Source organism: Sphingobium sp. 22B (assembly GCF_001580035.1).
In the GTDB taxonomy this organism is placed as follows: Bacteria; Pseudomonadota; Alphaproteobacteria; order Sphingomonadales; family Sphingomonadaceae; genus Sphingobium; species Sphingobium fuliginis.
This window is the reverse complement of record NZ_LTAB01000029.1, coordinates 1-54,094: the sequence shown is the minus strand read 5'-3', so window position 1 is coordinate 54,094 and position 54,094 is coordinate 1. Positions and strand designations below refer to the sequence as shown.

Genomic DNA, 54,094 nt, shown 5'->3' with positions numbered 1-54,094 from the left:
CCTGCGGGAGGGGGAATGTCCGCAATCCACCCGAACATCTCGCCCAAACGCATTTGCACCATCGTAAAGTTACTGGCGTAAAGCTACTGGCCTCGCCGCTGCGGCGTCTCTATGGTCGCGCCGTTCGTTCTTCCCGCGAAAGCTTTTCATGCATCTTCTCATTGGCCTAGCCGGTATCGCGCTGATCCTTGCCATTGCCTTCGCCCTTTCCTCCGACCGCCGCGCCATCCGGCTTCGCGTCGTGGGCGCGGCTTTCCTGCTGCAGGCGGGCATTGCGCTGCTGGTGCTCTATGTCCCCGCCGGGCGCGCCGTGATCGCCGGCATGTCGCACGGCGTCGCCAATTTGCTCGGCTATGCGCAGGCGGGAACGGACTTCATCTTCGGCCCGCTCGCGAAACCGGAGATCGGCGGCGCGAGCTTCGCCATCGCCGCGCTGCCGGTCATCATCTTCTTCGCCAGCCTGGTGTCGATCCTCTATCATCTGGGCATCATGCAGCAGATCGTGCGCTGGGTCGGCGGCGCGATCGAGAAGGTGACGGGCGTGTCCAAGGTCGAAAGCCTCTGCGCCGCCGCCAACATCTTCGTGGGGCAGAGCGAGAGCCCGCTCGTCATCCGCCCCTATCTGGCGGGCCTGACCCCGCCGCAGCTTTTCGCCGTCATGACCAGCGGCATGGCGGGCGTCGCGGGCACGATCCTGGCCGCCTATGCCTCGATGGGGATCAAGATCGACTATCTGCTGGCGGCCAGCTTCATGTCCGCGCCCGGCGGCCTGCTGATGGCGAAGATCATGATGCCCGACGAGCCGGAGCGCGAGCCCGAACTCCCCCTGGGCGATCATCCCGAAGTCGTCCTGCCCGAAAGCCGGATCGGCGACACCGGCCCCGCCGCGCTGCTGCCGGGGGGAACGCCGGGCGAACCGATGCCGCCCGCCACCCATGACGAGGAAAAGCCCGCCAACCTCATCATGGCCGCAGCCCAGGGCGCGCAGACCGGCGTGAAGCTGGCCGTCGCTGTCGGCGCCATGGTGCTGGCCTTCGTGGCGCTGGTGGCGCTGGCGAACGGCATCCTCGGCGGCGTCGGCGGCTGGTTCGGCTATCCCGACCTCAGCTTCCAGCAACTGCTCGGCTATCTCTTCTCTCCGGTCATGTATCTGCTCAACATTCCCTGGAATGAGGCGCAGATCGCCGGCGGGCTGTTCGGCACCAAGGTCGTGCTCAACGAGTTCGTCGCCTATATCAATCTCGGCCAGGCGCAGGGCGCGCTGTCGCCGGCGACCGTCGCCATCGTCACCTTCGCGCTCTGCGGCTTCGCCAATTTCAGTTCGATCGCGATCCAGATGGCCGTCACCGGCAATCTCGCGCCCAACCAGCGGCCGGTGATCGCCCGGCTGGGGCTGAAGGCGCTGGTGGCGGGCAGCCTCGCCAATCTGATGAGCGCGGCGCTGGCGGGCCTGATGCTCAGCCTGCGATGATCGTTCCGATTCTATAACGAAAGTTCTACCCGTCGCTGGCAGGATCAGCTATGGTTAACGCATGGGGGCGAAACGCATATTCGAACTGACGGCCATGCTGTCGGTGGTGATGGCAGCGGCGCCGGCTGGGGCGCAAGCGCCGAAGCCGGGCAGGCTGGAAAGCTACAAGGACTGGACCATCGGTTGCGACAACGGCAACCGGTGCGAGGCCGTCTCCCTGCTGCCAGAAGGCGGCGACTGGCCCGATGCGCCGGTCATGCTGGGGATCGCGCGAGGGGCGGGGGCCGACGCCGATCCCGAAATCCGGGTCAGCCGGGACGCAAAGGGCCGGGAGGCGCTGGACTTCCTGATCGACGGGCGAAAGCTTGCCCGCGTGGCGAGCGTGGACGGCGAAGCCAGCCTGGAAGGGCCGCAGGCGTCCGCACTGGCCATTGCCATGGCGAAGGGCGGACGCATGGAGATCCGCGCCGGCGCGAGGGCGATCGACCGTCCGTCGCTCGCCGGCTTGACCGCTGCGCTCCGCTATATGGATGCGAAGCAGGGAAGGGCGGGCACCATGGCGGCCCTCGTCGCGACGGGACCGCTCGCACGCAGCGCCGTGCGTCCCGCGCCTGCCATCCCCACGATCCGGCGCGTTGCCGTACCCGGCGGCGCGCAGCCGCCCGCGCTCTGGCGGGAGGAACTGACGGCACTCGGCATCTTCACGGGTTGCGCCGACGAGATGAGGGGCGCATCCTCTCCTCCCGAATTGCACCGGCTGTCGAAGACCGAGACGCTGGTTCTGGTGCCCTGCGGCGCCGGGGCCTATAATTTCACATTCGTCCCCGCGATCGCCACCGGCATTCCCGGCCGCCGAACCTTCCGCTTTGCCGGCTTCGACTATCAGCCGGGCTGGAGCGAGGAGGCCGGCCATCCCATGCTGGTCAATGCAGGCTGGGCGCCGGAGACCTCCACCTTGCAAAGCTATGCCAAGGGCCGGGGCCTGGGCGATTGCGGGGGTAGTGAAACCTATGTCTGGGACGGTTCGCGCTTCCGCCTGGTAGAGGCGAGTGCGATGGGGGAATGCCGCGGCGCCTGGCACTGGATCACCACATGGTCGGCCAAAGTGACGGACTGAAGGCCGGAATTTCCTGTCGATTCGCCGTGCCGCCGCCCTGGCTCTTTTTTTCGCGCCTGGAAATCGCCCCTAGGCTTCTGCCAATATCAGCGAGAACAGTTCGTCCGCATCGCTCCATTCGCGCACCGGCTCCCATCCCCCGGCGCGCAGCAGCAGCCTTTCGTCGCGCGCGCCATATTTGTGGCTGCTTTCGGTATGGATCGTCTCGCCCGCGGCCATGCGGAAGCATTGGCCCGCGACGTGGAAGTGAAGCGGCCGCACCGCCTCCAGATGCATTTCGATCCGCGCCTTGTCGTCGTTCCAGATGGCGCGATGGAGGAAGCCGTCCAGCGGCAGGTCGCCCTCCAGCTCCCGATTGATGCGCGCGATCAGATTGAGGTTGAACGCAGCCGTCACCCCCGCGGCATCGTCATAGGCGGCGACCAGCCGGTCACGGTCCTTGATCCGGTCCATGCCGATCAGCAGCATCGCGTCCTTGCCCAGCAGGCGCCGCATTGCCCGCAACAGGTCCACCGCCGAATCGGGTTCCATATTGCCGATGGTCGACCCGGGGAAGAAGCCGAGGCGCGGCAGCCCCTCTATCGCCGCCGGCAAGGCCAGTTCGCCGTTGAAGTCGCCCACCACCGGCAAGACCGGCAGCCCCGGAAAGGCCGACGCCAATTCGGCGCTCGAAGCGCGAAGAAAGTCGCCGCTGATGTCGATCGGCACATAGGCGGCTGGATCGATGGCGCGCAGCAGATGCGGGGTCTTGCGCGAACTGCCTGCACCGAACTCCACCACCGCCCGCCCCGCGCCGATGGCGGCGGCGAAATCCGCGCCATGCCGTTCCAGCAGGGCGGTTTCCGTGCGCGTCGGATAATATTCCGGCAGGTCCGTGATCGCTTCGAACAGTTCCGACCCGCGCCGGTCGTAGAACCAGATGGGCGGGGTCGCCTTGGGCTCGCGGGACAGGCCCTCAATAATGTCCCGCCGGAAGGCCGGGTCAGGCGCGCGCAGGGACGGCGGGGCATCTTCGGTCAGCAGCATCGCGTCAAAGATCCTTTGCCAGCCGCAGTCCGGTGAACTGCCAGCGTTGATGGGGGTAGAAGAAATTGCGGTAGCTTGCCCGCATATGGCCGCGCGGCGTGGCGCAACTGCCGCCCTTCAGCACGAACTGCCCCGACATGAACTTGCCATTATATTCGCCCACCGCGCCGTCCGCCGCGCGGAAGCCGGGATGCGGGCGATAGGCGCTGCCCGTCCACTCCCACACATCCCCGAACATCTGCGTCAGCGTGGAGCCGCTATCCGCCGCGCGGGGGCGGGGGCAGGCCGGACCGTCCAACTGGTTTCCGCTGGTCGGCGCGACATTGAGGGCGGCGCTTTCCCATTCCGCCTCGGTGGGAAGGCGCGCCCCCGCCCATCGGGCATAGGCATCCGCTTCATAAAGACTGATATGGCTGACGGGCGCGGCGGTATTGACCGGCTTGCGCCCATCCAGACCGAAGCGCGTCCAGCCTTGCTCGCCCCGCCGCCAGTATAGCGGCGCCTCGACCCGCTCGGCCTGCACCCATGCCCAGCCGTCGGACAGCCAGTGGGCGGCGTCGGCATAGCCCCCATCCTCGATGAAGGCGATCCATTCGCCATTGGTTATCGGCCTGTGCGCCAGGGCATGCGGGTGGAGCACCGTCTTGTGGCGGGGGGTCTCGCAATCGAAGGCAAAATCGCTTTTGCCGTCATCGCCGATCTCCACCAGCCCCTGCCGGCCCTCGATCCAGTGGAGAGGGCCGGGGACGGGCGCAGGCAGCGCATTGGGCGCGTCGTACAGCGCCGGTTCCAGCGGATTGAGCGACAGAAGATGCTGCACGTCGGTCAGCAGCAGTTCCTGATGCTGCTGCTCATGGTGGAGGCCCAGCAGCACCAGCGCCTGCACATCGGGCATCAGCATCGGCAGGGCGGTGGTCAACGCCTCGTCGACTTGGGCGCGATAGGCTCGGATTTCCTCCAGCGTCGGCCGTGTCAGCATGCCCCGCATCGGCCGCGCATGCCGTGGACCTTCGGCCTCATAATAGCTGTTGAAAAGATAGGCGTAATGCGGATCGAAGGGTGCATAGCCCGCCACATGGTCGCGCAGGACGAAAGTTTCGAAGAACCAGCTTACATGCGCCAGATGCCATTTGGCGGGGGATGCGTCGGGCATGGACTGGACCGTCGCGTCCGCATCGGACAGCGGCGCGGCAAGCGCTTCGCTCAGCGCCCTGACCTCGCGATAGCGGGTGATGAGGTCGATCTGGCTCGGTACGGTCCGGCTTCTTGCCATGCATGCCCCTTCGATACGGTTGCGCCGCTCTCCTGGAATAATCGCATGAAGGGGCGGATCGGTTCCGGCCGGGCCGTTTCGCCGCCCTTCGATGATTGCGCATGGGGACGATGGGAATGGCTGGACAAGGGCCCGCCGCTTGCCCAAATGATGGGCCTGTCATGACCAAGCGCATCCTTCTCATCGTTTCGGGCGGCATCGCCGCCTATAAGTCGCTGGAACTGGTGCGGCTGCTGCGCAGGCGCGGCATCGCGGTGCGGGCGGTGCTGACGGAAAGCGCGGAGAAATTCGTGACGCCGCTGTCGCTGGGCGTGCTGACCGAGGATCATGTCTATGGCGACATGTTCGACCTCAAGGAAGAGCGCGAGATCGGCCATATCCAGCTTTCGCGGCAGGCCGATCTGGTCGTGGTCGCGCCGGCGACGGCGAACATCCTGGCCAAGATGGCGGGCGGCATTGCCGACGATCTGGCGACGACGCTGCTGTTGGCGACCGACAAGCCGGTGCTCGCCGTTCCCGCCATGAACGTTCGGATGTGGCACCATGCCGCGACCCGGCGGAATGTCGCACAGCTCAAGGCCGATGGCGTGCATGTGATGGAGCCGGACAGTGGCGAAATGGCCTGCGGGGAATTCGGCAAGGGCCGTCTGCCCGATCCGGAAGCGATCGCGGCGGAGGTGGCGCGGCTGCTCGCCCGGCCGCTCGCCGCCGATCCGCTGGCCGGGCAGCCGGACTTCGAAACGGCCGACGCGCCGCTCGCCGGACGGCATGTGCTGGTGACGGCCGGCCCGACGCATGAGCCGATCGACCCGGTCCGTTACATCGCCAACCGGTCCTCCGGCAAGCAGGGCTTCGCCATAGCGGCGGCGGCGGCGCGGGCCGGCGCGCGGGTGACATTGGTGGCGGGGCCGGTATACCTGCCGACGCCGGCCGGCGTGACCCGCGTCGATGTGGAAACCGCGCGGGAGATGCTGGCCGCGGTGGAGGCGGCCCTCCCCGCCGACGCGGCGATCATGGTGGCGGCGGTGGCCGACTGGCGCACGGTGGACGCTGCGGACCAGAAGCTCAAGAAGGATGGATCGGGCAAGCCGGCGCCCTTGGCCCTGGTCGAGAATCCGGACATTCTCGCCACGCTGGGCAAACATGCGCAGCGTCCCGCCCTGCTGGTCGGCTTTGCCGCCGAGACGCAGAAGATCGCTGAACATGCGCAGGCGAAGCTGGCGCGCAAGGGCGCCGACTGGATCGTCGCGAATGACGTGTCGGGGCCGCCCGGCTCAAGCGTGATGGGCGGCGATTCCAACAGCGTGCACATCGTTTCGAAGGATGGCGTCGAGAGCTGGGACCATCTGCCCAAGGACGCCGTCGCCACCCGCCTGATAGAAAAGGTCGCCCATGTCCTCTCCTCTTACGCCCATTGAAATTCGCCTGAAGCGCCTGCCCCATGGCGCCGGCCTGCCGGCGCCGGCCTATGCCACGGCGCATGCGGCGGGGATGGACGTCGTGTCGGCGGAGGACATCATCCTTGTGCCCGGCGGCCGGCATGCGGTGGCGACCGGCTTTGCCATGGCGATTCCCGAAGGCTATGAAGTGCAGGTGCGGCCGCGTTCCGGCCTGGCGCTGAAACATGGGATCAGCCTGCCCAATACGCCGGGGACGATTGATGCCGATTATCGCGGCGAGCTGAAGGTCATATTGATCAATCTGGGCGAAGAACCCTTTGTGATCGCGCGGGGCGACCGGATCGCGCAACTGGTCGCCGCGCCGGTGCAGATGGCGCGCTTTGCCGAAGTCGAGGAACTGGACGAGACGATCAGGGGCGCAGGGGGATTCGGATCGACGGGGGTTCGATCCCAATGACGCCCTTGGCCCTCACGGACGATCAGCTTGAGCGCTATGCCCGCCATATCGTGCTGAAGGAGATCGGCGGCGCGGGGCAGGCGCGGCTGCTGTCGGCGGATGTGGCCGTCGTGGGGGCGGGCGGGATCGGCAGCCCGGCCATCCTCTATCTCGCCGCGGCGGGCGTGGGTACGATCCGGGTGATCGATGACGATGCGGTCGCCCTCTCCAATCTGCAGCGGCAGGTGCTGTTCGGCACTGACGAGATCGGAGCGCCCAAGGCCGAAAGCGCGATGGCGGCGGTCGCGCGGCTCAATCCGGACGTGAAGCTGATCCCCATCAACGCCCGCATCGACGCGGGCAATGCCGCGCTGATGCTGCGGGATGCCGATGTGGTGCTGGATGGCTGCGACAGTTTCGCGACGCGGCTGGCGGTGGCGGACCGCACGCAGAAGCTGCGGATTCCGCTGGTGTCGGCGGCGGTCGGGCCGTTCGAGGGGCAATTGGCCACCTATCGCGGTTGGGAGGCGGGCAAGCCCTGCTATCGCTGCCTGGTCGGGTCGCCGCAGGATGCGCCGGAGCGGAACTGTTCCGAAACCGGCGTGATCGGGGCGCTGACAGGGGTGATCGGCAGTCTGGCGGCGCTGGAGGTGATCCGCGCGCTTGTGCCCTTCGGCGATGACATGGCGGGGCGCTTGCTGCTGGCCGATCTGTTGTCGATGCGGTTTCGGACCGTGGCGGTGCCGAAGGATCCCGCCTGCCAGGGTTGCGCCGTGGAACTATGCGCGAGCTGAGGATCATCGTCGCGACGGCGGATGCGGAACGGCTGCGCGGAGCGTTGGTGATCGCGGCGGCTCAGGCGGCGCTGGGCGGCGGCGCGGCGCTGTTCCTGCAACTGGACGCGGTGAGCTTGCTGCGAGCGCCTCCGGAAGCGCCCCGCGACGAAGCGCATCGGGCATCGGGGCTGCCTTCGCTGGCGATGGTGATCGAAGAGGCATTGGGCTTGGGCGTGATCCTGCTTGCCTGTCAGAGCGGACTTGCGCTGTGCGGAATGACCGCCGATGATTTGCCGCAGGGCGTTGAGGTCGGCGGCCCGATGGGGTTCTTGCAGCAGACCGGCGAAGAGGCCCGGCTGATCTTTGCCTGAGCCGGTCGGCTGGCTCGGCTGGTCGGAAGCGGACGATTGCGACGCTTTCCTGAAGGCACAGCATGCTCATGCGAAAGCAGGCGCCCGGATCGGGCGGCGATGATGCACGGAAGGGAGGGCCGGGCCTGCCTGCGCAGGAGCAGGCTTCCTTCAGGGAAAGCAGAAGCTCCGCTCCCTGACCGCATTCAGTCAGCCCCCTACCAGGCCAGCCGGTACTTCACGCCCATGGCCTGGGCCAGTTGCCGCTGCCGCCGCTCGACCGCTTCTCCGAACAGATCGGCGTCCACGCTGCGCAGCCGCAGTTCGAGCACATTGCCCTCCATCTCCAGGCGGGAGGCGAGCAAAGGCCCCTCCACGCCGCCGGACAACCGCTGCCCCAATCTGATCGCCAGACCCCATAAGGTCGCTCGCTGAAGCGCTTCGGGCGGGGCCAGCCGCTCGATGCCGGGCGGCGTCGACAGGCCGCCGCCAAAATTGCTGTGCAGCGCCTGGGCCAGCATGGCTCGCTCGGCCGCGTTGATGCCGACCCAATTGCTGTGCAGCGCGATCTCGACGCCCCGGTCCGACCGGAAATCGGGATTGGCGCGCCACCCGACATCGGCCAACAGGCAGGCCGCCCGGCGAATCCGCCGCCATGCGCTGCCGTCCTCCAGGAACAGCGGCGCGATCCAGCGCTCGATCATGTCGCCATGGCCGGTAAAGCGCGCCTGCGCTTCGCCTTCGGCCTCCGCCGCGATCAGCAGCGGATCATGTGCCTGAATATCCGGGGGCAGATCGCTGAACAGCAGCCCCTCGCGCAGGCCATAGGCCGACACGACCAGCCTGCTCGACCTCAACTGGCGCACGATCACCGACAGCAGCGCCGCCGCATCCGGCAGGGTCGGCACGCGCGATCCGGTGATCTGTGGAATATCCTTGAACCGCGCCTTGCCGACATGGGACACGATGCGCGTCAATTGTTCGGCCCGCGCGGCAGGCATTTCATATTGGTGCACGACGGGAAGCGGGAATTGGGTCAATTCCATGTCGAACCGGGCCAGCGCGCGCCACGACCCGCCGACCAGATAGAAGGGCAGGCCGGCAGGCGCGTCCCAGCCCGCCTTGGCCAGCATCTTCCTGACCATCCGTTCCAGCACGGCCGGCCCCTTGGCGCGGATTTGCGGCAGGCGCAGCACGCCCAGCGGCAAGGACACCGTTTCATGCACGGCGCCGTCGCGGATTCGGGCCAGCTCAAGGCTGCCGCCGCCCAGATCTCCGACGATGCCGTCCGCGCCCGGAATGCCCGACAACACGCCATAGGCCGCGGCGACCGCCTCCTGCCCGCCGGACAGCAGCTCGACCTCCAGCCCCATGTCGCGGGCGCGCCGGATGAACTCGTCGCCATTTTCCGCGTCCCGCACCGCGGCGGTGGCGACGCAGCGCACCTCCTGCACCTCCATCTCGCGGCAGAGATGGGCGAAGCGGCCGATCGCGCGCAGCCCCCTGTCCATGGCTTCCGCCTCGATCCGGCCCGTCTTCCCCAGGGACGCGCCCAATCCCGCCATCACCTTTTCGTTGAAGAGGATGAAGGGGATGCGGCGCGGCCCGTCATAGACGACCAGCCGCACGCTGTTGGAACCGATGTCGATGATCGCCGTGCGCGCCTTCGCCTGATGCGGGGACGTCGCCATGCCGGGGGCGAGCGCCCGGACCTGGCTCAACATGGAATTCATGCCGTTCAGGCCCGCCCGCGCAGGCGCAGCGTCGGCACCGCTTCGCTGTCCAGCGCGGCGCCACGGCCCGAAAGGGACGGGTTGGTCATGAAATAGCGGTGCAGGTTGAACGGCCGGTCGCCCGCCTCGACGCGGCTGTAATGGCCGTCGCTGTCCAGCACCCAGCTCTGTTCGGTGTCGATCAGGTTGGCGACCATCACCTGGTCCAGAATCTGGTCGTGCACGGTCGGATTTTCGACCGGCGCCAGGAACTCCACGCGCCGGTCGAAATTGCGCGGCATCCAGTCGGCCGAACTGATGAACACCTTCGCGCCATTATTGGGCAGCGCCTTGCCATTGCCGAAGACGGTGATCCGGCTATGTTCAAGAAAGCGGCCGACCACCGACTTCACCCGGATATTTTCCGACATGCCCGGCACGCCCGGCCGCAGGCAGCAGATGCCCCGCACGATGAGTTCGATCTGCACGCCTGCATTGCTCGCCGCATAGAGCTTTTCCATGATCGCCGGGTCCACCAGCGAATTCATCTTCGCCCAGATGGTTCCCGGCCGCCCGGCGCGGACATGCTCTATCTCCGCATCGATCAGGTCGCACAGGCGGTTGCGCAGGTCGCGGGGCGACATCACCAGCTTTTCCAGCCGCTGCGGCTCGACATAGCCGGTGATGTAATTGAACAGCGCCGCCGCATCGCGCCCATAGGCCGGATCGGCGGTGAAGAAGCTGAGGTCGGTGTAGATGCGCGCCGTCACCGGATGATAGTTGCCGGTGCCGAAATGGCAGTAGGTGCGGAACGCCTCCCCCTCCCGCCGGACGACCATCGACACCTTCGCATGGGTCTTCCAGTCGATGAAGCCATAGACCACCTGCACGCCCGCGCGCTCCAGCGCGTCGGCCCACATCAGGTTCTGCTCCTCGTCGAAGCGGGCTTTCAGCTCCACCACCGCCGTCACGGACTTGCCCGCCTCGGCCGCGTCGATCAGCGCGCGGATGATCGCGGACTGCTTGCCCGCGCGGTACAGCGTCTGCTTGATCGCCACGACATCGGGGTCGGACGCTGCCTGCTTCAGGAAGGACACCACCACGTCGAAGGCTTCATAGGGATGGTGGACCACGATGTCCTTCGCCCGGATCGCGGCAAAACAATCCCCGCCATATTCGCGGATGCGTTCCGGGAAGCGGGGGGCGTAGGGCTCGAACTTCAGGTCCGGCCGATCCTCCTCGACGACGCCGGACAGGTCGCCGATGCCGACGAACCCTTCCACCTCCGCGATGATCGCCTCATGGCCCTGGAGCATGTCCTGCAACATCTCCTCGACCGGCTCGGGAATGCGTTCCTCTATCTCCATGCGGATCACGCGGCCCCGGCGGCGGCGCTTGATGGCGCTGCGGAAATAGCGGACCAGATCCTCCGCCTCTTCCTCTATCTCTATGTCGCTGTCGCGGATGATGCGGAAAACGCCGCTGTTGCGGACGCGATAGCCGGGAAAGAGATCGGCCGAGAAGCGCCGGATCACCGCCTCCAGCGCCATATAGCGGGCCGTTTCGCCCGGCATCCGCACGAAGCGGGCGAGTGAGGACGGTATCATCACCAGCTCGCGAATCGGTTCCTTGTCCGACAGCCGCTCCAGGTCGAAGACGATCGACAGCCCCTGATTGGGGATGAAGGGGAAGGGGTGCGCCGGGTCCAGCGCCTGCGGCGTCAGGATCGGGAAGACCTGCGTCAGGAAATGATCGCGCAGCCAGTTCTCGCAGGAGGGGTCGAGCGCGGTGGACGGGCCGATCACCTCTATCCCCACCTGCGCCAGTTCGCCGTGCAGCGCCCCCCACACCTTCTGCTGCGCGCCCATCAGCCGGGCGGTTTCCTCGCTGATGGCGGCCAGTTGCTGCGCCGGGGTCAGCCCGTCGGCGGAGCGCATGTCGACATCCTGCAATTGCTGCCCCTTCAGGCCCGCCACGCGCACGGAGAAGAACTCGTCCAGATTGGCGCCGGAAATCGACAGGAAACGCAGCCGCTCCAGCAGGGGATGCGCCCGGTTCATCGCCTCCTCCAGCACGCGCTGGTTGAAGGCCAGCCAGGACAGTTCCCGGTTGAAATAGCGGTCGCTGGGCAGGGTCAGGCTGGCGGAGGGGTCGGCTTCGGCCACATCTCTCTCATCGTTCGGAACCGGAGGATCAGTCCGGGACTATAGGCAAAAATCCCGCGTCTTGCAGGACATCTTTCGCCATAGCGGTAGAAATCTTACGTCCCGATGACAAAGCCGCCTCGTCCAGCAGGCGCGTCACGGCGGCGATGGCGGCATAGCTGCGCTCGATCCGCCGCAGCAGCCATTCGGGCAGGTCGGCGGCATAGCTTGCCCCGGCCGACGCCAGGGACCGCTCGATCAGGGCGCGGGCCAGCGCCTCGTCCGGCTGCTCCAGCGCGACATGCGGCGCCGCTGCCAGCCGGGACCGCAGGTCGGGAAGGGCCACCTGCCATAGCGCGGGCGGCGCGTCCGCGATCAGCAGCAGCGGGCGCTGCGCCGTCTGCGCATCGTTCCAGGCGTTGAACAGCGCCTGCTCATCCTGCCGCTGCGCATCGTCGATCATGGTCCCGCCGCTCTGCGCGACGAAATGGCGGCCCAGAGTCGAACGGCCCGACAGGGGCGGCCCGCTCAGCACGCTGATCGCCAGCGGCCATCCCCGCCAGTTCTCCAGATGGCGGACGGCGATGCGGTTGGCGTCGCTGACCAGGAAATCCTCGCCGCTTGCCCGATCAGGCCGGTCGAACGGCAGGCTGATCTGTCTCATGGCGCCTTTCATTGCGCAGAGCCGGCTCCCGGTGTCCCACCCCTGCGGATGCGCAGCGTATTGCCGGACACGGCGACGTTATAGCCCTTCGCCCCCAGCGCTGCACGCAACATGTCGACCGTGCCGTCGAAGCTCACCTGCATGACCGACGTGCCGCCCAGCGCCAGGCTGCTGGTCGCCGCCGAACGCACGCCCGCGATGGAACGCACGGCGGCTTCGCCCTGCGCCACCGATCCGACGTCCGGGGTGTCGAACTGGATCGCGTAGCTGCCCGTCGTGGCGGCGGGCGTCGGCATGTCGAGCGTTTCCACCGGCAGATCGGCGGCATTTTCGATCTCCAGCGCATTGGGATCGACCGGCTCCTCGATGATCAGCGACGGGTCGGGACGCAGGCGGCCGTCGTTCAGCGCCTGGGTATAAAGCTGGTCGATCCGCTGCGTCGCCTGGTCCAGCATCTGCGGGATCGCGCTGTCGTTGGAGGCGCGCAGGGAAAAGCTGCCGATCAGGAAATTGTCGGGGCCGTAGCGCGCCGTGAAGGTGCCGGTCACCGGACCGCCCGGATATTGACGGTCGAGCCGTGCGATCGGGATCACCACGTCCGCCGCGCCATATTGGTCGAGCAGCACGCGCCACCACAGCCGCCCGCGCCGCCCGGTCTGCCCCGCGTTCAGCAGGATCGGATCAGCGATCGACCCGGCCACGCGGACATAGTCGATCGCGCTGTCGCCGGTGCGGAAACGCGCCCAGGCCCGCTGCCATTCGTTGATCCGCTCATAGGACACGGCCGACCCGCCGTCCCACAGCACCGGGATCACCAGCAGGGGCGGGGACCGCATGACATTGCCGGTCACGCCCAGCAACTGGCCCGTCCGCGCCCGGTCGAACATGACGCCCAGCGTGGCGACATAGCGGGTGGGGCCCGCCTGCTCATATTCGATCTCGATGCCCGAAATCATGCCTTCAAGCTGCGAATCGGACAGGGCCGGCGCGCCGCTGCCGCCATGGGTCCGGGTCCACAGCATCTGCCATGCCCGCCGCTGCGCCAGCCGCCAGCCGGCCTTGCGCGCGCTGTCGGCATCCTTGGCGAAGACGTCGACCTTCACATGGCTCACCTGGAAATCGCCGCCGCTGGCGATGGGGGGCACGCCGCGCTCCCCCTCCATCTGCGCGACCAGCGCCGCAGCGGCGAGGCCAAGCATGATCGCGCCCAGTATCTGGATCGGGCGCGACGCTGCGCGGAACAGGTTCAAAGGCCGGAGGGACAGGCCACGAAGGACAGAAGGCACGTTCACGCGCGTCCTTTTGGCGAGATTTGCCTGCGCTGCCAAGCGGCAACCCATTTCCCGTTCCGTTTTCGCGCACAATGTGCGTTATTTGGCTTGCCGCATTTTCTTAAGCCGTCAGATGTTTCCATCTGACTTGAAAATGCTTAGGGGCCACAGCCATGAGCGACACCGAATCCTACAGCTACGCCAAGGCTGGCGTCGACATCGCCGCGGGCAATGCGCTGGTTCGCGCCATCGCCCCGCTTGCCAAGGCCACCCGTCGCCCCGGCGCCGACGCGGAACTGGGCGGCTTCGGCGGTTTCTTCGACCTGAAGGCGGCCGGTTACGACGATCCGCTGCTGGTCGCGGCCAATGACGGCGTGGGCACCAAGCTGAAGCTCGCCATCGATCACAACGCCCATGACGGCGTGGGCATCGACCTGGTCGCCATGTGCGCCAACGACCTGATCGTGCAGGGCGCCGAACCGCTCTTCTTCCTGGACTATTATGCCACCGGCAAGCTGGAGAGCGGCGTTGCCGAACGCGTGATCGCGGGCATTGCGGAGGGCTGCAAGCAGGCCGGCTGCGCCCTTATCGGCGGAGAGACGGCGGAAATGCCCGGCATGTACGGGCCGGGCGACTATGACCTTGCCGGTTTCTGCGTCGGCGCGGTGGAGCGGTCCAGGGCGCTGACCGGCAACCGGGTCAAGGCGGGCGACGTGCTGCTGGGTCTCACTTCCTCGGGCGTGCACAGCAACGGCTTCTCGCTGGTGCGCCGCCTTGCCGCCGACAAGGGCTGGAAGCTCGACCGTCCGGCGATCTTCGATAATGAGGTGCTGTTGATCGACGCGCTGATGGCGCCGACGCGCATCTATGTGAAGTCGCTGCTGCCGCTGGTCCGGGCAGGCCGGATCAATGCGCTGGCCCACATCACCGGCGGCGGCCTGCTGGAGAATATCCCGCGCGTGCTGCCCGAAGGCTGCCATGCGGTCGTCGACGCCGATGGATGGGAACAGCCGCGACTGATGGCTTTCCTCCAGGCGCAGGGCAATATCGAGCCGGAGGAAATGGCCCGCACCTTCAATTGCGGCGTCGGCATGGTGCTGGCGGTGGATGCGGATGCGGTGGACGCCGTGACGGCGGATCTGGAAGCAGCGGGCGAAACCGTGGTCCGCGTCGGCCTCGTGGAGGCGGGCGAAAAGGGCTGCACGGTCAAGGGCTCACAGGAAACATGGAGCGCCAGGGCCGACTGGACCGCCACGCATCTGGGGTAAGTCACTGAAACCCGTTCGTTTCGAGCGAAGTCGAGAAACGAAGTCACAAGGGTTCTCGACTTCGCGCGAACCGGACGGGGACTGCAAGTGAAGGCAAAGGTCGGCGTTCTGATTTCCGGACGTGGCTCGAACATGGCGGCGTTGCTCTATGCCGCCAGGCATCCGTCCTGCCCCTATGAGCTGGTGCTGGTCGCCGCCAACGATCCCGAAGCCCCCGGCCTGACCCTCGCCGCCGCCGAGGGCATCGCCACCTTCGCGCAGAGCCACAAGGGCCTGAAGCGCGCCGAATTCGACGCCATTATCGACAAGGCGTTGCGCGGGGCGGGCGCGGAATATGTCGCGCTGGCCGGCTATATGCGCCTCCTCTCGCCCGAATTCGTCGCCGGCTGGGAAGGCCGGATGCTGAACATCCACCCCAGCCTGCTGCCCAAATATAAGGGTCTCGACACCCATCGGAAGGCTTTGGACGCAGGCGATACCCATGCCGGCTGCTCGGTCCACATCGTCACGGCGGAACTGGACGATGGGCCGGTCCTTGGCCAGATCGAAGTCGCGATCCTGCCCGGCGACACCGCCGACAGCCTTGCCGCGCGCATATTGATGGCGGAACATCAGCTCTACCCGCGCACGCTGGCGGATTTCGTCACCCGCGAGCGCCAGCCCGAATGGCTGCTGAACAAAGTCCGTGAGCGCGCCCTGGCCCTGCCGCAGGCGGATGAGGTCACGTCCCACGGCATGCCCTGCTTCGGCATCGAAAAGGGCAAGAAATTCGCCTATTTCACGCAGGATCGTCATGGCGACGGCGTTATCGCCATCCTCGTCAAGACGACCGCGCCGGAAGAACAGGCGATGCTGATCGAAAGCGACCCCGCCCGCTATTACCGCCCCGCCTATTTCGGAGATGGCTGGGTCGGCATCCGCCTCGATCTGGGGGACACGGACTGGGACCAGATCAACGAACGGCTGGAGCGCAGCTGGCGGGAGGTCGCGCCCCGCAAACTCACCGCCCTGATGGACGCCGCCGACGAATTTTAACCCCGCTCTTTCCTTTCCAATGGCCCAACCCCACTATAGGCAGCCATGACCGACACCTCCCCCACTCCCGCCATAGAGATCGCCAACCTCACCAAGGTTTACAAGGGCGGCAAGCAGGCGCTCGACAATATCAACCTCTCCATCCCGCGCGGGCAGATTTACGGCCTGCTGGGACCGAATGGCGCGGGCAAGTCGACCACCATCAACATCCTCGCCGGGCTGGTGAACAAGACCAGCGGCACGGCGAAAATCTGGGGCTTCGACATCGACCAGAACCCCCGCAACGCCAAGAACAGCATCGGTATCGTCCCGCAGGAGATCGTCTTCGACCCCTTCTTCACCCCGTTCGAGACGCTGGAGAACCAGGCGGGCTATTATGGCGTGCCCCGGGACCGCCGCCGCTCGATGGAATTGCTGCGCGCCGTGCATCTGGAGGACAAGGCCGACGCCTATGCCCGGACCCTGTCGGGCGGCATGAAACGCCGCCTGCTGGTGGCCAAGGCAATGGTGCACAGCCCGCCGATCCTGGTGCTGGACGAACCGACCGCCGGCGTCGACGTGCAGCTTCGCCAGCAACTCTGGGCCTATGTGCGGGAGTTGAACCGCCAGGGCGTGACCATCGTACTCACCACGCACTATCTGGAAGAGGCCGAGGAATTGTGCGACCGGATCGGCATCATCAACCATGGCAAGGTCATCACCGACAAGCCGACCCGCGAACTGATCGCCATGGCGCAGGAGAAGGTGGTGCAGGTGACGGTCGACCGCGATGTGGTGACGCCCCCCGCCGACCCCAGCTTCGAGAAGATCGAACTGTCGGACGAACGCACGCTGACGATCACCTATATGAAGAACCGCGCCAATGCGGGCCAGGTGCTGAGCGCCGTGCAGGCCAGCGGGCTTTCGATCGTCGACGTGGTGACGCGCGACCCTGATCTGGAGGATGTGTTCCTGAACCTGACCGCGGCGGCGTGAGGGAGAGGGATGCCTCTCCCCCTCCCGCAGGCGGGAGGGGGCCGGGGGGTGGGCTGGCGCGACCTTTCAAAAGCAGGAATACGTCCCGCGCAAAGTCGCTAAGAAACGAGGCATCTCCGCCTGAGCGGTTCCTTTGGCATCGCCTGCGCAACCGCCAACTCGACGGCCGCAAGTTCAGCCGCCAAATCCCTATCGGCCCTTATTTCGCGGATTTCCTCTGCCGCGAGGCGAAGCTCATCATCGAACTGGATGGCTCCACCCACGACGACAGTGCGGAATATGACGCCCGCCGCGACGCCTACTGTCGCGAACTAGGCTTTACCGTCTTGCGCTTTCAGAATGCGGAAGTGATAGGGAATATCGAAGGCGTGCTGTCGCATATCATGGCAGCCCTCGCGCAAGCCCACCCCCAACCCCTCCCGCCTGCGGGAGGGGAGTAAGAAGACTATATGCCCACCACCACCTATGACGTCGTCATCATCGGCTCCGGCGCGGCGGGGCTGACGGCCGCCATCAACCTGGCGCAGGACCGCAAGGTCGTGGTGCTGGCCAAGGGAGCGCTGGACGGCGGGTCCACCAACTGGGCGCAGGGCGGCATCGCCGCCGTGCTCGACGCCGGGGACAGTTTCGAGGCGCATATCGAGGATACGATGGTCGCAGGCGCGGGCCTGAACGACCGCAGCACGGTCGAATTCGTCGTCTCCGAAGCCCCCGCCGCCATCGAGCGGCTGGCGGAACTGGGCGTGCCCTTTAACGGGGGCGAGGAATTCGGCGAACGCTGGCACCTGACCCGCGAAGGCGGTCACAGCCACCGCCGCATCGTCCATGTCGACGACGCCACCGGCCATGCCGTGCAGGTCGCGCTGCTGAAGGCCGCCCGCGCCAATCCCAACATCACGCTGCTGGAGGACAGGGTCGCCATCGACCTCATCACCAGCCGCCATGGCGAGCGCTATTCGGGCGACGGGCATGTATGGGGCGTCTATGCCTTCAACAGGCTGACGGACCATGTCGACGCGATCCTGGGCAAGGCGACGATCCTCTGCACCGGCGGCGCGGGCCGCACCTATCTCTTCTCCACGGCTCCCCGGGGCGCGACCGGGGACGGCATCGCCATGGCCTGGCGCGCGGGCTGCCGCGTCTCCAACATGGAGATGAACCAGTTCCACCCTACCTGCCTCTACAATCTGGAGGTCAAGAATTTCCTCATCACGGAGGCGGTTCGCGGCGAAGGCGGGCATTTGAAGCTCCCCCCCGGCGTGCCCGGCGGCGGCGAGCGCTTCATGCCCCGCTTCGACGAACGCGCCGAACTCGCGCCCCGCGACGTGGTGGCCCGCGCCATCGACCATGAGATCAAGCGGCTCGGCCTCGACTATGTCCATCTCGACATCAGCCACAAGCCGCCGGAATTCGTGCGCACCCATTTCCCGACCATCTATGCGCGCCTGCTGGACCTCGACATCGACATCACGAAGGAACCGATCCCGGTCGTCCCGGCGCAGCATTATACCTGCGGCGGCGTGGTCATCGACCTGGATGGCCGCACCGACCTGCCGGGGCTCTATGCGGCGGGCGAAGTCACCGAAAGCGGGCTGCACGGCGCCAACCGCCTCGCTTCCAATTCGCTGCTGGAATGCTTCGTCTTCGGGGAAGCCGCCGCCCGGCACATCCGCGCCCATTGGGACGAACTGCCCGCGCCGCCGCCGATCCGCCCCTGGGACGAAAGCCGCGTCACCAATTCGGACGAAGAGGTCATCGTCCAGCATAATTGGAAGGAAATCCGCCGCTTCATGTGGGACTATGTCGGCATCGTCCGCACCACCAAGCGGCTGGAGCGCGCCAAGCACCGCATCGACCTGCTGGCGAAAGAAGTCGACGAATATTACGGCCATTTCCGCGTGACGCCGGACCTCATCGAACTGCGCAACCTGCTGGAGGTCGCGCGTCTGGTCGTCCGCTCCGCCCTGCATCGCAAGGAGAGCAGGGGGCTGCACTATACGCTCGATTATCCGGCGATGCTGCCGCAGGCGGTCGATACGGTGCTGGCGCCCTGAAAGAAGCTGAAAAAAGGTGGCGCAGCGTCCATCGCGCTGCGCCATGAGTCGAGGAGTGACGCGGAGGAAGGCGTCGGATTGCTTTTACCCCTGCTGTCCCGCCGCGCCTTTGATCGGCGTCAAACCGTCTTCAGAAAATTGCCGAGGACCGCGTTGAAGCGGGCCGGCTGATCCGCCATGACGACATGGCCGCTGGGGCCGATGGGCACCAGCCGCACGCCGCGCTTGGCGGCATAGGCGGCGCGGAAGGTTCGGCCGATCTCGCCCGCCTGCGCCGCATCGCTGCCGACGGCATAGACCACCTCCATCGGCGCGGTCAGCCGCGCCAGTTGCGGCCCCAGGTCGACATTGGCGAGATCGCGCAGCGCATTGGCGACGACATCCGGATCGCTGCCCCGGGCGCCCGGCATTTCCGCCAGCATCCGCGCCAGATAGGCGCGGCCCGCCCTGGTTCCGGTGAAATATTGCCCCAGTTGATCGGCCAGGAAGCCCATGCCCTGCGCCGTGCCGCCGACCATCGCCGCCCCTTCGGGCAGCATGTCGACCACCATCAGCCGCCCCGCCAGCCCCTTCAAACCCAGCATCATCGCCAGCGTGCCGCCCATGCTGTGGCCGACGATGGCGGGCCGCTCCAGCCCCGCCGCCGCGATATAGCGGGCGATCTCGTCCGCCAAAGGCTGGACCAGCGGCCCGCTGGCATTGGCGTCCGCCGCCAGGCCGGCAAAACCCCGCACGTGGACCAGATGCCAGCGATAACCGGAAAGCGCGCCGACCACCCCGTTCCACAGCCCCGGCCCGCTCGCCAGCCCCGCGATCAGCACGACATCGCGACCGGCGCCGCGAGTCGTCACGGCAATGCGGCGCGAAGCGAAGGGCGCCGCCCACGCCCGTGCCGGCAACATGCCGCCCGCCAGCAGCGCAGTCGCCCCCCGCATCATCGCCCGTCTGTTCATCATGTGGTTCATCGGCATGTGGTTCATCGGCGCTTCCTTGCAGTCCTTCGCCTGAACCTCAACTGAGTTAAGGCGCGCCTCGTTCAGCCTCCTTACATCGCATTTGTGGAATCGTTCATCGCATGATTCTTGTCACCCGGCGCGGGTCTGAACCCTAATGCGAAAGGAGAGTGCGGGGATTTCGATGACCAATTTCAAGGGAGGGCGCGACAAGCGCCCAAATGGCGGCGGCAATAGCGGCTCGGCCCGGCTCGTCCTGTTGATGGCGGCGCTTTCGGCATGCGTCAGCGCGCCGCAGCAGCCCTATGCGGCGGTCCAGCAGCGGCCGCAGCCTTCCACCGCGACCTTCCCGATCAAGCCGGTCGCCAATCCGCCCAAGCCCTTCGAAGCGCTGAAGGTCGACCAAAGGGAAACGCCGCCGCCCGCTTTGGTCAGCGTGATCCGCAACCTGGGCCAGAGCTTCAACGGCAAGGTCGGCATCGCCGTGCGCCGCATCGGCAGCGACTGGACCGTTGCATGGAACGGCAATCTGCTCTTCCCGCAGCAGAGCGTTTCGAAGCTCTGGGTGTCCATGACCTTCCTCGACGCGGTCGACCGGGGCAAGATCCGCCTCAGCGACAGCACCACCATCACGAAGAAGGACCTGACCCTCTTCCACCAGCCGACCGCCGCCCTGGTCGGCAATGCCGGCTGGACCACCACCTATTCCGACCTGATGCGCCGCGCCATGACGCAGAGCGACAATACCGCCAACGACACGCTGCTGCGCGCCGTCGGCGGGCCGGAAGCGGTGCGCGGCTATCTCGCCCGGCGCTATATCAAGGATATCCGCTTCGGGCCCGGCGAGCGGCTGCTGCAATCCACCACGGCGGGCCTGGAATGGCGGCAGGATTATTCGATCGGCCGCAACTTCTATGCCGCCCGCGCCAAGCTGCCCCTATCGGTGCGGCAGAAGGCGCTGGACAATTATCTGGCCAGCCCGCCGGACGGCGCCGCGCCATCCTCCATCGTGCAGGCGCTGGCGAAGCTCAAGCAGAACGACATGCTTTCCCCGGCATCGTCGCAACTGCTGCTTTCGATCATGGGCGAGGCGAAGACGGGGCCGCAGCGGATCAAGGGCGGCGTGCCGGCGGGATGGCATTATCTGCACAAGACCGGCACGGGTCAGGAACTGGGCGCGCGTTCGACCGGGTTCAACGACATCGGCATCATGACCGCGCCCGACGGCACCAGCTATGCGGTCGCGGTGATGATCGGCAGCACGACGGAACCGATCCCGACGCGCTGGCAGTTGATGCAGGCGGTGGCGAAGGCGGTGGCGGCCAACCACGAGGCGCGGTAAGTTTTTCGCTTCCCGTCATTCCCGCGAAGGCGGCAATCCATCTCCTGACCGTGCATCAAGCACCTTCTTATGGGAGATGAGTGCCCACCTGCGCGGGAACTATGGAATAAGCCCTAATCCAGATTGGGCCGCAGCCAGCGCTCGGCCGTCTCCAGATCCACCCCGCGCCGCCCGGCATAATCCTCCAGCTGGTCGCGCCCCACCCGCGCCACGCCGAAATATTCCGCCTGCGGATGCCCGAAGTAAAAGCCGCTGACCGCCGCCGTCGGCAGCATCGCGAAGCTTTCCGTCAGCGAAATGCCCGTCGCGTGATGCGCGTCCAGCATGTCGAACAGCAGCGGCTTCAGACTATGCTCCGGACAGGCGGGATAGCCGGGCGCGGGCCGGATGCCGCGATATTGCTCCTTGATCAGCGCCTCGTTGGTAAGCTGCTCGCCCTCGGCATAGCCCCATAGCGCGGTGCGCACATAATGGTGCAGCCGCTCGGCAAAGGCCTCCGCCAGACGATCCGCCAGCGCCTTGAGCAATATGTCCGAATAATCGTCGATAGCGTTCTTGAACCGCGCCAGATGCGGCTCGATCCCGTGGATCGACACGGCGAAACCGCCCATCCAGTCGCCATCATGGCTGATGAAGTCGGCAAGGCACATATTGGCCCGGCCCTCCCGCTTGGCGATCTGCTGGCGCAGCATCGGCAGGCGGACATGCTTTTCATCCTCGACATGGACGATGATGTCGTCGCCTTCGCGGCGGCAGGGCCACAGGCCGGCCACGCCGCGCGCCGTCAGCCATTTCTCGTCCACGATGCGGTCGAGCATCTTCTGCGCATCGGTGAACAGGCTGGTCGCGCTTTCGCCCACCACCCTGTCCTCCAGGATCGCCGGATAATTGCCCGCCAGTTCCCATGCGCGGAAGAAGGGCGTCCAGTCGATATAGTTGCGCAGGTCCTTCAGATCCCAGTCCGGGAAGCGGTGGACGCCGGGCAGGCGCGGCTTGCCGGGCTTCAGGCTCTCGTCGATCTCGAAGGCATTGGCCCGCGCTTCCTCGATGCTGAGCAGCTTGCTCTGCCCCTTGCCCTCTCGGGCGGCGCGGACATGGGCATAATCATCCTTGGTCTTCTGGACGAAATCGGTCTTCTGGGTTTCGGAGACGAGCGCCGTCGCGACGCCGACCGCCCGGCTGGCGTCCAGCACATGCACCACCGGCCCGGTGAAGGCCGGATCGATGCGCAGCGCGGTATGCACTTTGGAGGTGGTCGCGCCGCCGATCAGCAGCGGCATGGTCATATCCGCGCGCTGCATTTCCGCCGCGACCGTCACCATCTCGTCCAGCGAGGGGGTGATGAGGCCGCTGAGACCGATCATGTCGGCGTCATTTTCGTTCGCCGCCTTGATGATGTCCTGCCACGGCACCATGACGCCCAGATCGATCACCTCGAAGCCGTTGCACTGAAGCACGACGCCGACGATGTTCTTGCCGATGTCGTGGACGTCGCCCTTGACCGTCGCCATCACGACCTTGCCCTTGCCCTTGGCGCCGGGCTCCTTCGCCGCCTCGATGAAGGGGAGGAGGTGGGCGACCGCCTTCTTCATGACGCGGGCGGATTTCACCACCTGCGGCAGGAACATCTTGCCCGCGCCGAACAGGTCGCCGACGACGTTCATGCCGTCCATCAGCGGGCCTTCGATCACCTCGATGGGCTTTGCGGCAGCGAGGCGGGCTTCCTCCGTATCCTCGACCACATACATGTCGATGCCCTTGACCAGCGCATGTTCCAGCCGCTTGGCGACCGGCCAGCCGCGCCATTCCTGCGCCGCCTTTTCCGATGCGGCATCCTTGCCCTTGAAACTCTCCGCCAGCGCGACCAGGCGTTCGCCCGCCTCCGGATCGCTGTTCAGCAGCACATCCTCGCACGCCTTGCGCAGCGCCGGGTCGATGGCGTCGTAAACGTCGAGCTGGCCCGCATTGACGATCGCCATGTCCAGCCCCGCCGGAATGGCGTGGTAGAGGAAGACCGAATGCATCGCCCGCCGCACCGGCTCATTGCCGCGGAAGGAGAAGGAGAAGTTCGACAGGCCGCCCGAAATATGGACATGGGGGCAGCGCTTCTTGATCTCCCGGCAGGCCTCGATGAAGTCGACGCCGTAATTGTTATGCTCCTCGATCCCGGTCGCCACGGCGAAGATGTTGGGGTCGAAGATGATGTCCTCCGGCGGGAAGCCGATGGACATCAGCAGCTTGTAGGCGCGCTCGCAGATCTCGACCTTGCGGTCCTTCGTGTCGGCCTGGCCGGTCTCGTCAAAGGCCATGACGACCACCGCCGCGCCATAGGCCATGCAGAGGCGGGCGTGATGGAGGAAGGCTGCCTCACCCTCCTTCATGCTGATCGAATTGACGATGGGCTTGCCCGACACGCATTTCAGTCCGGCTTCGATCACTTCCCATTTGGAACTGTCGATCATGACCGGAACGCGGGCAATGTCCGGTTCGGACGTCATCAGCTTCAGGAAGGTCGTCATCGCCTCCACGGCGTCGAGCAGGCCTTCGTCCATGTTGACGTCGACGATCTGCGCGCCGTTCTCCACCTGATCGCGGGCGATGTCGATGGCCGCGGCATAGTCGCCCGCCATGATCAGCTTCTTGAACTTGGCCGATCCGGTGACGTTGGTGCGCTCACCGATATTGACGAAAGTGGCGGTCGATTGGGTCATTCCCTGCTTCTCTTCTCTTCGTCATCCCCGCGAAGGCGGGGATCCATCTCCCAACATAGCACCAGGGGAGAAAGCAGGAGATGGATTCCCGCCTTCGCGGGAATGACGGATTTATATCTTACGCGGCAATATGCATCGGTTCGAGGCCCGCGAGCCGCGTCACCACCGGCAGTTCGGGCACAATGCGAGGCTTGTGCCCCGCCAGCGCCTTCGCCACGGCGCCGATATGCGCCGGCGTCGTGCCGCAGCAACCGCCGACCATATTCACCAGCCCCTCATCCACCCACTGGCGGATCAGGTTCGCCGTAGTCTCCGGCAGCTCATCATATTGCCCCAGTTCATTGGGCAGCCCGGCATTGGGATAAGCCAGGATCAACGTATCCGCATTCTTGGCCAGCTCACTCAGATAAGGCCGCAGCAGATCCGCCCCGAAGGCGCAGTTCACCCCGATGGTCAGCGGCTTCAAATGCCGCAGCGAATACCAGAAGGCGTTGATCGTATGCCCGGACAGGTTGCGCCCCGACATGTCCGTGATGGTGAAGCTCAGCATCAGCGGCACCGGCCGCCCCGCCGCCGCCTCGGCCTCCCGCGCCGCCATGCCCGCCGCCTTGGCGTTCAGCGTGTCGAAGCAGGTCTCGACCAGCAGGAAGTCCACGCCGCCCTCGATCAGCGCCTCGCACTGCTCGCGATAATCGGCCTTCAGCGTATCGTAATCGACCTCGCGATAGGCCGGATCGTTGACGTCCGGAGAGATCGACAGCGTCTTGTTGGTCGGCCCGATCGACCCCGCTACAAAGCGTGGCCGCCCATCCTTCGCGCTCGCCGCCTCGCAGGCCTTGCGGGCGATCCGCGCGGCGGCGATGTTGATCTCCCGCACCAGATGTTCGCAGCCATAATCGGCCATGGCGATCTTGGTGGAGGAGAAGGTGTTGGTTTCGATCATGTCCGCACCGGCGTCGAGATAGGCGGTGTGGATGCCCTCCACGATGTCCGGCCGGGTCAGGCAGAGCAGGTCGTTATTGCCCTTCTGGTCCTTCGCCAGATCGAGCGACCCGCGATAATCCGCCTCCGTCAGCCCATGTTTCTGGATCGACGTGCCGTAGCCGCCGTCGAATATCATGATCTTCTCCGCGGCCACGGCGCGGAAGCGTTCCTCGGCGGTCATGCCGTCTTCTCCAATGTCGCCGGCCGCAGCCCGAGCAGATGACAGATCGCATAGCTCAGTTCCGCCCGGTTGAGCGTATAGAAATGAAAGTCGCGCACCCCGCCCGCATAAAGCTTGCGGCACAGTTCCGCCGCCAGCGTCGCGGACACGAGCTGCCGTGCGGCGGGCAGGTCGTCCAGCCCCTCGAACAGCTTGCCCATCCAGCCCGGCACATCGGTGTTGCACATGGCCGACATGCGCTGGACCGCCGCGAAATTGCTGACCGGCATGATGCCCGGAATGATGTCCGCGTCGATCCCTGCCGCCGCCACCGTATCGCGGAAACGGAAGAAGGTATCCGGCTCGAAGAAGAATTGCGTGATCGCCCGCGTCGCGCCCGCATCCAGCTTGCGCTTCAGATTGTCGATGTCGCCCCGCGCGCTCAAGGCGTCGGGATGCGTCTCCGGATAGGCGGCCACCGAAATCTCGAAGGGATGGCGCTTCACCAGCCCTTCGACCAGTTCCGCCGCGCCCTTGTACCCGTCCGGATGCGCCTCGAACTTCGCGCCCGCTTCCGGCGGATCGCCGCGCAGCGCCACGATATGCCGCACGCCCGCTTCCCAATAGGCGTCGGCCACTCCGTCGATCTCCGCCTTGCTCGCCGCCACGCAGGTGAGGTGCGCCGCCGCGGACAAGGGCGTTTCCTTCGCGATCCGCGCGACGGTGTTATGCGTCCGCTCCCGCGTCGACCCGCCCGCGCCGTAAGTCACCGACACGAATTTCGGCGCCAGCGGCGTCAGGGTCTGGATCGCGGACCAGAGCTGCTCCTCCATCTTCTCCGTCTTGGGCGGGAAGAATTCGAAGCTCACATTCAGGTCGCCCGCCAGATCGGCGTAAAGCGGCGCATCCAGCGCCCGCCGGGCCTCTTCGACGGAGGGAAAGCTCAAGGTCATGCGGAAAGTCGTCCTTCGATAGGCAGGACGCGCGCGCCACGGCGGCGGCCCAGCCATAATTGCACCGTCAGTTCCTGGCCGGGCAGCACCTCCACCCGCTCCAGTTCCAGGCCCGCATCCGCGAACCAGCTTTCGATCTGCCCGTCGGAAAAGCCCAGCCGCGCATGCTGGTCGCGCAGCCTGAGTTCTTCCCGTTCATGCGCCGCGAAATCGGCGATCAGGACGCGGCCGCCCGCCGCCGTCACCCGGGCCGCTTCCTCGATCACCGCCTCGGGCGCCTGGGCATAGTGCAGCACCTGATGCAGCACCACCGTATCGGCGCTGCCCGGCTCCAGCGGCAGGGCGCTGAAATCGCCCAGCACCAGCGCATATTTGTCGCCCGCATCCTCGGGCAGCTTGGCGCGGGCCAGCCGCAGCATGTCCGGGCTGCGGTCCAGCGCCGTCACCTGCTCCGCCGACGGACCGAACAATTCGATCATTCGCCCGGTCCCGGTGCCGATGTCGAGCAGATGGCCGATCGGTTCCGCCCCCAGCAGGGCGGTCATCGCCGCCTCCACATCGCCCTCCGGCACATGCAGGGACCGGATCGCGTCCCATTCCTCGGCATGTTCGGCAAAATAGCTTTCCGCCGCCTGGGCGCGATCCGCCCGTACCGCCGCCAGCCGGGCGAGGTCGGCCTTCTGCCACAACAGCTCGCCCTCCGACGGCACGAGTTGGTCGAAAAGCGTCAGAAAGGGTCCGATTTCCGCCTCTTTGCCCAGCCGCAGGAAAACCCAATTGCCTTCCTTGCGCCGCTCCACCAGACCGGCTTCGGCCAGGATGCGGACATGGCGGGACACACGCGGCTGGCTTTGCCCCACGACCTGCGCGATTTCGCCCACGGCCAGTTCCATGGCGCGCAGAAGATAGATGATGCGCAGCCGCGTCGGGTCGCCCAATGCCCGGAAAATGTCGATTGCTGCGCTCATGCATGGATCATATAAAGAAATCTTTATATGCGTCAATGGTCGTTCGGAACCGCGCCGTTCAACCCCTGACAGCCCCGAATCACGGGCTTGACGCATGATTGGGATTGCCATGAGTCGCCGGATTCATTACGAATCGCGGCGCAGACGCAATGGGGGGTGAACTTTTCTCCGAGAGTGGTCTGCACCGTTATTATTCTCAGAGAGGGGTTAACCCATGACCAAGTCGATTGCTCTTTCGCTCGTTCTCGCCGCGTCGCTCGGCCTGGCCGCCTGCTCGGGCGGTGCGGAAAATGCCGCCAACGCTTCGGCCAATGCCGCGGAGAACGCTTCGAACGCTGCCGACAACGCCATGAACGCCGCGCTGAACGCTGCCGACAATGCTTCGAACGCCGCTTCGAACGCTGCGAACACGGCCGGCAACGCTGCCGCGAACGCGATGTAATTCCCAGAAGGGAATTGTCTGGAATGGGCCGCGCCGGAAACGGGGCGGCCTTTTTCTTTGACTCGCGCCGGTCGGTCGGTTCCATCAGGCTGAGCTTGCCCTGGCGTCGCAGCGACAGGATGCGTCAGAAGGCAAAAAAAGGGCCGCCCCGATGGAGCGGCCCTCTTTTCGTTCATCCTTCAGCGGTGGATCAGCAATCCCGGTCGATCGCCCGCCCGGCCAGCGCACCCACGCCCGCGCCGATGATGGCGCCCGTGGTGCCGTCGCCGCGGCGACCGTAGCGGCCGCTGCCCTTGCCGACTTCATTGCCGAGCAGGCCACCGGCTATCGCGCCGATGATGGTGCCGCCCGTGCCATTGTCCCGGCAGCGATAGCCACCGCGATAGCCGCGATAGCCCCTGTAATAACTGTCGCCGCGATAATAGCCGCCGCCCCGGTAATAACCATCGCCGCGATAGCCGCGATACCCGCGGTCGCCGCGATAATAATCGCCACGGTCATAATGGCGGCCCCAGCCGTCGCGGGCCATGGCCGGCGTTGCGGTGACGGCCAGAGAGGCAGCGCCCATTGCCAGCGCCGCCCCCAGATTGATCAGAAACTTCGTCTTCATGGCGTTGCTCCTCATTTGCCATCGATCACGGCAGGTCTTCCACGGAGGACTCACCATCGATTGAGACCCTTTTGCCCGATTCGCATTGAGCCAAGCCTGAATGGCGATGTCAGCCGCCGTTCAGCATTGGAGCAACCGGCGGGAACGCTTATCGCGCTTTTCGGCGGTCGATGCCAGCGCCGCGAAAAACCCTGCACGGGGGCCGATTATCCCCTATGGCAAGGGCGATGCGCCGAATCCTGATCGTCCTGCTGCTCGCGATCCTGCTGCTTCCCGCGCCGCACAAGAACAAGCCCGAACCCTTCGGCCCCGGCCCATTGCTGGTGCGGGCGCGCGCCTTGTCCCTGAACGCGGCCGATCCCGCCCAGCGCGACCTTGGAATGCTGCACTATCTGGGCGGATGGCAACTCAGCAGCACCCATCATGGCTTTGGCGGCATATCCTCGCTGCTGGCGGAACCCGACGGCCAGATTCTGGCGCTCAGCGATTCCGGCACGCTGATGGGTTTCCACATCGGCCCGGGCAGGGCGGAACGGCGTCCCTTCATCGCCCCGCTTCCCATCCGCCCGCAGGATCGGGAGCGCCCCTGGTGGGCCTGGGATTCGGAGGCGATGGCTCATGATCCGGCGACAGGGCGCTATTGGGTGGGCTTCGAACTGCAACAGATGATCTGCCGTTATTCCCCCGGCTTCGCCCGCGTCGAAGCCTGCCGCACCTGGCCGGAGATCGAGGCCTGGCCGGAGACGGGATCGGTCGAATCCCTGGCGCGGCTGCCCGGCGGCCGCTTCCTCGTCCTGGCGGAAATGGGGATGACCGCCGACGGCAGCCACGACACGCTGCTGTTCGCGGGCGACCCGACCGAAGCCGCCACGGCGGCGCCCATGCACCTGCGCTATGTGCCGCCGCGCGGTTATCGCCCGACCGACGCGGTCGCGCTGGACGACAGGCATGTGCTGGTCCTCAACCGGCGGCTGACCTTGCAGGAACTGTTCACGGCGACCCTGGCGATCATCGAACTACCGGAAGAGCCGCGCCCCGGCGACCGGCTGAAGGCGCGCGTCCTCGCCCGGCTGGCGCCGCCCCTGTTGGCCGACAATTTCGAAGGATTGGCCCTGAGCCGGGAAGGCGGCCGCCGGATCGTCTGGATCGCGTCGGACGACAATCACGAATTTTTCCAACGCACCCTGCTGCTGAAATTCGCCCTGGATTGGCAGGGATAGGGCGGCATGAAGGAACAGCGGGCGGGGACCGGCCTCCCGGCCCCCCAGCCCGTCTCAGCTACGCACATCCTGCTCCGTCACCGGAGCGATCTTGATTTCGACGCGGCGGTTGGACGCCTTACCCTCCGCCGTGGCGTTGGATGCGATCGGCTGGGTTTCCCCGAAACCGCGCGTGGCGATGCGGGCCGACTGCACGCCATGGCTCGTCAGATAATCGCCCACTGCCTGGGCGCGCCGTTCCGACAGGGCCTGGTTATAGGCATCGGTGCCGTCGCTGTCGGTGTGGCCGTACACGTCGATATAGGTCTTGGGATATTGCGCCAGTACGGATGCGACGTCGTTCAGCGTCGGCTGGAACTGGGGCTGCACGGCGGAACTGTCGGTGGCGAAGGTGATGCCCGATGGCATGCGCAGCACCAGATTGTCGCCATCGCGGATCACGTCCACGCCGCTGCCGGCGGTTTCTTCGCGCAATTTCTTTTCCTGCGCGTCCATATAGGCGCCGATGCCCGCGCCCGCGACCGCGCCGATGCCCGCGCCCAGGATCTTTTCGGTGCGGTCATGCCGCCCGCCGACCAGATCACCGAGCAGATAACCGCCCAGCGCGCCGCCGATGCCGCCGATCGCGGCCTTGGAAATGGTGCGGTTGCCGGTGTTGGGATCGGTGGTGCAGGCCGTGGTCGCCAGCATGGCGGCCAGGCCGGCCGCGCCGATGATGCGATGAAAATTCCGCATGGATATATTTCCCTTTCTCGTGCGCCCGAACGGAGCGGATGCACCCCCAATGGATGAGAGGAGGCCTTTGTTCCACAAGCGAACTGAACTGCAGATGATGCGGCGGTTGTGAAATTGTAAGAATCAGGGTTATAGGTGGCCGCCGACCGCCATGGCCAATATCCCCCCGCACGCTCCAACGCCCTTTCCCTGGGTCGACCTCGTCATCATCCTGGCGCTCGTCGCGCTGAACGGCCTGTTCGCCATGTCGGAACTGGCGATCGTATCCGCCCGCAAGCCGCGCCTTCAGGCGATGGAAAAGGCCGGGCGGCGCGGCGCGCGCTCCGCCCTCGCGGCGGCGAGCGATCCCGGCAAGTTCCTTTCCACCGTGCAGATCGGCATCACCCTGATCGGCATCGTCGCGGGCGCCTATTCCGGCGCCAGCCTTGGCGGGCCGACGGGGGAACGGCTGGCGATGCTGGGCCTGTCGCCCCATGCCGCGCAGAATGCCGGTTTCGCCCTGGTGATCGGCCTTACCACCTATGCCTCGCTGATCGTCGGGGAACTGGTGCCCAAGCAGTTCGCCCTGCGCGCGCCGGAGCCCATCGCCGTGCTGGTCGCCGGGCCGATGCTGTGGCTGGCGAAGGTCACCGCCCCCATCGTCTGGGTGCTGGACGGATCGAGCGCCCTCATCTTCCGCCTGCTGGGGCTGACCCGCGAATCGGAAAATCAGGTGACGGCCGAGGAACTGCACCTGATCGTGGCCGAGGCGAGCAGGTCCGGCGTGATCGAGGAGAGCGAGCGGGCCATCATTTCCGGCGTGGTGCGGCTGGCCGACCGCCCGGTGCGCGAGGTGATGACCCAGCGCATGGATGTCGACTGGATCGACATCCATGCCGATGAGGAGGCTATTCGCGCCAAGCTGCTCGATACGCCGCACACCCGCCTGCCGGTGGGCCGGGGGACGGTGGAGGACATCATCGGCGTGGTGCAGGCGCGCGACATCATGACCGCGCTGTTCCGGGGCGAGGGGCTGAGCCTGGAAAGGCTGATGCGCAAGGTGGAGGTCGTGCCGGATCAGGTCGACGCCATGGACGCGCTGGAGGTGCTGCGGCGGGCCGAGGTGCCGATGGTCATGGTGCATGACGAATATGGGCATTTCGAGGGGATTGCGACGCCTGCCGACCTGCTCTCCGCCATTGCAGGCCATTTCGTGTCCGACCTGGACAGCGAGGATGAGCCGGACCTGGTCGAGCGGGAGGACGGCAGCCTGCTGGTGTCGGGCCAGATGCCGGTGGACCTGCTCGCGGACCGGATCGGCATCGACCTGCCGGAGGATCGCGACTATGCGACGGTCGCCGGCCATGCGCTGTGGCTGCTCAAGCGCTTGCCGGAAGTGGGCGATTTCATCGACGATCAGGGCTGGCGGTTCGAGATCGTGGATATGGATGGGCGCAAGATCGACAAGCTGCTGATCGCGGAGCAATAGCATGCGGAACGATGCGCTGGACGCGGTCGAGGGATTGACGCGGCGGGCGCTGAAGGAGGCTGGCGGTCGCCTGCTGGTGATCGGCCTGTGCGGGGCGCAGGGCAGCGGCAAGTCGACGCTGGCGGCGGGCTTGCGGCAGAGGTTGCAGAGCGACGGGATTCCGGCCGCGATCCTTTCCATCGACGATCTGTATCGCACGCGGGCGGAGCGGGAGGCCATGGCCCGTTCGATCCATCCGCTGCTGCGCACGCGCGGGGTGCCGGGGACGCATGATGTGGCGCTGGGGCTGCGGGTGATCGACGCGTTGGAGCGGGGAGAGGCGACCTTGCTGCCGCGTTTCGACAAGGCGTCGGACGATCCTTTGCCGGAAGGGCGATGGGAAAAGGCGGCGACTGGCACGCGGTTGCTGCTGCTGGAGGGCTGGTGCGTCGGTGCGCTGCCGCAGGGCGCGGCGGCGCTGGTGGAGCCGGTCAATGCCCTGGAGCGGGAGGAGGATGCGGACGGCGTCTGGCGCGCCTTTGTAAACCGGGCGCTGGCGGAGGACTATCAGGCGCTGTTCGCGCGGCTCGACCGGCTGGTGCTGCTGGCCGCGCCGGACTTCGGGATCGTCCGGCGCTGGCGGACGCAGCAGGAGCATGACCTGCGCAAGGAGGCTGGCGGCGGCATGCCGGATGCCCGGATTGCGCGCTTCGTCCAGCATTATGAGCGGCTGACCCGGCATATTCTGGAGGAGATGCCGGGCCGGGCGGACCTGACGATCAGGCTGGACGAGATGCGGCGGGTGATCGGGATTTGCAACGGCTGACGCCCGGCATTGCTGCGGTCGCCGCCTCGGACTTGATCCGGCCCCCTTGCTTCTCAGTCACCGGATCGCGTCCGGGGTGACCAAAAGGGCATCTCAAACGGAGGAGCGGCAGACGAGCGCGCCCGTCAGGCCATGAGACGCTTCACCCAGAATTGCATGGGATGGCGGCTTTCCGCGTCGTCGCCCAGATCCTTCCAGTCGAAATGGCCGATCAGCCCCTCGACCGGGGCATAGCCGCGCGCGCGCCAGAAGGGATCGAGCGGGGCATAGCCGGCGGGGCGGGCAGGGTGATCCGGCGGGCGAATCACCGCGCAGAAGCTGGTCATGGCGAATCCCAGTTCCCGCGCTTTGGCTTCCCGCCGGTCGAAAAAGGCGTGGCCGATCCCGCGCCCGCGCCATTCCGGCAGCAGCACCGATTCGCCAAAATAATAGATTTGGCCGATGTCCATGCCGCATGCCCGGAAAGGAGCGGCGAATTCCGCGGCATGGTCGGCCATGGGAGCGGCGGTGGCGGCGCCGACCAGCCGGTCGCCCGCGAAAGCCCCGGCGATCAGCGCGCCGGGGCTGTTCGCATAGGCGGTGAGATAATCGCGCTCATAGGCGCGGCCCGCTTCACCCGACCCATCATAGAGGTAGGGAAAGGCGCGGAAGACCGTGATGCGCAGGTCCGCCAAGGCGTCGAGCGCGGCCAGCAAGGCCGCGCCCGTCAGATCATCGACCCGAATGGGTTCGCTGTCCAGTTCTTACTCGCTGGCGGCGGCGTTGGCGGCGGGCGCCTCTGCCGCGTTGGCGGCGGCATTGCCACCCTCGGCCGCGGCATTGTCGCCGCCGGCTGCCGGAGCCGCATCGGCGGCGGGCAGCGGCAGGTTCGAACCCTGGGTGTTCAGCCATGCGATCAGGTTCGCGCGGTCGGCCGGGTTGCCGAGACCGGCGAAGGTCATCTTGGTGCCCGGCGCAAATTCACGCGGGGAGGTCAGCCAGTGATCGAGATTCTCGAAGGTCCAGTTGCCGCCCTTGCTCTTGAGCGCGTCGGAGAAGGCGAAGCCGCCCTTGCCCTGGCCGATCGGTTCGCCGACCGTGGCGTAGAGATTCGGGCCGATGCCGTTGGCGCCGCCCTGGTTGACGGTGTGGCAGGCCGCGCACTTGGCGAACACCTTCTCGCCCGCCGCGACGTCCGCGCTGGCGAGCAGGGTGTTGAGGCCGGGGCCGCTGGCCGCGCCGCCTTCGCCTTCCGCTTCGACGCCCTCGATGGCGTAGCCCATTTTCTCGGGCCGTTCCTCATGGAAGAATTTGGAACTGACGATGGCACCGCCCAGTGCGATGATACCCGCGAACAAAGCCCAACCGGCAGCGGTGTTGAAACGATCGCCCATTCGCTCGGATTCCCCTGGATTTCTGTTCTGGCCGCTTGGTTCGCGTCCCCTCTAGCGCGCTGCCATAATGGCGCAAGCGCGAACGTGCAAGCGGCCTTGAACGGGATCGCGCACGCTTTTCATGGCTTTGCGGCCGGAGAGGATGCTTGCGCGGGCGCGATGAAGTGAATAAGCGCGCAGGCGCCCATGGAAAACTATCCCGCCCCCGCCCGCGATCTGGTCGCGGACCTCGCCGCGAAGGCCGCCGTCGATCCCGTTCGCGCCGTCGCCTTCCAGGGCGCGCCGGGCGCCAATTCGCATCTGGCGGCGCTGGATTATGCGCCCGATTGCGTTCCCTTGCCCTGTTTCGCGTTCGAGGATGCGATCGATGCGGTCCGGGAAGGGCGCGCCGCGCGGGCGATCATTCCGATCGAGAACAGCCTGCATGGCCGCGTGGCCGACATGCATTTCCTGCTGCCCGAATCCGGGCTGCATATCGTCGACGAATATTTCCTGCGCATCCGGCACTGCCTGATGGCGGTCGACAGCACCCCCGTCAAAAGCGCGGTCAGCCACCCGCAGGCGCTGGGCCAGTGCCGCCATTATCTGCGGGAACGCGGCATCCAGCCGGTCAGCTATGCCGACACGGCGGGCGCGGCCGCGCTGGTCGCTGAAACCCGGGTGGCCGGGGAAGGGGCCATCGCCCCCTATCTGGCGGCGGAACTCTACGGCCTGCGGCTGGTGGCGGAGAATATCGAGGACAGCGCCGACAATATGACGCGCTTCCTGGTGCTCTCGCGTGAGCCGAAGATGCCGGCGGCGGGGGTGGGCCCGGTGATGACCACCTTCCTGTTCGAGGTGAAGAATATTCCGGCCGCGCTCTACAAGGCGATGGGCGGCTTCGCCACCAATGGCGTCAACATGACGAAGCTGGAAAGCTATCAGCGCGGCGCCAGCTTCGCCGCGACGGAATTCTATTGCGACATAGAGGGGATGCCGGGCGATCCGGCCATCGACCGGGCATTGGCGGAGCTGGAATTCCACACCAAATGGGTGCGGATACTCGGCAGCTACCGGCAGGCGCGGCCGCGCACCTGAGCGCCCGGGCGTGACGGCGGGCTCCAGACCGCTTATGGTCGTGCCGATGTTCACCGCGATCCTTCTGTCGGCCCTTGCCATGAGCGTGATCGTGGGCGTGCGCTATCTGCTGGCGAGCGGCGCCTTCGCGCTGGCGACCCGTTATCGCAGGCCGGGCCTCTATGCCGGGCTGGACCGGCAGGTCAGGCGGGAAATCGCCTGGTCGCTGGCCTCCGCACTGATCTACGGCGTGCCGGCGGGCATCGTCGCCTGGGGCTGGCAGGCGCATGGCTGGACGCGGGTCTATGCCGACGTCCATGCCTTTCCCCTCTGGTATCTGCCGCTGTCCGTGCTGCTTTACCTTGCGGCCCATGACGCCTGGTTCTACTGGACCCACCGCTGGATGCACCGTCCCCGGCCGTTCCGGATCGCCCACGCCGTGCATCATGCCAGCCGCCCGCCGACGGCCTGGGCCGCGATGAGCTTCCATCCATGGGAGGCGGCGACCGGCGCGGTGGTGATCCCGGCGCTGGTCTTCCTGATTCCGATCCATGTCGGCGCGCTGGGCGTGGTGCTGACGATCATGACGGTGATGGGCGTCAGCAACCATATGGGATGGGAGATGTTTCCGCGCTGGATGGTGCAGGGCCGGGCCGGCCGCTGGCTGATCACCGCCAGCCATCACCAGCGGCATCATGAACAATATGCGTGCAATTACGGCCTGTATTTCCGCGTCTGGGACCGGCTGTGCGGGACCGACAGGGGATTGGGCCATTTTTAGGGAAGGACGGGCGTGAAGGGCAGGGCAGCGATGATGGCGGCGGTCCCGCTGGTCATGGGCGCGGCGGTGGCCGAGCAGGCGCAGCCGCTCAGCATGGACGTGCAGGGTCTGCGGTCCTCCAGGGGCAATTTCCTGATCTGCGTGACGCGGCAGGCGGACCATTTCCCCGATTGCCGGGGCGATCCGGACGGGCGGCATTTCACCGTCCCCGCGACCGCCGGCATCGTGCCCCTCGGCCGGATGGAGCCGGGAACCTATGCGATCGCCATCATTCATGACGAGAATGGCAATGGCAAGCTGGACACGCTGGCCGGCATTCCGCGCGAGGGGGTGGGCTTTTCGCGCAATCCGGCGATCCGCTTCGGCGCGCCCAGCTTCCGCTCGGCGCAGTTCGCCATGGCGGGGGCGGCGGTGCGGCAGGACATCAGGGTCAAATATTTCCTCTGAATGTCGCGCTGCGGAACGGTAATGCCGTAAAAACATTATCTTGCCCGACAATCTCTTTGAACAGGCTCATCATGCATCATCGCTGTCGCCTTTCCGCGGCGTTCGCCGTCGCGGCCCTTTGCCTTGCGCCATCGGCCTTCGCCCAGCAGGATGATCGCAGCAGCCTGACCATCGGCGTGGGCGTGGCCGCCGTGCCGAGCTATGAAGGGTCCGACGACTATCGCGTCCTGCCCATCCCGCAGCTTCGCGGCAAGGTGAAGGACTTCGCCTTCTGGACGCGCGGTCCGGGCCTTTATGTCGACGCGATCCCCAACAGCGATCCCGACGGCGTCGACTTCGAACTGGGCCCGGTGGTCAACGTCCGCTTCGACCGGTCGAGCCGCAGGAACATCAAGGACGATGCCGTGCGCCTGCTGGGCAAGCGCGACATCGCGGTGGAGGTCGGCGGCTTCGTCGGCATCGGCAAGACCGGGGTGATCACCAGCGCCTATGACAATCTGTCGGCGCGCGTCGCCGTGACCAGGGATGTGGCGGGCGCGCATGGCAGCTATGTCATCACGCCCGCGGTGGAATATATGACGCCGCTGTCGCAGACGGCCTTCGTCGGGCTGGGCGTGTCGGCGGACTATGTCGGCAAGAAATATGGCCGCTATTATTATGACGTCGATCCGGCGGGCGCCGCCGCATCGGGGCTGCCGGCCTATGGCGGGGCAGGCGATGGTTCGGGGTTCAAGAAGGTGAATTTCAGCCTGGCGGGCGGCAAGTCGCTGTCGGGCGACCTGCGCCATGGCTGGGCGATCTTCGCCGCGGCCAGCTATTCGCGGATCCTGGGCGACTATGCCGCCTCGCCCATCGTGTCCGTCGCGGGCTCCCGGAATCAGTGGATCGGCGCGATCGGCGTCGGCTACACCTTTTGATCTCTGGCTGATCCCCGGCCGATCTCCCTTGTTCCTATGGGGTGACGCCCCACATAAGGCGCTGTATGAGGGCGGCTTGGCAACCGCGTTTGCAGCAGGAGATAAGAGAAGTGGCGACCCTTGGACTGAGCGAGGCCGACAAGGCATCGGTGGAGGCTTTCCGCCGCGATGTGGTGGATCCTTCGCGCACCCAGTTGGTGATCGTCGATTTCTGGGCCGAATGGTGCGGCCCCTGCAAGCAGCTCGCGCCCGTGATCGAGAAGGTCTGCGCCGACTATGCGGCCAAGGGCGTCAAGCTGGTCAAGATCAACGTCGATGAGGACAAGTTCATCGCCGCCCAGTTCCGCGTCCAGTCGATCCCCACCGTCTATGCCGTGTTCCAGGGCCAGCCGGTGGCCGACCTCAGCCAGGCGCGGACCGAGGGGCAGTTCAAGCAATATCTCGACCAGTTGCTGGGCCAGTTGCCGATCGAATCGGAGGAGAAGGCGCAGCTGGAGGAGATTGCGCCCCTGATCGCTATGGGCGAGGAATTGCTGGCCGGGGGCGAGGCGGAGCGGGCGCTGTCCGTGTTCCGGCAGATCGATCAGATGCTGCCCGACAATGCCGATGTGGCTTCGGGCGCGGCGCGGGCGCTGGTGGCGCTGGGACAGTTCGACGAAGCCGAAGCGGCGTTGGCCGCTCTGCCCGCCGATGTGGCCAAGGGCCAGGCGGTGGAGCGCGCACGCGCCGCCATTGCGCTGGCGCGCGATGCCCGGCCGGTGGCTGACCTGTCGGGTGTGGAGGCGAAGGTCGCCGCCTATCCGGACGATCATGAGGCGCGCTTCGAACTGGCGAACGGCCTGATGGCCAATGGCGACCGCGATGGAGCGGCGGAGCAGTTGCTGGAACTGGTTCGGCGCGACCGGGCGTGGAATGACGGCGCGGCGCGGGCGCAGCTCCTCAAGCTTTTCGAGGCGACGGGGCTGGAAGATCCCTGGGTCGCGGGGCAGCGGCGCAAGCTTTCCCAGATCCTGTTTTCCTGACCGGCGCAGGCGTCATGTCGCGCGTCTCGATCTTTCCCCTGCCGGGCGCGCTGCTGCTGCCGGGCATGGAACTGCCGCTCCATATCTTCGAGCCGCGCTATCAGGCGATGATCCATGACGCCATGGCGCGGGACCGGCGCATCGGCATGATCCAGCCGCGGGAGGAAGGAACCAAGCCCGCGCTGTTCGATGTGGGCTGCCTGGGCCACATCACCCATATCGAGGCGTTGGAGGGCGGCCGGTACAACATCCTGCTGAAGGGGCTTGCGCGCTTTCGTGTGGTGCGGGAACTGGACGTCCCCACCGCCTTTCGCCAGATCGAGGCGGATGTGGAGCCCATTGCGCAAGAGGATGAAATCCTCTCCGCCGTGGAGCGGGCGGCGCTGGAGCAGGAATCGCGGCGCTTTGCCGATGCGCTGGGCTATGTGGTCGACTGGACGGCGGTGTCGCGGCTCGACGACATGGCGCTGGTGAACGGGATCGCGCAGATCGTGCCGTTCGATCCGGCGGCCAAGCAGACCCTGCTGGAGGCGGATACGCTGGGCGAACGGGCCGGCCGGATCATCCAGCTGATGCAGATCGTCGGGCGGATCGAACGCGACGGCGGGGCGACGATGCAATGAGCGGCAGGATCGATCCGGCGCTGCTCGCGAAGCTGGTCTGCCCGGTGACGCGCACGCCCCTGCGCTGGGATGCGGAACAGGGCGAATTGCTGTCCGAGGCGGCGGGGCTCGCCTTTCCGGTGCGCGACGGCGTCCCGGTGCTGGTGGTGCGGGAGGCGCGGTCCATAGCGGGGTGACGAACCGCTACCGGACCCTGTCTGTCCGCGACGGCCTTTTACGCGACCCCGTCCGTATCCAGCGCATAGCCCGCTGAACGCACCGTGCGGATGATGTCGTGATAGCGGCCGTCCGCGTTGATCGCCTTGCGCAATCGCCGGATGTGCACGTCCACCGTGCGCAGTTCGATGTCGCTGTCCTGGCCCCAGACGCTGTCCAGCAGCCGCTCGCGGGAGAAGACCCAGCCGGGATGCTCCAGGAAATGCTTGAGCAGCCGGAATTCCGTGGGGCCGAGCGGGATCACCTGCCCGCCGCGTCGGACCTTGTGGCCCACCGTGTCCATCTCGACATCCGCGAAGATCAGCGTCTCGCCGGCCAGCGCGGGGCGCACCCGCCGTAGCACCGCCCCGACCCGCGCCACCAGTTCGCGGGGAGAGAAAGGCTTGGTCACATAATCGTCGGCGCCCGTTTCCAGCCCGCGCACGCGATCCTCCTCCTCGCCGCGCGCGGTCAGCATGATGATCGGGACGTTGGCCGTGCCGTTCATGCGGCGCAGGCGGCGGCAGACCTCTATGCCCGACAGGCTTTCCACCATCCAGTCGAGCAGCACGATGTCGGGCACATTCTCCTGCGCCAGAAGCAGCGCTTCCTCCCCGTCGACCGTGTGCGCGACCTCGAAATCCTCGCGCTTGAAATGCCAGATGAGCAGTTCGGCCAGCGCCGCGTCATCCTCCACCAACAGCATCTTGGCCCGCGCCATGCTCAGCCCTCCGCCGCCGCGCCGCCGCGTTCGCGGTCGGGCAGGGTCTGGCCGGTGGCGGCATAATAGACCATCTCCGCCACATTGGTGGCATGGTCGCCGATCCGTTCGATATTCTTGGCGATGAACAGCAGATGCGCGCATTCGCTGATCGTCTTGGGATTTTCGACCATGAAGGTGACGAGCGTGCGGAAGACGCTGTTGTAGAAATCGTCGACCACCGTATCGCGCTCCACCACCGCGACGGCCAGGTCGGCATCCCGCGCGGCAAAGGCGTTCAGCGCATCCTGCACCATCTCGCCCGCGACCTGGCCCATGGAGGGAAGAAGCGCGATGGGCTCCTGCGTCCGCTGGTTGGCGGCGATCAGCGGCACGCGCTTGGCGATGTTCTTGGCATAATCGCCGATCCGCTCGACCACGCCGACGATCTTCAGTGCGGCGATCACGTCGCGCAGGTCGTTGGCCATCGGCGCGCGCAGGGCGATGATCTCGATGGCGAGCTTCTCGACCTCCGCCTCGATCGCGTCGATGCGCTTGTCCTCCGCCACGACCTCCGCCGCCAGCACCTTGTCATGGCGTTGCAGCGCGAGCATCGCCTTCTCAATGGCGGATTCAGCGCGACCGCCCATTTCCGCGATCAGACCGCGGAGCTTGTCCATTTCCTGGTCGAACGCCTTGATCGTATGTTCTGCCATGTCTTTCCTCCCCCGGATCAGCCGTAGCGTCCGGTGATGTAATCCTTTGTCCGTTCCTGCCGGGGATTGGTGAATATGTCCGACGTCACGCCATATTCGACCAGCTCGCCCAGATGGAAAAAGGCGGTCCGCTGTGACACGCGGGCGGCCTGCTGCATATTGTGGGTCACGATCACGATGGCGTAGCGGCCGCGCAGTTCGTGGATCAGCTCCTCGATCTTCGCCGTCGCGATGGGGTCCAGCGCCGAGCAGGGCTCGTCCATCAGGATCACTTCCGGTTCGACGGCTATGGCGCGGCCGATGCACAGGCGCTGCTGCTGCCCGCCCGAAAGCGCGGTGCCGCTGTCATGCAGCCGGTCCTTCACCTCGTCCCACAGGCCGGCGCGGCGCAGCGATTTCTCGACGATCACGTCCAGGTCCGCCTTCGCATGGGCCAGGCCATGGATGCGCGGGCCATAGGCGATATTTTCATAGATCGACTTGGGGAAGGGATTGGGCTTCTGGAACACCATGCCGACGCGGGCGCGCAGTTGCACCACGTCCATGCTGGGGGCGTAGATGTCCTCGCCGTCCAGCGTGATCGTGCCTTCCACCCGCGCAGAGGCGACCGTATCGTTCATGCGATTGAGCGTCCGCAGGAAGGTCGACTTGCCGCAGCCCGACGGGCCGATGAAGGCCGTCACATTGTCCATGTCGACATCGATCGACACGCCCTTGATCGCCTGCTTATCGCCATAGAAGACCTTGACGTCGCGGGCCGTCATCTTGGTTTCGACCGCAGGGGTCAGCGTCTGTTGTTCATGCATCATGGCTGTCATCGCGGTCACCACCGCCTTTCGAACTTGTTGCGCAGGTAGATGGCGATGCCGTTCATCGCGAGCAGGAAGACCAGCAGGACGATGATGGCGGCGGAGGTCTTTTCGACGAACCCCTTGGACACTTCGTCGGACCAGAGGAATATCTGCACCGGCAGCACGGTCGCCGGATCGGTGATCCCGCCCGGCGGCGTGGCGATGAAGGCGCGCATGCCGATCATCAGCAGCGGGGCGGTCTCGCCCAGCGCGCGGGCCATGCCGATGATGGTGCCGGTCAGGATGCCGGGCAGGGCCAGCGGCAGGACATGGTGGAACACCACCTGCACCGGGCTGGCGCCGATGCCCAGCGCCGCGTCGCGGATGCTGGGCGGCACCGACTTGATGGCGTTGCGGCCCGCGATGACGATGACCGGCATGGTCATCAGCGCCAGCGTCATGCCGCCGACCAGCGCCGCCGACCGCGGCAGCGCCAGGAAGTTCAGAAAGATCGACAGGCCCAGCAGGCCGAAGATGATGGAGGGGACGGCGGCCAGATTGTTGATCGACACTTCGATGATGTCGGTCAGCCAGTTCTTGCGCGCATATTCCTCCAGATAGACGGCCGTCGCGACCCCCACCGGGAAGCTCAGCGCCAGCGTCACCAGCATGGTCAGCAGCGATCCCTTGAACGCGCCCCATATGCCGACCTGCGTCGGATCGGTGCCGTCGCTCGCGGTCAGGAATCCCCAGTTGATGCCGGTCGTCAGCAGGCCCGCCTTGTCGAGCCGTGCCACCGCCGCTTCCGCCTCGGGCGAACCGTTGCTCTTGGCGGCAAGGTCGATGGCGGTGGCGGCGGGCAGCTTGACCGTCACGGTCTGGGCGAGGATCTTCGGATCGGCCTTGATCGCGTCGCGCAGCACGGTCCAGGCGGTGGGCGACACCCATTCCTCGGCATCCGCGCCCAGCGCCTTCTTCACGACCGCCCCCGTCACCATCGGCAGATTCGCATTGGCGAGCGCCTGATCCGTAATGGCATTGGGGTCCAGCAGCAGCGGGGAGGCGGGGAAGTCGACCTTCACCGCGATTTCCGTCCGGGTGAAGCCGCGCAGGCCGTTGCCCAGCATGCTGAACAACAGGAAGGCGAGGAACGCGGCGGAGAGCGCGACGGCGAGCAGACCCGCCGCCTTGAAGCGGCGTTCCGATGCATAGCGACGGGCGATCCGCCTGCGCATCGCGTCCGACTTCCAGTCGGTGGGAAGGCGTTCGGCACTCATTATTCGTAAGCCTCGCGATATTTCTTCACGACCCGCAGGGCCACGATGTTGAGCAGCAGCGTCACGATGAACAGCACCAGCCCCAAAGCGAAGGCCGCCAGCGTCTTGGCGCTGTCGAATTCCTGGTCGCCGGTCAGAAGCTGGACGATCTGCGTCGTCACCGTCGTCACGCTGGCAAAGGGGTTCAAGGTGAGGTTGGCCGCCAGACCCGCCGCCATCACCACGATCATCGTCTCGCCGATGGCGCGGCTGACGGCCAGCAGCACGCCGCCGACCACGCCGGGCAGCGCCGCGGGGATCAGCACGCGGCGGATCGTCTCGCTGGTGGTGGCGCCCATGGCCAGGCTGCCGTCGCGCATCGACTGCGGCACGGCGGCGATGCTGTCGTCCGCCATGGAGGAGACGAAGGGAATGATCATCACGCCCATCACAAGTCCCGCCGCCAGCGCGCTTTCCGAAGAGGCGCCGTGGATGCCGATCATGACCGCGAAATCCCGCAGGGCCGGGGCGATGGTGAGCGCCGCGAAATAGCCGTAGACGACCGTCGGCACGCCCGCCAGCACCTCCAATATCGGCTTCATCCACTTGCGGAAGGTGGGGCTCGCATATTGGGTCAGGTAGATGGCGCTCATCAGGCCCAGCGGGATGGCGACGGCCATGGCGATGATCGCGCCGATGAAGATCGTCCCCCAGAAGAGCGGCACCGCGCCGAAGGCATCGTCATTGCCATAGCCGAGCGCGGCCGATTGCGGGCTCCATTTCGCGCCGAACAGGAAATCGACGGGGCTGACCATGGAAAAGAAGCGGAAGCTTTCCCACAGCAGGGACGCGACGATCCCCAGCGTCGTGATGATCGCCAGCAGCGATGCGATCAGCAATGTCGCCATCACCAACCGCTCGACCCGCGTGCGCGCCCGGAAATCCGGGCGCACGCGGGTGAAGGCATAGGCCCCCCCGGCAAAGGCCAGCACCAGCGCCAGCGCGGCGCCGGCAAAGCCATATTGGCCGATGGCGTCCCTATAGGGTTCGACCAGTCCCTGCGAGAGCGGATTGAACGCCCCCGCCTGCATCCCCGTGGCGATCGCCCGCGCCTCGCCCAATATGGCGGAGCGCGAGAAATCGTCGGCGGGCAGGCTCTGCGCCGCCGGACTGCCCAGCACGTCCTGCGTGACGAGGCCGGGCGCGACATTGGCCCAGACCGCCAGGAAGAGGCCGGCGGGCACCAGCGTCCAGAGCGCGACATACCAGCCGTGATAGCCCGGCAGGCTGTGCACGGCGTCGCGGCGGCCCGAAGCCCGCGCGGCGCTTTGCAGCCGCATCGCGCGGGCGCGGGCGCTGACCCAGGCGATCGCGCCCAGACCGGCGAGCAGCAGAAGGATTGCGGGACCTGTCATATCACCTGTCTTATTTGAGCTGCGAACCGTCGAGCACGGCCAGCGACTTGACGGTCTCGGCGCTCGCCTTGCGCACGCCTTCCGGCGCCGCGACCATGCCGCGCTTGGTCAGCGCGCCGTTCGGGTCCCAGTTCGCGGCGAAGGTGTTGAGATAGGCCTGAAGACCGGGGATCGCGGTCATGTGCGCCTTCTTCACATAGATGTAGAGCGGGCGCGCGCCGGGATAGGTGCCGGTCGACACGGTTTCATAGGTCGCCTCGACGCCGTTGATGGAAACGTCCTTCAGCGTGTCCTTGTTTTCCTCCAGGAAGCTGTAGCCGAACACGCCGAGCGCATTGGGATTGGCGCCCAGCTTCTGGACGATCAGATTATCGTTCTCGCCCGAGTCCACATATTTGCCGTCCTCGCGGATGCGGGTGCAGGTGGCCTTGAACTCGTCCTCATTCTTCTTCTTGAGCGCTTCCATCGCCGGGTCGGTCTCGCAACCCTTGGTCAGGATCAGTTCGGCCAGCGAATCGCGGGTGCCGCTGGTGGACGGGGGGCCGAAGACGCTGATCGGCGTGGCGGGCAGGCTGGGGTCGACATCCTTCCAGCTCTGGGCCTTGTTCGGACCCTTGCCATAGGGATTGGCGGCCAGCGCCTCATAGACGATCTTCGGGGTCAGCTTCAGGCCCGGACCGTTCTTCGATTCCGCGAAGGCCAGACCGTCGACGCCGATCTGGATTTCGATGATGTCCTTGACGCCATTCTTCCGGCAGTCCTCATATTCCGACTTCTTCATGCGGCGGGAGGCGTCGGCGATGTCGGGATGCTGGGCGCCGACGCCCGCGCAGAACAGCTTCATGCCCCCGCCGGTGCCGGTCGATTCGACGATGGGCGACTTCATGCCGGGATTGCCCTGAACGAACATCTCGGCAATCGCGGTGGCGAACGGATAGACGGTGGAGGAGCCGACCGCGCGGATCTGGTCGCGGGTGCCGCCGGCCCCGCCGCCGGACTGCTGGCCGCAGCCTGAAAGAGTGAGTGCCGCCGCAGCGGTCGCGGCCATCAGAGCGAAATGCTTCACCGGGTAATCTCCTTCGTCAAAGGCCGCGATTCGCTTCTCGCCGCCCCCCTCTGGGCACGCGCCGTAGCCGCGGTACGTCGCGCCTTTGTGACAATGGGATTGCACTTTTATGACATTGACGGCGGAAGCCCGGCCTGTCGCTGTCTTTTTTTGATCAAGCCTTTGCCGCGACGGCCTTTTCCTCGACGGCAAAGCGGGGCAGCAGGATGGAGATGGTGGTGCCCTTGCCCAGCACGCTGGCGATGTCCAGCCGGCCGCGATGCCGCTCCACGATATGCTTGACGATGGCCAGCCCCAGTCCCGTGCCGCCCACCGCCCGGCTGCGCCCCGAATCGACGCGGTAAAAGCGTTCGGTGAGGCGCGGCAGGTGATCGGGGCCGATGCCTTCGCCCTCATCCGCGACGGTCAGCCGCAACAGGCCGCTCGGCCCGTCGGAAAGGGACACGTGGATCGGCGTGCCCGCGCGGCCATATTTCACCGAATTGCCGATCAGATTGTGCAGCAGTTGCGACAGTTGGGCGCGGTCGCCCTGCACGTCGGTCAGGCCGGGCGCGATCTCCATCTCCACCTCCCGCCCGCGATCGCCATGGCTGGTGCGGAACACGCCCACCACCTCGGCCACCAGGCCGGACAGGTCGACCGCGCTGTCGGGCAGGCGATATTTCTCTGCCTCTATGCGGGAAAGGGAGATGAGGTCGTCGATCAGCCGCTGCATCCGCCGCGCCTCGCCGTCCATGATCTTCAGGAAGCGCTGCCGCGTTTCGTCGTCCTTGCCCAGGTCGGGGTCGGTCAGCGTCTCGATGAAGCCCAATATGCCGGCCAGCGGCGTGCGCAGTTCATGGCTTGCATTGGCGACGAAATCGACGCGCATCTTTTCCGCCGCGTGGGCGCCGCTATGGTCGGCCAGATGGACCAGCCGCCGGACATGGCCGTCCTCCCCTACCGGCGCGATCCGCATCTGCCAGCGCTGGTCGCGGGTGCCCAGGCCCACCAGCTCGATCATGACCGGTTCGGCCAGCGGCGCCTGGCTGGCGAGCCGTTCGGCAGCGGCGGGATGGCGGATGGCGATGCGGGCGTCCTCCCCCTCGATATGCGCGCCTAGCAGCCGCTGCGCGGCGCGGTTGGCGGCGATGATGCGGCCCCGTTCGATCAGCATCAGCGGGTCGGCTATGCCCTCCAGCAGGCCGCGCGCATCGGGATGGGCGATGATGTCGGGAACCTCCGCCGGCAGGGGCGACACGGCCGGTTCCGGACGGTCCGGACTGGCCGCGCAGATGACGAGCACCAGCAGCGTCGCCAGCACCGGCAGGAGGATGTCGAGCGGCCGCGCGCCTATCATCAACGCGCCCCCGGTGCCGAGCAGCAGAACGGCCAGCGAGGCGGTGATCTGGGAGGCGGTCAGGCGATTCATGGTTACCATGCTGGAAATTTGACGCATTTGCTGCAAAGAGGGCCGCAGTAGCCGGCAATTTTTACAGTTTGGCAAGCGCGATAGCGGATCAGGATGACATGAGCGAGCCGTTGCCCCCCCAGAAGGAAGCCGAGTCGCAGGACGACGGCCTTGCCGCGCCGTCGCGCCGCCAGTTGCTGATGGGCGGCGCCGTCGCGGCCTCCGCGATCATATCCATCCGGCCGGCGCTGGCGAACACGGCCGCGTCGGTGCTCAACTGCACGATACCCGTTCCCGACCAGGGCCGGGCCGGCAATTATATCGCGCCGAACGGGCAGGTGGTGCCGGCGGGAACGCAGGGCGCCTTCCCCGCCGGCAAGAACTTCAGCGGGGAACAGGTCCGGCAGGCGCTGCGCGGCGGCCGGCTGCCGGGTGCCAGCTATGAGCAGAACCAGGCCTATCTGAACTATATCCGGCGGCTTCAGTCGGGGACGAGCGGCTTCACCTGCTACGCATCGCTGCAAATGCCCCGCTGAGCCGAAGGCTCTATTTCCACCCGAACTTATACGGTTCGCCAGCGTTGACGGCGTCGAGGCTTCGACGATCCGGTCAGGCGCAGCAAGGGCGACCCCATGTTCCATACACCCCATTGGGTGAAACAAGATTGTTCGGTCGCGATCTACCTCTATGAACCCGGCGATGGCGGGCTGGATCGGGTGGCGATCCTGCTCGCCAACCATCTGCGGCTGCGCGGCGTGGACGTGGAACTGTGGATGACGCGGACGGACGGCCCGGTGGCGGGCCTCATCCATCCCGCCGTGCCGGTCCGCCGCGTACCGGCGCCGCCCTTTTCGCGGCGGCTGTCGATGATCGCGCAATTCCCGGCGCTGGCCGCCATGGTGCGGCGGTTCCGCCCGGATATTCTCTATTCCGCGGGCAATCAGAGCAACATGCTGTGCGCGCTGGCGGCGCTGGGCACGGCGACGCGGGCGGTCGGCCGGATTTCCAACCCGATCGTCCGCCCCGGCCAGCGCGGCCTGTCCGCCTGGATCAGGCGTAGCCGCTTCCGCGCCATCGCCCGGACCAGCGCCATGACCATCGTGATGGGCGAGGCGGACCGGATGACGCTGACGCAGGCCGGGCCGCTCGCGGGCCGGCAGGTGACGCTGCTGCCGCGCCCGACGGTCACGCCGCTGCTGGAACGGCTGCGGCGGCAGCGCGCCGCCAGAGCCGGCGGCGGCCCATGGCATTTCCTGATGGTCGGGCGGCTGGTCGCGCAGAAGGACCAGGCGACGGCGCTTCTGGCGCTCGCCCGGCTGAAGCATCTCGACTGGCGCCTGAAGATCGTCGGGCAGGGGCCGCTGCGCCGCGATCTGGAGGCGCTTTGCACGCGGCTCGGCATCGCCGGGCGGGTCGAATTTCCGGGCTTCGTCGGTGATCCGGCGGAACTGGCGGCCCTGATGGCGGATGCCGATCTGCTGCTGCAACCCTCGCGCTGGGAAGGGCTGGTCGCGACCCTCATCGAAGCGCTCGGTTGCGGCACGGGGGTCGTCGCGACCGATTCGACGCCGAATATCCGCCCGGTGCTCGCCGCGGCGGGCCAGCATGCGCCGGTGCCGGTGGGCGACGCCGATGCCTTTGCCGATGCGATCCTCTGGGCGCTCGACCATCCCGCGCCGGCTGCGCGCCTGGCAGACGCGGTGAAGGAACATGGCGTCGAAAGCGCGCTCGACGCCTATTTGCGGGCCTTTGTCCGGCTGGCGCGATCCGGCGGCATGCGGTGGCGGGGCGTCGCGCAAAATAGCCTGTCGCGTTAGGCACTTGGCTACCCCTTTGTCTTAAGGATGGCGCGACATTCCCATCCGAAGGCCAGGTTTCGCGATCATGCCAGCCCGATATTGCCAGGACAGCCCGGACGCCATCGCATCCTGCGTGCTGGAGGATATGGTGCTGCTCTACCACCGGCCGTCGGGACAGACCCATATGGCGATCGCCCCGGTGCCGGAGATCCTGGCGGCGCTGGATGACGGCGCGGCGCTTACGGCGGGCGAGCTGTTAGGGCAGTTGGCCCAGCTTTACGATCTGGGCGAGCCGGAGGAGGCCCTGCCGCTGGTGGAGGCGCATCTGGCGGAACTGGCCGCCCTTGGACTGGTCCGCATCGCGTGAACCATGCCCTGACCCTGAAGATCGGTCCGGCGACCTTCCGCATCGGATCGCCCTGGCGCCAGCCGGTGGACGCGCTGGCGCGGCTCTACGCCGATTATCCCATGCCGGCGGGCGCGATAGCCGATTTTACCGTGCGGCTGGAGCCTGCGGGGCCGTTCCGGCGCTGGTTCCGGCCCTCCATCTTCATCACCGGCGATCATGGGCTGGCCGACGCCGCGCCGATGAGCCTTGCCCACGGGCTGCTGGCGGCGGAAATGGGGATGAACCTGCAAATGGCGCTCGGCTGGCGGCGGCACCTGCTGCTCCATGCCTCCAGCGTCGAAAAGGACGGGCGGGCGCTGGTGATGACCGGCGAGTCCGGTTCCGGCAAGTCGACGCTGGCCGCGCAACTGGGGGAGCGGGGTTGGCGGCTGATGGGCGACGAGTTCGCGCTGCTCGACCTGGAAACGGGGGCGATCTTTCCCTTTCCGCGCCTCGTCTCCCTCAAGAACCGCGCCATCGACGTCATCGCGGCGGAAGCCCCGGCGGAGCGCATGGGGCCGCTGCTCGCCGGCACGGCCAAGGGGGACATTCGCCACCTGATCCCGCGCAACGACGCGATCGGGCGGATGGCGGAGGGCGCGCCGCCCGCGCTGCTGCTGTTCCCGCGTTTCGGCCATGAAGCGGACGTGCGATCGGTCGGACAGGGGGAGGTCTTCATGCGGCTGACCCAGGCATCGACCAACTATGTCGCCCTGGGCGAAGCGGGCTTCGCGGCGTTGAGCGGTTTCGTCGGGAATGTCCCCGCGCGCGCCATCGACTTTCCATCGGGCGACGAGGCCATCGCCCTTGTCGAGCGGCTCTGGGAGGAACTGGCATGAGCGCCCGGCCACTGGTGCGCGCCTTGCGCGACCCTGACGAGGTGGCGGCGCTGGATGCGGACGGGTGGAACGCCCTCATCGCCATGGCGAGGGCGGAGCGGCTGATCGGCACGCTCGCCCTGCGGCTGGGGGAGCGGCCCGTGCCCCCGGCGGTGGGCGCGATATTGGCGGACGCCCGGCTGGATGCGGCGCGCGAAGCCCTGCAGGCCCTCTGGGAGGCGGATCGCGCGGCAGAGGCGCTTGCCGGCCTGGACGTGCCGGTCGTGCTGCTCAAGGGCACGGCCTATGCGGCGGCGGGGCTGCGCGCCGGGCAGGGGCGCTTCATCGGCGATCTCGACATATTGGTGCCGCGCGATGCGATGGATCGGGTGGAACGGGCGCTGATCGGCGCGGGATGGGAATGGGTCAAGGACGACCCTTATGACGACGCCTATTACCGCCGATGGATGCATGAGCTGCCGCCGATGATCCACGCGGCGCGGGACCGCATGATCGACGTGCATCACACCGTCCTGCCGCTGACGGCGCGGCAGACGCCGGACGCGGCGGCAATGATCGCGCAGGCGGTTCCCCTCACCAACGAATTATCCATGCTCTCGCCCGAGGACCGGCTCTGCCACGCGGCGGCGCATCTGCTGGCCGACGGCGATCTGGCCGGGGGGCTTCGCAACCTCTGGGACATATATTGCCTGCTCGATGGCGTCGACGGGACGGCGCTGGAGGCGCGGGCGGCGCACCATGGCCTGCTGCCCCATGTGCGGCAGGCGCGGCGGCTCGCCATGGCGCTCTATGGCGAAGGGAGGGGCGAAGGGGCGCGGCTCACGCTGTGGGACCGGATCGTCAAGGCCCGGCTGCTGGCGCGCGACGGGTGGGGACGGGAAAGGCGCGGGCTGCTGCGCTTCGCCTTCTACCTGCGGTCCCACTGGCTCAGGATGCCGCCCGCCATGCTGGCGCGGCACCTGTTCACCAAATGGCGCAAGGGGCATCGGCCTGTTTAGGAAGGGGCGCCAGCCAAGGTTTTTGCGTCTGCACGGAAATGCCCTATATTGCCCCTTCGATGCCAGGACTCAGGACACGCATGAAATCCAATTTCTTCCGGGGCGCCGTCGCCCTTGGCGCGCTCGCGCTCATCCCTGCCACCACCGCGGCGCTCGCCGATGGGGAGGCAAGCAGCTACAAGGCGCTCGACGAGTTCATGGACGTGTTCCAGAAGGTCCGCAGCGACTATGTCGAGAAGGTCGACGACGAAAAGCTGATCAAGGGCGCCATCGACGGCATGCTCGCCAGCCTGGACCCGCATTCGAGCTTCCTCGACGCTCGCGATTTCCAGAATCTCCGCACCCAGACCGAGGGCAGCTATGGCGGCCTTGGCCTTTCCGTCACGCAGGAGGACGGCGCGGTGAAGGTGATCGCGCCGACGCAGGATACCCCGGCCTGGCGCGCGGGGATCAAGGCGGGCGACTATATCACCCATCTCGACGGGCAGCTCATCTATGGCGGCACGCTGGACGAGGCGGTCGACAAGATGCGCGGCGCGCCGGGCACGCAGATCAAGCTGACCATCGTCCGCCCCGGCCGCGACAAGCCGATCGACCTCACCCTGACGCGTGAGATCATCCAGTTGAAGCCGGTGAAGTGGGAGGTGCAGAACGGCATCGGCGTCATCAACATCGTCAGCTTCTCGGCCAATACCGGCGCCGACGTGCGCCAGGCGATCCGCAGCATCGACAAGTCGCTGGGCCGCAAGCCCACCGGCTATATCCTCGACCTGCGGTCCAACCCGGGCGGGCTGCTGGACGAAGCCGTGTCGGTCAGCGACACCTTCCTGGAACGCGGCGAGATCGTGTCGCAGCGCGGCCGCAACAAGGGCGATGTCGAGCGCTATTATGCCAAGCCCGGCGACGATGCGAGGGGCCTGCCGGTGATCGTGCTGGTGGACGCGGGCTCTGCCTCCGCATCGGAAATCGTCGCGGGCGCGCTGCAGGACCAGCATCGCGCGCTGGTGATGGGGGAACGCAGCTTCGGCAAGGGCAGCGTCCAGACCATGCTGCCGCTCAGCAACACCACGGCGCTCAAGCTGACGACGGCGCGCTATTACACGCCGTCGGGCCGCTCCGTGCAGGAAGGCGGGATCGAACCCGATGTCAGGGTGCCGCAGCTTAGCGACCCCGATTACAAGAATCGTCCGAAATTCCGGGAAAGCGACCTGCGCCGGCACCTGATCAACGAGATCAAGACCGACAATGCGGCGCTGGAAGAGGACAGCAAGGACGATCCCCGCTTCGCCGCCACGGCGGAGGAGCTGAAGAAGAAGGGGATCGAGGATTTCCAGCTCGACTATGCGCTGAAGACCATAGCGCGCCTGGCGGCAAAGCCGGGCGGGGCGGTGGCTCAGGCCGCTCCCGTCCGCAAGCCGGCGACGCATTGATCGTTGCGGATCGACGTGCCGCGCCCGGCCGGCGGGGACCGGTTCGGGACTTGCCGGATTGCGTTGGACGGGAAGCGGACACCCGCTTTATCCCTCTCCCTTGAGGTAGGGGGCTGCGCAGACTTGGCAGCTTGCTGCCTGGTCGCAGCTGGGTGAGGGGATCGCGCGGCCCTCAGGCCGGCTCCCTTCACCCCGCAAGTTCAGCATGACGAAAGCCACGTGACGGTTTAAGCGAGCGACATGAAATCCTTGCCTCTCGCCCGCGCCCTGGCGCTGATCGTCCCGCTGGTCATGCTGGGCGGCGCCTATGCCTTCCAGTTCCTCGGTGGCCTGCACCCGTGCGAAATGTGCTGGTGGCAGCGTTATGCGCATATGGCGGCCATTCCGCTGGCGCTGATCGCCTATGCGCTGCGCGGCAAGGCCTGCGTGAGCGCGCTGTTCACCGGACTCGCCGGCCTTGCCATTGGCGTCAGCGGCGGCATCGGCCTGTTCCATGCGGGCGTCGAATATGGCTGGTGGCAGGGGCTCACCGCCTGCTCGACCAGCCCGGCCGGCGGCAATCCGGCGGACATCCTCAACCAGATCATGGCGACGCCGATCACCCGCTGCGACGTCGCGCCGTGGAGCCTGTTCGGCATTTCCATGGCAGGCTATAACGGCCTCTTGTCGGGCGTGGCCGCGCTCCTCATCTTGGCGCTGCTGATCGGAAAAGGAAGCAAGGTATGAGCGCAAAGGACTTCCCACGCCCCGGCCGCCGCGTGACCGGGGCGGAGCGCGCCTCCATGCTGCGCGTCGATCAGGCAGGCGAGTTCGGCGCGACCCGCATCTATGCCGGGCAACTGGCCGTCATGGGGGATCGGCATCCCGATTCCCGTCTGATCGCCGGCATGGCCGCGCAGGAGGAACGGCACCGCAAGCATTTCGACGCGATGATCGCGCGCCGGGGGGTGCGGCCGACCGCGTTGCAGCCGATCTGGAATGTCGCCGGCTTTGCGCTGGGCGCGGTGACGGCGGCGATCGGCCCGCGCGCCGCCATGGCCTGCACCGCCGCGATCGAGACCGAAATCGACCGGCACTATGCCGAGCAGCTTGAGCAGTTGGGGGGGGACGATCCGGAACTCTCCACCGCCATCGCGGATTTCCAGGCGGAGGAGGTCGAGCATCGCGATGCCGCCATCGCCCATGGGGCGGAGCAGGCTCCGGCCTATCCCCTATTGTCGGGCGCCATCAGATTGGGCTGTCGTGCCGCCATCGCCCTTTCCAAGCGTATCTGAGGAGAAGCATGATGAAGACCAGCCTGATTGCCGCTATGCTTTTGCTGGGCACGGCTTCCCCTGTGCTGGCGCAGCAGGGGCCCAGCGTGCCGCAGGAACAGGCGCCCGCCGCGCAGGCGGGGTCGGAACGCGTCAATCTGGTCATCGTCTATGGCGACGATCCCTGCCCGCAGAGCCAGGGCAGCGACATCGTCGTCTGCGCCCGCAAGGGCGAGGAGGAGCGCTACCGCATTCCCGAGCCGTTGCGCGGCGATCCGAACCAGCCCAGCCACCAGGCATGGGGCGAACGGGTGAAGTCGATGGAATATGTCGGGCGCAGCGGCACCGAAAGCTGCTCGCCGGTGGGCGGCGGCGGGGCCACCGGCTGCTTCGCGCAACTGGCGCGCCTCGCCAAGGCGGAGCGGCAGGCCGCGGACAATGCGAGCTGGAAGGATCTGGTCGAGGCGGAACGGACCCGGCGCCTTTCCACCATCGACGCGGAAAGCAAGGCGATCGAGGCGCAGGCCGTGGCGGAGGAAAAGGCCCGTGCCGCCCAGCAACAGCAGCCGGCTCCGGCGCAGGGATCGCAACAGGGAACGCCGCCGCAGCAGTGACGGCATTTGCCGCGGCGCGGCGTCTGGAAGAAGGCTGCCGGAAACCGGGCAATCCGGCCGGCGGGACAGGGGACGAACAAGGATTATGGATCGATGCGTCTCCTCACTGCCCTTTCCCTCGCCGCTGTTGCGCTGGCTCCCCTGACTTTCGGCGGCGCGGCCCATGCCGAGCCGCCGCAGAAAATCTTCAACCTGATCGTCTATGGCGACGATCCTTGCCCAAAGGGTGAGGGCGACGAGATCATCGTCTGCGCCCGCAAGCCCGAATCCGAACGCTATCGCATTCCCAAGAAGTTGCGCGAAAAGCCTGAACCGGCGGGCGGCCCCGGCTGGGGCAGCCAGGTCGCGACCATGGAGCAGGTGCAGCGGCAGACCCTGCCGGGCAGTTGCTCCGCCATTGGCAGCAACGGCTTCACCGGCTGCACCGCCAAGGCGCTGGAGCAATGGTTCGCGGAGCGGCGGATGCAGGAGTCCAGGGGCGAGCCTTGAGCGGCGCGCCATCTCTAGGCGGCGTGGATAAATTCGAGACTCGCCGGACTGAGTGATTTGGGTGGTTTCCTTTCATTCCCCCTCCCGCAGGCGGGAGGGGGAATGAAAGGAAACCACCCAAATCACTCAGTCCGGCGAGTCTCGAATTTATCCACGCCGCCTAGAGATGGCGCGCCGCTCAAGGCTCGCCCCTGGACCTGTCTCTTATACACA

General features: G+C 66.6%; 55 protein-coding genes. 33 read left to right on the top strand and 22 right to left on the bottom strand.

The genetic code is table 11. The features are described 5' to 3' along the window. Window positions 1-148: 148 nt before the first annotated feature. Entirely contained in the window at window positions 149-1,471 is a 1,323-nt protein-coding gene (locus tag A0J57_RS20525; RefSeq protein WP_025548685.1) for a NupC/NupG family nucleoside CNT transporter, read from the top strand. A 61-nt stretch (window positions 1,472-1,532) separates the two neighbouring features. Next, window positions 1,533-2,588 (top strand): DUF1176 domain-containing protein, encoded by a 1,056-nt coding sequence (locus A0J57_RS20520; RefSeq protein WP_061940640.1) that lies wholly within the window; start codon window positions 1,533-1,535, stop codon window positions 2,586-2,588. A gap of 69 nt (window positions 2,589-2,657) precedes the next feature. Here A0J57_RS20520 and egtD read toward each other — a convergent pair whose 3' ends face one another. Together egtD and egtB are read right to left on the bottom strand one after the other, a co-directional pair. After that, window positions 2,658-3,614, bottom strand: a complete 957-nt coding sequence (egtD, locus tag A0J57_RS20515) for an L-histidine N(alpha)-methyltransferase (RefSeq protein WP_061940638.1) — start codon at window positions 3,612-3,614, stop codon at window positions 2,658-2,660. Window positions 3,615-3,618: 4 nt separating this feature from the next. Beyond that, on the bottom strand, window positions 3,619-4,887 hold the full coding sequence (egtB, locus tag A0J57_RS20510) for an ergothioneine biosynthesis protein EgtB (RefSeq protein ID WP_061940635.1): 1,269 nt from the start codon (window positions 4,885-4,887) through the stop codon (window positions 3,619-3,621). Window positions 4,888-5,048: 161 nt separating this feature from the next. On the opposite strand from egtB, the gene coaBC reads away from it, so the two are divergent. The 4 genes from coaBC to A0J57_RS20490 are packed head-to-tail and all read left to right on the top strand — an operon-like array spanning window position 5,049 to window position 7,870. Continuing rightward, window positions 5,049-6,305, top strand: coding sequence for a bifunctional phosphopantothenoylcysteine decarboxylase/phosphopantothenate--cysteine ligase CoaBC (coaBC, locus tag A0J57_RS20505; RefSeq protein WP_061940633.1), 1,257 nt, complete (start codon window positions 5,049-5,051; stop codon window positions 6,303-6,305). Then, complete coding sequence (dut, locus tag A0J57_RS20500) at window positions 6,280-6,744, top strand: dUTP diphosphatase (protein WP_061940631.1); 465 nt, start codon at window positions 6,280-6,282, stop codon at window positions 6,742-6,744. The genes coaBC and dut overlap by 26 nt, the downstream gene beginning before the upstream one ends. After that, window positions 6,741-7,517, top strand: a complete 777-nt coding sequence (locus tag A0J57_RS20495; protein ID WP_082718827.1) for a HesA/MoeB/ThiF family protein — start codon at window positions 6,741-6,743, stop codon at window positions 7,515-7,517. The genes dut and A0J57_RS20495 overlap by 4 nt, the downstream gene beginning before the upstream one ends. Continuing rightward, window positions 7,505-7,870 carry a DsrE family protein gene (locus tag A0J57_RS20490; RefSeq protein WP_025548674.1) on the top strand — a complete coding sequence of 122 codons (366 nt, stop codon included), beginning with the start codon at window positions 7,505-7,507 and terminating at the stop codon, window positions 7,868-7,870. The genes A0J57_RS20495 and A0J57_RS20490 overlap by 13 nt, the downstream gene beginning before the upstream one ends. Window positions 7,871-8,067: 197 nt before the next feature. On the opposite strand, the gene A0J57_RS20485 is transcribed toward A0J57_RS20490, so the two are convergent. The 4 genes from A0J57_RS20485 to A0J57_RS20470 are packed head-to-tail and all read right to left on the bottom strand — an operon-like array spanning window position 8,068 to window position 13,661. Further along, window positions 8,068-9,582 carry a Ppx/GppA family phosphatase gene (locus tag A0J57_RS20485; protein WP_025548673.1) on the bottom strand — a complete coding sequence of 505 codons (1,515 nt, stop codon included), beginning with the start codon at window positions 9,580-9,582 and terminating at the stop codon, window positions 8,068-8,070. A gap of 5 nt (window positions 9,583-9,587) precedes the next feature. After that, on the bottom strand, window positions 9,588-11,726 hold the full coding sequence (locus A0J57_RS20480) for an RNA degradosome polyphosphate kinase (protein WP_025548671.1): 2,139 nt from the start codon (window positions 11,724-11,726) through the stop codon (window positions 9,588-9,590). A 28-nt stretch (window positions 11,727-11,754) separates the two neighbouring features. Next, the gene (locus A0J57_RS20475) at window positions 11,755-12,369 is read right to left on the bottom strand and encodes a chromosomal replication initiator protein DnaA (protein WP_044660205.1); all 615 of its coding nucleotides are present in this window, start codon (window positions 12,367-12,369) and stop codon (window positions 11,755-11,757) included. A gap of 8 nt (window positions 12,370-12,377) precedes the next feature. Then, window positions 12,378-13,661, bottom strand: coding sequence for a hypothetical protein (locus A0J57_RS20470; protein ID WP_061940642.1), 1,284 nt, complete (start codon window positions 13,659-13,661; stop codon window positions 12,378-12,380). 152 nt (window positions 13,662-13,813) lie between these two features. Here A0J57_RS20470 and purM point away from each other — a divergent pair, with 152 nt between their 5' ends. From purM to nadB, 5 genes are all read left to right on the top strand, one after another. Then, entirely contained in the window at window positions 13,814-14,908 is a 1,095-nt protein-coding gene (purM, locus tag A0J57_RS20465) for a phosphoribosylformylglycinamidine cyclo-ligase (RefSeq protein ID WP_061940628.1), read from the top strand. Window positions 14,909-14,995: 87 nt separating this feature from the next. Continuing rightward, on the top strand, window positions 14,996-15,943 hold the full coding sequence (gene purN, locus A0J57_RS20460; RefSeq protein ID WP_076605802.1) for a phosphoribosylglycinamide formyltransferase: 948 nt from the start codon (window positions 14,996-14,998) through the stop codon (window positions 15,941-15,943). 45 nt (window positions 15,944-15,988) lie between these two features. Further along, window positions 15,989-16,918: an ABC transporter ATP-binding protein gene (locus tag A0J57_RS20455; RefSeq protein ID WP_061940625.1), complete on the top strand. Its 930-nt coding sequence runs from the start codon at window positions 15,989-15,991 to the stop codon at window positions 16,916-16,918. Further along, entirely contained in the window at window positions 16,915-17,358 is a 444-nt protein-coding gene (locus tag A0J57_RS20450) for an endonuclease domain-containing protein (RefSeq protein WP_235600922.1), read from the top strand. The genes A0J57_RS20455 and A0J57_RS20450 overlap by 4 nt, the downstream gene beginning before the upstream one ends. 9 nt (window positions 17,359-17,367) lie before the next feature. Continuing rightward, window positions 17,368-18,972 (top strand): L-aspartate oxidase, encoded by a 1,605-nt coding sequence (gene nadB / locus A0J57_RS20445; protein ID WP_061939801.1) that lies wholly within the window; start codon window positions 17,368-17,370, stop codon window positions 18,970-18,972. Window positions 18,973-19,091: 119 nt separating this feature from the next. Here nadB and A0J57_RS20440 read toward each other — a convergent pair whose 3' ends face one another. Continuing rightward, window positions 19,092-19,928, bottom strand: coding sequence for an alpha/beta fold hydrolase (locus A0J57_RS20440; RefSeq protein WP_061939811.1), 837 nt, complete (start codon window positions 19,926-19,928; stop codon window positions 19,092-19,094). 181 nt (window positions 19,929-20,109) lie between these two features. On the opposite strand from A0J57_RS20440, the gene A0J57_RS20435 reads away from it, so the two are divergent. Continuing rightward, window positions 20,110-21,267, top strand: a complete 1,158-nt coding sequence (locus A0J57_RS20435; protein ID WP_061939799.1) for a serine hydrolase — start codon at window positions 20,110-20,112, stop codon at window positions 21,265-21,267. A gap of 113 nt (window positions 21,268-21,380) precedes the next feature. On the opposite strand, the gene metH is transcribed toward A0J57_RS20435, so the two are convergent. The 4 genes from metH to A0J57_RS20415 all read right to left on the bottom strand — a co-directional run bounded on the left by metH (window position 21,381) and on the right by A0J57_RS20415 (window position 27,043). Continuing rightward, window positions 21,381-23,978, bottom strand: a complete 2,598-nt coding sequence (gene metH, locus A0J57_RS20430) for a methionine synthase (RefSeq protein ID WP_061939798.1) — start codon at window positions 23,976-23,978, stop codon at window positions 21,381-21,383. A gap of 118 nt (window positions 23,979-24,096) precedes the next feature. After that, window positions 24,097-25,143: a homocysteine S-methyltransferase family protein gene (locus tag A0J57_RS20425; protein WP_061939787.1), complete on the bottom strand. Its 1,047-nt coding sequence runs from the start codon at window positions 25,141-25,143 to the stop codon at window positions 24,097-24,099. Beyond that, complete coding sequence (gene metF / locus A0J57_RS20420; protein ID WP_061939785.1) at window positions 25,140-26,075, bottom strand: methylenetetrahydrofolate reductase; 936 nt, start codon at window positions 26,073-26,075, stop codon at window positions 25,140-25,142. Before metF ends, A0J57_RS20425 begins: the two co-directional genes overlap by 4 nt. Continuing rightward, a complete protein-coding gene (locus tag A0J57_RS20415; protein WP_025548655.1) occupies window positions 26,072-27,043 on the bottom strand; it encodes a metalloregulator ArsR/SmtB family transcription factor in 972 nt (323 codons plus the stop codon). The genes metF and A0J57_RS20415 overlap by 4 nt, the downstream gene beginning before the upstream one ends. A 214-nt stretch (window positions 27,044-27,257) precedes the next feature. Here A0J57_RS20415 and A0J57_RS20410 point away from each other — a divergent pair, with 214 nt between their 5' ends. Then, window positions 27,258-27,485, top strand: a complete 228-nt coding sequence (locus A0J57_RS20410) for a hypothetical protein (protein ID WP_025548654.1) — start codon at window positions 27,258-27,260, stop codon at window positions 27,483-27,485. Window positions 27,486-27,675: 190 nt separating this feature from the next. Here the strand turns inward: A0J57_RS20410 and A0J57_RS20405 are convergent, their stop codons facing one another. After that, complete coding sequence (locus tag A0J57_RS20405; RefSeq protein ID WP_061939783.1) at window positions 27,676-28,095, bottom strand: glycine zipper 2TM domain-containing protein; 420 nt, start codon at window positions 28,093-28,095, stop codon at window positions 27,676-27,678. 227 nt (window positions 28,096-28,322) lie between these two features. On the opposite strand from A0J57_RS20405, the gene A0J57_RS20400 reads away from it, so the two are divergent. Continuing rightward, window positions 28,323-29,315 carry an esterase-like activity of phytase family protein gene (locus A0J57_RS20400; protein ID WP_061939781.1) on the top strand — a complete coding sequence of 331 codons (993 nt, stop codon included), beginning with the start codon at window positions 28,323-28,325 and terminating at the stop codon, window positions 29,313-29,315. 54 nt (window positions 29,316-29,369) lie between these two features. Here A0J57_RS20400 and A0J57_RS20395 read toward each other — a convergent pair whose 3' ends face one another. After that, window positions 29,370-30,050 carry an OmpA family protein gene (locus A0J57_RS20395; protein ID WP_044660197.1) on the bottom strand — a complete coding sequence of 227 codons (681 nt, stop codon included), beginning with the start codon at window positions 30,048-30,050 and terminating at the stop codon, window positions 29,370-29,372. A 151-nt stretch (window positions 30,051-30,201) separates the two neighbouring features. On the opposite strand from A0J57_RS20395, the gene A0J57_RS20390 reads away from it, so the two are divergent. Both A0J57_RS20390 and A0J57_RS20385 read left to right on the top strand, forming a co-directional pair. Next, on the top strand, window positions 30,202-31,518 hold the full coding sequence (locus A0J57_RS20390) for a hemolysin family protein (protein WP_061939779.1): 1,317 nt from the start codon (window positions 30,202-30,204) through the stop codon (window positions 31,516-31,518). 1 nt (window position 31,519) lies between these two features. Further along, window positions 31,520-32,323: a kinase gene (locus A0J57_RS20385; protein ID WP_061939777.1), complete on the top strand. Its 804-nt coding sequence runs from the start codon at window positions 31,520-31,522 to the stop codon at window positions 32,321-32,323. 125 nt (window positions 32,324-32,448) lie between these two features. Here the strand turns inward: A0J57_RS20385 and A0J57_RS20380 are convergent, their stop codons facing one another. Both A0J57_RS20380 and A0J57_RS20375 read right to left on the bottom strand, forming a co-directional pair. Beyond that, window positions 32,449-33,033 (bottom strand): GNAT family N-acetyltransferase, encoded by a 585-nt coding sequence (locus A0J57_RS20380; protein WP_037482209.1) that lies wholly within the window; start codon window positions 33,031-33,033, stop codon window positions 32,449-32,451. A 33-nt stretch (window positions 33,034-33,066) separates the two neighbouring features. Then, window positions 33,067-33,696 carry a cytochrome c family protein gene (locus A0J57_RS20375; protein ID WP_044660194.1) on the bottom strand — a complete coding sequence of 210 codons (630 nt, stop codon included), beginning with the start codon at window positions 33,694-33,696 and terminating at the stop codon, window positions 33,067-33,069. A gap of 186 nt (window positions 33,697-33,882) precedes the next feature. On the opposite strand from A0J57_RS20375, the gene A0J57_RS20370 reads away from it, so the two are divergent. The 7 genes from A0J57_RS20370 (at window position 33,883) to A0J57_RS20340 (ending at window position 38,718) form a co-directional block, all read left to right on the top strand. Further along, window positions 33,883-34,773 (top strand): prephenate dehydratase, encoded by an 891-nt coding sequence (locus tag A0J57_RS20370; RefSeq protein WP_025548642.1) that lies wholly within the window; start codon window positions 33,883-33,885, stop codon window positions 34,771-34,773. A 46-nt stretch (window positions 34,774-34,819) separates the two neighbouring features. Continuing rightward, on the top strand, window positions 34,820-35,533 hold the full coding sequence (locus tag A0J57_RS20365) for a sterol desaturase family protein (RefSeq protein WP_061939809.1): 714 nt from the start codon (window positions 34,820-34,822) through the stop codon (window positions 35,531-35,533). Window positions 35,534-35,563: 30 nt separating this feature from the next. Beyond that, the gene (locus A0J57_RS20360) at window positions 35,564-35,980 is read left to right on the top strand and encodes a DUF2141 domain-containing protein (protein WP_061939775.1); all 417 of its coding nucleotides are present in this window, start codon (window positions 35,564-35,566) and stop codon (window positions 35,978-35,980) included. Between the two features lie 71 nt (window positions 35,981-36,051). Continuing rightward, on the top strand, window positions 36,052-36,897 hold the full coding sequence (locus A0J57_RS20355) for a MipA/OmpV family protein (RefSeq protein WP_061939807.1): 846 nt from the start codon (window positions 36,052-36,054) through the stop codon (window positions 36,895-36,897). Window positions 36,898-37,007: 110 nt separating this feature from the next. Continuing rightward, complete coding sequence (locus A0J57_RS20350) at window positions 37,008-37,919, top strand: tetratricopeptide repeat protein (protein ID WP_061939773.1); 912 nt, start codon at window positions 37,008-37,010, stop codon at window positions 37,917-37,919. A gap of 14 nt (window positions 37,920-37,933) precedes the next feature. Further along, window positions 37,934-38,542: an LON peptidase substrate-binding domain-containing protein gene (locus A0J57_RS20345; protein WP_061939771.1), complete on the top strand. Its 609-nt coding sequence runs from the start codon at window positions 37,934-37,936 to the stop codon at window positions 38,540-38,542. Then, window positions 38,539-38,718, top strand: coding sequence for a Trm112 family protein (locus tag A0J57_RS20340; RefSeq protein ID WP_044660190.1), 180 nt, complete (start codon window positions 38,539-38,541; stop codon window positions 38,716-38,718). Before A0J57_RS20345 ends, A0J57_RS20340 begins: the two co-directional genes overlap by 4 nt. 38 nt (window positions 38,719-38,756) lie before the next feature. Here A0J57_RS20340 and phoB read toward each other — a convergent pair whose 3' ends face one another. The 7 genes from phoB to A0J57_RS20305 all read right to left on the bottom strand — a co-directional run bounded on the left by phoB (window position 38,757) and on the right by A0J57_RS20305 (window position 46,092). Next, entirely contained in the window at window positions 38,757-39,458 is a 702-nt protein-coding gene (phoB, locus tag A0J57_RS20335) for a phosphate regulon transcriptional regulator PhoB (protein ID WP_061939769.1), read from the bottom strand. Between the two features lie 2 nt (window positions 39,459-39,460). Continuing rightward, window positions 39,461-40,153: a phosphate signaling complex protein PhoU gene (gene phoU / locus A0J57_RS20330; protein WP_025548630.1), complete on the bottom strand. Its 693-nt coding sequence runs from the start codon at window positions 40,151-40,153 to the stop codon at window positions 39,461-39,463. 17 nt (window positions 40,154-40,170) lie between these two features. Continuing rightward, window positions 40,171-40,971: a phosphate ABC transporter ATP-binding protein PstB gene (gene pstB / locus A0J57_RS20325; RefSeq protein ID WP_328587048.1), complete on the bottom strand. Its 801-nt coding sequence runs from the start codon at window positions 40,969-40,971 to the stop codon at window positions 40,171-40,173. A 5-nt stretch (window positions 40,972-40,976) separates the two neighbouring features. Continuing rightward, window positions 40,977-42,221 carry a phosphate ABC transporter permease PstA gene (gene pstA, locus A0J57_RS20320; protein ID WP_061939767.1) on the bottom strand — a complete coding sequence of 415 codons (1,245 nt, stop codon included), beginning with the start codon at window positions 42,219-42,221 and terminating at the stop codon, window positions 40,977-40,979. Continuing rightward, window positions 42,221-43,615, bottom strand: coding sequence for a phosphate ABC transporter permease subunit PstC (gene pstC, locus A0J57_RS20315; protein ID WP_044660187.1), 1,395 nt, complete (start codon window positions 43,613-43,615; stop codon window positions 42,221-42,223). Before pstC ends, pstA begins: the two co-directional genes overlap by 1 nt. 10 nt (window positions 43,616-43,625) lie before the next feature. Next, a complete protein-coding gene (locus A0J57_RS20310) occupies window positions 43,626-44,681 on the bottom strand; it encodes a substrate-binding domain-containing protein (protein ID WP_061939765.1) in 1,056 nt (351 codons plus the stop codon). 154 nt (window positions 44,682-44,835) lie between these two features. Continuing rightward, window positions 44,836-46,092, bottom strand: coding sequence for an ATP-binding protein (locus tag A0J57_RS20305; protein WP_061939763.1), 1,257 nt, complete (start codon window positions 46,090-46,092; stop codon window positions 44,836-44,838). A gap of 98 nt (window positions 46,093-46,190) precedes the next feature. Here A0J57_RS20305 and A0J57_RS20300 point away from each other — a divergent pair, with 98 nt between their 5' ends. The 10 genes from A0J57_RS20300 to A0J57_RS20255 all read left to right on the top strand — a co-directional run bounded on the left by A0J57_RS20300 (window position 46,191) and on the right by A0J57_RS20255 (window position 53,881). Continuing rightward, window positions 46,191-46,607, top strand: coding sequence for a hypothetical protein (locus A0J57_RS20300; protein WP_025548622.1), 417 nt, complete (start codon window positions 46,191-46,193; stop codon window positions 46,605-46,607). Between the two features lie 96 nt (window positions 46,608-46,703). After that, window positions 46,704-47,888 carry a glycosyltransferase gene (locus A0J57_RS20295; protein WP_061939761.1) on the top strand — a complete coding sequence of 395 codons (1,185 nt, stop codon included), beginning with the start codon at window positions 46,704-46,706 and terminating at the stop codon, window positions 47,886-47,888. 67 nt (window positions 47,889-47,955) lie between these two features. After that, entirely contained in the window at window positions 47,956-48,237 is a 282-nt protein-coding gene (locus A0J57_RS20290) for an HPr-rel-A system PqqD family peptide chaperone (protein WP_025548619.1), read from the top strand. Then, the gene (locus tag A0J57_RS20285) at window positions 48,234-49,097 is read left to right on the top strand and encodes an HprK-related kinase A (protein WP_061939759.1); all 864 of its coding nucleotides are present in this window, start codon (window positions 48,234-48,236) and stop codon (window positions 49,095-49,097) included. Before A0J57_RS20290 ends, A0J57_RS20285 begins: the two co-directional genes overlap by 4 nt. Further along, window positions 49,094-50,095 (top strand): nucleotidyltransferase family protein, encoded by a 1,002-nt coding sequence (locus A0J57_RS20280; protein ID WP_061939757.1) that lies wholly within the window; start codon window positions 49,094-49,096, stop codon window positions 50,093-50,095. The genes A0J57_RS20285 and A0J57_RS20280 overlap by 4 nt, the downstream gene beginning before the upstream one ends. An 80-nt stretch (window positions 50,096-50,175) precedes the next feature. Continuing rightward, a complete protein-coding gene (locus A0J57_RS20275) occupies window positions 50,176-51,525 on the top strand; it encodes a S41 family peptidase (RefSeq protein ID WP_061939755.1) in 1,350 nt (449 codons plus the stop codon). A 240-nt stretch (window positions 51,526-51,765) separates the two neighbouring features. Beyond that, window positions 51,766-52,251 carry a disulfide bond formation protein B gene (locus A0J57_RS20270; protein WP_061939753.1) on the top strand — a complete coding sequence of 162 codons (486 nt, stop codon included), beginning with the start codon at window positions 51,766-51,768 and terminating at the stop codon, window positions 52,249-52,251. Beyond that, on the top strand, window positions 52,248-52,799 hold the full coding sequence (locus A0J57_RS20265; RefSeq protein ID WP_061939751.1) for a demethoxyubiquinone hydroxylase family protein: 552 nt from the start codon (window positions 52,248-52,250) through the stop codon (window positions 52,797-52,799). The genes A0J57_RS20270 and A0J57_RS20265 overlap by 4 nt, the downstream gene beginning before the upstream one ends. Before the next feature lie 8 nt (window positions 52,800-52,807). Next, window positions 52,808-53,392, top strand: coding sequence for a hypothetical protein (locus A0J57_RS20260; protein WP_061939745.1), 585 nt, complete (start codon window positions 52,808-52,810; stop codon window positions 53,390-53,392). A 93-nt stretch (window positions 53,393-53,485) separates the two neighbouring features. Continuing rightward, window positions 53,486-53,881, top strand: coding sequence for a hypothetical protein (locus tag A0J57_RS20255; RefSeq protein WP_061939803.1), 396 nt, complete (start codon window positions 53,486-53,488; stop codon window positions 53,879-53,881). Window positions 53,882-54,094: the final 213 nt, after the last annotated feature.

Bases quoted from the DNA above. Each gene is read 5' to 3' on its own strand.
- A0J57_RS20525 (WP_025548685.1), top strand. From the start codon at position 149: ATGCATCTTCTCATTGGCCTAGCCGGTATCGCGCTGATCCTTGCCATT.
- A0J57_RS20520 (WP_061940640.1), top strand. From the start codon at position 1,533: ATGGGGGCGAAACGCATATTCGAACTGACGGCCATGCTGTCGGTGGTG.
- egtD (WP_061940638.1), bottom strand. From the start codon at position 3,614: ATGCTGCTGACCGAAGATGCCCCGCCGTCCCTGCGCGCGCCTGACCCG.
- egtB (WP_061940635.1), bottom strand. From the start codon at position 4,887: ATGGCAAGAAGCCGGACCGTACCGAGCCAGATCGACCTCATCACCCGC.
- coaBC (WP_061940633.1), top strand. From the start codon at position 5,049: ATGACCAAGCGCATCCTTCTCATCGTTTCGGGCGGCATCGCCGCCTAT.
- dut (WP_061940631.1), top strand. From the start codon at position 6,280: ATGTCCTCTCCTCTTACGCCCATTGAAATTCGCCTGAAGCGCCTGCCC.
- A0J57_RS20495 (WP_082718827.1), top strand. From the start codon at position 6,741: ATGACGCCCTTGGCCCTCACGGACGATCAGCTTGAGCGCTATGCCCGC.
- A0J57_RS20490 (WP_025548674.1), top strand. From the start codon at position 7,505: ATGCGCGAGCTGAGGATCATCGTCGCGACGGCGGATGCGGAACGGCTG.
- A0J57_RS20485 (WP_025548673.1), bottom strand. From the start codon at position 9,582: ATGAATTCCATGTTGAGCCAGGTCCGGGCGCTCGCCCCCGGCATGGCG.
- A0J57_RS20475 (WP_044660205.1), bottom strand. From the start codon at position 12,369: ATGAGACAGATCAGCCTGCCGTTCGACCGGCCTGATCGGGCAAGCGGC.
- purM (WP_061940628.1), top strand. From the start codon at position 13,814: ATGAGCGACACCGAATCCTACAGCTACGCCAAGGCTGGCGTCGACATC.
- A0J57_RS20455 (WP_061940625.1), top strand. From the start codon at position 15,989: ATGACCGACACCTCCCCCACTCCCGCCATAGAGATCGCCAACCTCACC.
- nadB (WP_061939801.1), top strand. From the start codon at position 17,368: ATGCCCACCACCACCTATGACGTCGTCATCATCGGCTCCGGCGCGGCG.
- A0J57_RS20440 (WP_061939811.1), bottom strand. From the start codon at position 19,928: ATGATGAACAGACGGGCGATGATGCGGGGGGCGACTGCGCTGCTGGCG.
- A0J57_RS20435 (WP_061939799.1), top strand. From the start codon at position 20,110: ATGACCAATTTCAAGGGAGGGCGCGACAAGCGCCCAAATGGCGGCGGC.
- metH (WP_061939798.1), bottom strand. From the start codon at position 23,978: ATGACCCAATCGACCGCCACTTTCGTCAATATCGGTGAGCGCACCAAC.
- A0J57_RS20425 (WP_061939787.1), bottom strand. From the start codon at position 25,143: ATGACCGCCGAGGAACGCTTCCGCGCCGTGGCCGCGGAGAAGATCATG.
- metF (WP_061939785.1), bottom strand. From the start codon at position 26,075: ATGACCTTGAGCTTTCCCTCCGTCGAAGAGGCCCGGCGGGCGCTGGAT.
- A0J57_RS20415 (WP_025548655.1), bottom strand. From the start codon at position 27,043: ATGAGCGCAGCAATCGACATTTTCCGGGCATTGGGCGACCCGACGCGG.
- A0J57_RS20410 (WP_025548654.1), top strand. From the start codon at position 27,258: ATGACCAAGTCGATTGCTCTTTCGCTCGTTCTCGCCGCGTCGCTCGGC.
- A0J57_RS20405 (WP_061939783.1), bottom strand. From the start codon at position 28,095: ATGAAGACGAAGTTTCTGATCAATCTGGGGGCGGCGCTGGCAATGGGC.
- A0J57_RS20400 (WP_061939781.1), top strand. From the start codon at position 28,323: ATGCGCCGAATCCTGATCGTCCTGCTGCTCGCGATCCTGCTGCTTCCC.
- A0J57_RS20395 (WP_044660197.1), bottom strand. From the start codon at position 30,050: ATGCGGAATTTTCATCGCATCATCGGCGCGGCCGGCCTGGCCGCCATG.
- A0J57_RS20390 (WP_061939779.1), top strand. From the start codon at position 30,202: ATGGCCAATATCCCCCCGCACGCTCCAACGCCCTTTCCCTGGGTCGAC.
- A0J57_RS20385 (WP_061939777.1), top strand. From the start codon at position 31,520: ATGCGGAACGATGCGCTGGACGCGGTCGAGGGATTGACGCGGCGGGCG.
- A0J57_RS20375 (WP_044660194.1), bottom strand. From the start codon at position 33,696: ATGGGCGATCGTTTCAACACCGCTGCCGGTTGGGCTTTGTTCGCGGGT.
- A0J57_RS20370 (WP_025548642.1), top strand. From the start codon at position 33,883: ATGGAAAACTATCCCGCCCCCGCCCGCGATCTGGTCGCGGACCTCGCC.
- A0J57_RS20365 (WP_061939809.1), top strand. From the start codon at position 34,820: ATGTTCACCGCGATCCTTCTGTCGGCCCTTGCCATGAGCGTGATCGTG.
- A0J57_RS20360 (WP_061939775.1), top strand. From the start codon at position 35,564: ATGATGGCGGCGGTCCCGCTGGTCATGGGCGCGGCGGTGGCCGAGCAG.
- A0J57_RS20355 (WP_061939807.1), top strand. From the start codon at position 36,052: ATGCATCATCGCTGTCGCCTTTCCGCGGCGTTCGCCGTCGCGGCCCTT.
- A0J57_RS20345 (WP_061939771.1), top strand. From the start codon at position 37,934: ATGTCGCGCGTCTCGATCTTTCCCCTGCCGGGCGCGCTGCTGCTGCCG.
- A0J57_RS20340 (WP_044660190.1), top strand. From the start codon at position 38,539: ATGAGCGGCAGGATCGATCCGGCGCTGCTCGCGAAGCTGGTCTGCCCG.
- phoB (WP_061939769.1), bottom strand. From the start codon at position 39,458: ATGGCGCGGGCCAAGATGCTGTTGGTGGAGGATGACGCGGCGCTGGCC.
- phoU (WP_025548630.1), bottom strand. From the start codon at position 40,153: ATGGCAGAACATACGATCAAGGCGTTCGACCAGGAAATGGACAAGCTC.
- pstB (WP_328587048.1), bottom strand. From the start codon at position 40,971: ATGACAGCCATGATGCATGAACAACAGACGCTGACCCCTGCGGTCGAA.
- pstA (WP_061939767.1), bottom strand. From the start codon at position 42,221: ATGAGTGCCGAACGCCTTCCCACCGACTGGAAGTCGGACGCGATGCGC.
- pstC (WP_044660187.1), bottom strand. From the start codon at position 43,615: ATGACAGGTCCCGCAATCCTTCTGCTGCTCGCCGGTCTGGGCGCGATC.
- A0J57_RS20305 (WP_061939763.1), bottom strand. From the start codon at position 46,092: ATGAATCGCCTGACCGCCTCCCAGATCACCGCCTCGCTGGCCGTTCTG.
- A0J57_RS20300 (WP_025548622.1), top strand. From the start codon at position 46,191: ATGAGCGAGCCGTTGCCCCCCCAGAAGGAAGCCGAGTCGCAGGACGAC.
- A0J57_RS20295 (WP_061939761.1), top strand. From the start codon at position 46,704: ATGTTCCATACACCCCATTGGGTGAAACAAGATTGTTCGGTCGCGATC.
- A0J57_RS20290 (WP_025548619.1), top strand. From the start codon at position 47,956: ATGCCAGCCCGATATTGCCAGGACAGCCCGGACGCCATCGCATCCTGC.
- A0J57_RS20280 (WP_061939757.1), top strand. From the start codon at position 49,094: ATGAGCGCCCGGCCACTGGTGCGCGCCTTGCGCGACCCTGACGAGGTG.
- A0J57_RS20275 (WP_061939755.1), top strand. From the start codon at position 50,176: ATGAAATCCAATTTCTTCCGGGGCGCCGTCGCCCTTGGCGCGCTCGCG.
- A0J57_RS20270 (WP_061939753.1), top strand. From the start codon at position 51,766: ATGAAATCCTTGCCTCTCGCCCGCGCCCTGGCGCTGATCGTCCCGCTG.
- A0J57_RS20265 (WP_061939751.1), top strand. From the start codon at position 52,248: ATGAGCGCAAAGGACTTCCCACGCCCCGGCCGCCGCGTGACCGGGGCG.
- A0J57_RS20260 (WP_061939745.1), top strand. From the start codon at position 52,808: ATGATGAAGACCAGCCTGATTGCCGCTATGCTTTTGCTGGGCACGGCT.
- A0J57_RS20255 (WP_061939803.1), top strand. From the start codon at position 53,486: ATGCGTCTCCTCACTGCCCTTTCCCTCGCCGCTGTTGCGCTGGCTCCC.